The organism is Blastococcus sp. SYSU DS0533 (assembly GCF_054050775.1).
Genome location: NZ_JBJGZZ010000012.1, coordinates 1 through 54,676, shown reverse-complemented (window position 1 = coordinate 54,676; position 54,676 = coordinate 1). Strand labels below are relative to the sequence as shown.

At 74.4% G+C, this 54,676-nt stretch carries 59 protein-coding genes, 1 tRNA gene and 2 pseudogenes (1 of these 62 cut by a window edge); 34 read left to right on the top strand and 28 right to left on the bottom strand.

Annotated features, from left to right (window positions below; translation table 11 throughout):
• The 3 genes in view from ACI79W_RS14755 to ACI79W_RS14745 are tightly spaced (at most 44 nt apart) and all read right to left on the bottom strand, a layout consistent with a single transcriptional unit that may run on beyond the window.
• On the bottom strand, positions 1 to 628 hold the 5' portion of the coding sequence (locus ACI79W_RS14755) for a CDP-glycerol glycerophosphotransferase family protein (RefSeq protein WP_456562837.1). The gene continues 506 nt to the left of window position 1, outside the view; only the first 628 of its 1,134 coding nucleotides appear in the window; it begins with the start codon at positions 626 to 628; its stop codon lies beyond the left edge, outside the window.
• A complete protein-coding gene (locus ACI79W_RS14750; protein ID WP_456562836.1) occupies positions 625 to 1,404 on the bottom strand; it encodes an HAD family hydrolase in 780 nt (259 codons plus the stop codon). Before ACI79W_RS14750 ends, ACI79W_RS14755 begins: the two co-directional genes overlap by 4 nt.
• A gap of 44 nt (positions 1,405 to 1,448) precedes the next feature.
• Positions 1,449 to 3,023, bottom strand: a complete 1,575-nt coding sequence (locus tag ACI79W_RS14745) for a mannitol dehydrogenase family protein (RefSeq protein WP_456562835.1) — start codon at positions 3,021 to 3,023, stop codon at positions 1,449 to 1,451.
• Between the two features lie 425 nt (positions 3,024 to 3,448).
• Here ACI79W_RS14745 and ACI79W_RS14740 point away from each other — a divergent pair, with 425 nt between their 5' ends.
• The 4 genes from ACI79W_RS14740 (at position 3,449) to ACI79W_RS14725 (ending at position 5,297) form a co-directional block, all read left to right on the top strand.
• Positions 3,449 to 4,231: a M23 family metallopeptidase gene (locus ACI79W_RS14740; RefSeq protein ID WP_456562834.1), complete on the top strand. Its 783-nt coding sequence runs from the start codon at positions 3,449 to 3,451 to the stop codon at positions 4,229 to 4,231.
• Between the two features lie 29 nt (positions 4,232 to 4,260).
• Positions 4,261 to 4,695, top strand: coding sequence for a helix-turn-helix domain-containing protein (locus ACI79W_RS14735; protein WP_456562833.1), 435 nt, complete (start codon positions 4,261 to 4,263; stop codon positions 4,693 to 4,695).
• A 10-nt stretch (positions 4,696 to 4,705) separates the two neighbouring features.
• Positions 4,706 to 5,119 carry a VOC family protein gene (locus tag ACI79W_RS14730; RefSeq protein ID WP_456562832.1) on the top strand — a complete coding sequence of 138 codons (414 nt, stop codon included), beginning with the start codon at positions 4,706 to 4,708 and terminating at the stop codon, positions 5,117 to 5,119.
• A 105-nt stretch (positions 5,120 to 5,224) separates the two neighbouring features.
• A tRNA-Ala gene (locus tag ACI79W_RS14725) sits at positions 5,225 to 5,297 on the top strand.
• A 258-nt stretch (positions 5,298 to 5,555) separates the two neighbouring features.
• On the opposite strand, the gene ACI79W_RS14720 is transcribed toward ACI79W_RS14725, so the two are convergent.
• A complete protein-coding gene (locus ACI79W_RS14720; protein WP_456562831.1) occupies positions 5,556 to 6,245 on the bottom strand; it encodes an SGNH/GDSL hydrolase family protein in 690 nt (229 codons plus the stop codon).
• A gap of 124 nt (positions 6,246 to 6,369) precedes the next feature.
• Here ACI79W_RS14720 and ACI79W_RS14715 point away from each other — a divergent pair, with 124 nt between their 5' ends.
• Positions 6,370 to 7,233: an SGNH/GDSL hydrolase family protein gene (locus tag ACI79W_RS14715; RefSeq protein WP_456562830.1), complete on the top strand. Its 864-nt coding sequence runs from the start codon at positions 6,370 to 6,372 to the stop codon at positions 7,231 to 7,233.
• A gap of 146 nt (positions 7,234 to 7,379) precedes the next feature.
• Here the strand turns inward: ACI79W_RS14715 and ACI79W_RS14710 are convergent.
• The 4 genes and pseudogenes from ACI79W_RS14710 to ACI79W_RS14695 form a co-directional block, all read right to left on the bottom strand.
• Positions 7,380 to 7,616 (bottom strand): annotated as a pseudogene (locus ACI79W_RS14710) (flagellar FlbD family protein); the annotation flags it as partial.
• Positions 7,617 to 7,675: 59 nt separating this feature from the next.
• Complete coding sequence (locus tag ACI79W_RS14705) at positions 7,676 to 8,980, bottom strand: hypothetical protein (protein ID WP_456562829.1); 1,305 nt, start codon at positions 8,978 to 8,980, stop codon at positions 7,676 to 7,678.
• The gene (locus ACI79W_RS14700; protein ID WP_456562828.1) at positions 8,977 to 9,402 is read right to left on the bottom strand and encodes a hypothetical protein; all 426 of its coding nucleotides are present in this window, start codon (positions 9,400 to 9,402) and stop codon (positions 8,977 to 8,979) included. The genes ACI79W_RS14705 and ACI79W_RS14700 overlap by 4 nt, the downstream gene beginning before the upstream one ends.
• Positions 9,399 to 11,246, bottom strand: coding sequence for a hypothetical protein (locus tag ACI79W_RS14695; protein WP_456562827.1), 1,848 nt, complete (start codon positions 11,244 to 11,246; stop codon positions 9,399 to 9,401). Before ACI79W_RS14695 ends, ACI79W_RS14700 begins: the two co-directional genes overlap by 4 nt.
• An 88-nt stretch (positions 11,247 to 11,334) precedes the next feature.
• Between ACI79W_RS14695 and ACI79W_RS14690 the strand changes: the two genes are divergently transcribed.
• Complete coding sequence (locus ACI79W_RS14690; protein WP_456562826.1) at positions 11,335 to 12,099, top strand: MerR family transcriptional regulator; 765 nt, start codon at positions 11,335 to 11,337, stop codon at positions 12,097 to 12,099.
• Here the strand turns inward: ACI79W_RS14690 and ACI79W_RS14685 are convergent.
• Both ACI79W_RS14685 and ACI79W_RS14680 read right to left on the bottom strand, forming a co-directional pair.
• Positions 12,096 to 12,302: a hypothetical protein gene (locus ACI79W_RS14685; RefSeq protein WP_456562825.1), complete on the bottom strand. Its 207-nt coding sequence runs from the start codon at positions 12,300 to 12,302 to the stop codon at positions 12,096 to 12,098. The two genes, ACI79W_RS14690 and ACI79W_RS14685, sit on opposite strands and share 4 nt — an antisense overlap.
• A 44-nt stretch (positions 12,303 to 12,346) precedes the next feature.
• A complete protein-coding gene (locus ACI79W_RS14680) occupies positions 12,347 to 13,285 on the bottom strand; it encodes a siderophore-interacting protein (RefSeq protein ID WP_456562824.1) in 939 nt (312 codons plus the stop codon).
• Between the two features lie 140 nt (positions 13,286 to 13,425).
• Between ACI79W_RS14680 and ACI79W_RS14675 the strand changes: the two genes are divergently transcribed.
• Complete coding sequence (locus tag ACI79W_RS14675; protein ID WP_456562823.1) at positions 13,426 to 14,379, top strand: ABC transporter substrate-binding protein; 954 nt, start codon at positions 13,426 to 13,428, stop codon at positions 14,377 to 14,379.
• 95 nt (positions 14,380 to 14,474) lie between these two features.
• Here ACI79W_RS14675 and bfr read toward each other — a convergent pair whose 3' ends face one another.
• Both bfr and ACI79W_RS14665 read right to left on the bottom strand, forming a co-directional pair.
• Positions 14,475 to 14,936, bottom strand: a complete 462-nt coding sequence (bfr, locus tag ACI79W_RS14670; RefSeq protein WP_456562822.1) for a bacterioferritin — start codon at positions 14,934 to 14,936, stop codon at positions 14,475 to 14,477.
• Between the two features lie 7 nt (positions 14,937 to 14,943).
• Positions 14,944 to 15,174, bottom strand: coding sequence for a (2Fe-2S)-binding protein (locus ACI79W_RS14665; RefSeq protein WP_456562821.1), 231 nt, complete (start codon positions 15,172 to 15,174; stop codon positions 14,944 to 14,946).
• 136 nt (positions 15,175 to 15,310) lie between these two features.
• On the opposite strand from ACI79W_RS14665, the gene ACI79W_RS14660 reads away from it, so the two are divergent.
• From ACI79W_RS14660 to ACI79W_RS14650, 3 genes are read left to right on the top strand one after another with little or no spacing between them, the layout of a single operon-like run.
• Complete coding sequence (locus ACI79W_RS14660; protein ID WP_456562820.1) at positions 15,311 to 16,093, top strand: isocitrate lyase/PEP mutase family protein; 783 nt, start codon at positions 15,311 to 15,313, stop codon at positions 16,091 to 16,093.
• Positions 16,094 to 16,103: 10 nt separating this feature from the next.
• Positions 16,104 to 16,628, top strand: a complete 525-nt coding sequence (locus tag ACI79W_RS14655; RefSeq protein ID WP_456562819.1) for a class I SAM-dependent methyltransferase — start codon at positions 16,104 to 16,106, stop codon at positions 16,626 to 16,628.
• Between the two features lie 32 nt (positions 16,629 to 16,660).
• Positions 16,661 to 17,839 carry an acyl-CoA dehydrogenase family protein gene (locus tag ACI79W_RS14650; RefSeq protein ID WP_456562818.1) on the top strand — a complete coding sequence of 393 codons (1,179 nt, stop codon included), beginning with the start codon at positions 16,661 to 16,663 and terminating at the stop codon, positions 17,837 to 17,839.
• A gap of 214 nt (positions 17,840 to 18,053) precedes the next feature.
• On the opposite strand, the gene ACI79W_RS14645 is transcribed toward ACI79W_RS14650, so the two are convergent.
• The 5 genes from ACI79W_RS14645 to ypfJ all read right to left on the bottom strand — a co-directional run bounded on the left by ACI79W_RS14645 (position 18,054) and on the right by ypfJ (position 22,141).
• Positions 18,054 to 18,755: a DUF3618 domain-containing protein gene (locus ACI79W_RS14645; RefSeq protein ID WP_456562817.1), complete on the bottom strand. Its 702-nt coding sequence runs from the start codon at positions 18,753 to 18,755 to the stop codon at positions 18,054 to 18,056.
• A 37-nt stretch (positions 18,756 to 18,792) separates the two neighbouring features.
• Positions 18,793 to 19,311, bottom strand: coding sequence for a phage holin family protein (locus ACI79W_RS14640; protein WP_456562816.1), 519 nt, complete (start codon positions 19,309 to 19,311; stop codon positions 18,793 to 18,795).
• 1 nt (position 19,312) lies between these two features.
• Positions 19,313 to 20,146: a hypothetical protein gene (locus ACI79W_RS14635; RefSeq protein ID WP_456562815.1), complete on the bottom strand. Its 834-nt coding sequence runs from the start codon at positions 20,144 to 20,146 to the stop codon at positions 19,313 to 19,315.
• Positions 20,147 to 20,440: 294 nt separating this feature from the next.
• Positions 20,441 to 21,220 (bottom strand): enoyl-CoA hydratase/isomerase family protein, encoded by a 780-nt coding sequence (locus ACI79W_RS14630; protein WP_456562814.1) that lies wholly within the window; start codon positions 21,218 to 21,220, stop codon positions 20,441 to 20,443.
• A gap of 3 nt (positions 21,221 to 21,223) precedes the next feature.
• On the bottom strand, positions 21,224 to 22,141 hold the full coding sequence (gene ypfJ, locus ACI79W_RS14625) for a KPN_02809 family neutral zinc metallopeptidase (protein ID WP_456562813.1): 918 nt from the start codon (positions 22,139 to 22,141) through the stop codon (positions 21,224 to 21,226).
• 150 nt (positions 22,142 to 22,291) lie between these two features.
• Between ypfJ and ACI79W_RS14620 the strand changes: the two are divergent.
• Positions 22,292 to 22,378, top strand: a pseudogene (locus ACI79W_RS14620) (nitroreductase family deazaflavin-dependent oxidoreductase); the annotation flags it as partial.
• 146 nt (positions 22,379 to 22,524) lie between these two features.
• Here ACI79W_RS14620 and ACI79W_RS14615 read toward each other — a convergent pair.
• Both ACI79W_RS14615 and ACI79W_RS14610 read right to left on the bottom strand, forming a co-directional pair.
• The gene (locus tag ACI79W_RS14615) at positions 22,525 to 23,586 is read right to left on the bottom strand and encodes a winged helix DNA-binding domain-containing protein (RefSeq protein WP_456562812.1); all 1,062 of its coding nucleotides are present in this window, start codon (positions 23,584 to 23,586) and stop codon (positions 22,525 to 22,527) included.
• Between the two features lie 37 nt (positions 23,587 to 23,623).
• Positions 23,624 to 24,388 carry a TrkA C-terminal domain-containing protein gene (locus ACI79W_RS14610; RefSeq protein WP_456562811.1) on the bottom strand — a complete coding sequence of 255 codons (765 nt, stop codon included), beginning with the start codon at positions 24,386 to 24,388 and terminating at the stop codon, positions 23,624 to 23,626.
• A 56-nt stretch (positions 24,389 to 24,444) separates the two neighbouring features.
• On the opposite strand from ACI79W_RS14610, the gene ACI79W_RS14605 reads away from it, so the two are divergent.
• The 5 genes from ACI79W_RS14605 to ACI79W_RS14585 all read left to right on the top strand — a co-directional run bounded on the left by ACI79W_RS14605 (position 24,445) and on the right by ACI79W_RS14585 (position 27,683).
• The gene (locus ACI79W_RS14605) at positions 24,445 to 25,023 is read left to right on the top strand and encodes a class I SAM-dependent methyltransferase (protein WP_456562810.1); all 579 of its coding nucleotides are present in this window, start codon (positions 24,445 to 24,447) and stop codon (positions 25,021 to 25,023) included.
• Between the two features lie 40 nt (positions 25,024 to 25,063).
• On the top strand, positions 25,064 to 25,498 hold the full coding sequence (locus ACI79W_RS14600; protein ID WP_456562809.1) for a DUF1801 domain-containing protein: 435 nt from the start codon (positions 25,064 to 25,066) through the stop codon (positions 25,496 to 25,498).
• 34 nt (positions 25,499 to 25,532) lie between these two features.
• The gene (locus tag ACI79W_RS14595) at positions 25,533 to 25,658 is read left to right on the top strand and encodes a hypothetical protein (protein ID WP_456562808.1); all 126 of its coding nucleotides are present in this window, start codon (positions 25,533 to 25,535) and stop codon (positions 25,656 to 25,658) included.
• A gap of 105 nt (positions 25,659 to 25,763) precedes the next feature.
• Entirely contained in the window at positions 25,764 to 26,021 is a 258-nt protein-coding gene (locus tag ACI79W_RS14590) for a three-helix bundle dimerization domain-containing protein (protein ID WP_456562807.1), read from the top strand.
• A 42-nt stretch (positions 26,022 to 26,063) separates the two neighbouring features.
• The gene (locus ACI79W_RS14585; RefSeq protein ID WP_456562806.1) at positions 26,064 to 27,683 is read left to right on the top strand and encodes an ABC-F family ATP-binding cassette domain-containing protein; all 1,620 of its coding nucleotides are present in this window, start codon (positions 26,064 to 26,066) and stop codon (positions 27,681 to 27,683) included.
• On the opposite strand, the gene ACI79W_RS14580 is transcribed toward ACI79W_RS14585, so the two are convergent.
• On the bottom strand, positions 27,684 to 28,901 hold the full coding sequence (locus tag ACI79W_RS14580) for an amino acid deaminase/aldolase (protein WP_456562805.1): 1,218 nt from the start codon (positions 28,899 to 28,901) through the stop codon (positions 27,684 to 27,686).
• Positions 28,902 to 29,006: 105 nt separating this feature from the next.
• Here ACI79W_RS14580 and ACI79W_RS14575 point away from each other — a divergent pair, with 105 nt between their 5' ends.
• Positions 29,007 to 30,344 (top strand): D-arabinono-1,4-lactone oxidase, encoded by a 1,338-nt coding sequence (locus ACI79W_RS14575; protein WP_456562804.1) that lies wholly within the window; start codon positions 29,007 to 29,009, stop codon positions 30,342 to 30,344.
• Between the two features lie 18 nt (positions 30,345 to 30,362).
• Here the strand turns inward: ACI79W_RS14575 and ACI79W_RS14570 are convergent, their stop codons facing one another.
• From ACI79W_RS14570 to ACI79W_RS14560, 3 genes are all read right to left on the bottom strand, one after another.
• Positions 30,363 to 31,256 (bottom strand): aldo/keto reductase family oxidoreductase, encoded by an 894-nt coding sequence (locus ACI79W_RS14570; RefSeq protein ID WP_456562803.1) that lies wholly within the window; start codon positions 31,254 to 31,256, stop codon positions 30,363 to 30,365.
• 40 nt (positions 31,257 to 31,296) lie between these two features.
• Positions 31,297 to 32,502: an MFS transporter gene (locus ACI79W_RS14565; protein ID WP_456562802.1), complete on the bottom strand. Its 1,206-nt coding sequence runs from the start codon at positions 32,500 to 32,502 to the stop codon at positions 31,297 to 31,299.
• Positions 32,503 to 32,672: 170 nt separating this feature from the next.
• Entirely contained in the window at positions 32,673 to 33,854 is a 1,182-nt protein-coding gene (locus tag ACI79W_RS14560) for a zinc-dependent alcohol dehydrogenase (protein ID WP_456562801.1), read from the bottom strand.
• Between the two features lie 277 nt (positions 33,855 to 34,131).
• On the opposite strand from ACI79W_RS14560, the gene ACI79W_RS14555 reads away from it, so the two are divergent.
• Both ACI79W_RS14555 and ACI79W_RS14550 read left to right on the top strand, forming a co-directional pair.
• Complete coding sequence (locus ACI79W_RS14555) at positions 34,132 to 35,577, top strand: M23 family metallopeptidase (RefSeq protein ID WP_456562800.1); 1,446 nt, start codon at positions 34,132 to 34,134, stop codon at positions 35,575 to 35,577.
• 147 nt (positions 35,578 to 35,724) lie between these two features.
• On the top strand, positions 35,725 to 36,693 hold the full coding sequence (locus ACI79W_RS14550; protein ID WP_456562799.1) for a cytochrome c oxidase assembly protein: 969 nt from the start codon (positions 35,725 to 35,727) through the stop codon (positions 36,691 to 36,693).
• 67 nt (positions 36,694 to 36,760) lie between these two features.
• Here the strand turns inward: ACI79W_RS14550 and ACI79W_RS14545 are convergent, their stop codons facing one another.
• The gene (locus ACI79W_RS14545; RefSeq protein WP_456562798.1) at positions 36,761 to 38,359 is read right to left on the bottom strand and encodes an MFS transporter; all 1,599 of its coding nucleotides are present in this window, start codon (positions 38,357 to 38,359) and stop codon (positions 36,761 to 36,763) included.
• Positions 38,360 to 38,435: 76 nt separating this feature from the next.
• Here ACI79W_RS14545 and ACI79W_RS14540 point away from each other — a divergent pair, with 76 nt between their 5' ends.
• The 4 genes from ACI79W_RS14540 (at position 38,436) to serB (ending at position 43,006) form a co-directional block, all read left to right on the top strand.
• Positions 38,436 to 38,945, top strand: a complete 510-nt coding sequence (locus ACI79W_RS14540) for a metallophosphoesterase family protein (RefSeq protein ID WP_456562797.1) — start codon at positions 38,436 to 38,438, stop codon at positions 38,943 to 38,945.
• Positions 38,946 to 38,956: 11 nt separating this feature from the next.
• A complete protein-coding gene (locus ACI79W_RS14535) occupies positions 38,957 to 39,796 on the top strand; it encodes a putative RNA methyltransferase (RefSeq protein WP_456562889.1) in 840 nt (279 codons plus the stop codon).
• Between the two features lie 64 nt (positions 39,797 to 39,860).
• Positions 39,861 to 41,618 (top strand): aa3-type cytochrome oxidase subunit I, encoded by a 1,758-nt coding sequence (gene ctaD / locus ACI79W_RS14530; RefSeq protein ID WP_456562796.1) that lies wholly within the window; start codon positions 39,861 to 39,863, stop codon positions 41,616 to 41,618.
• Between the two features lie 125 nt (positions 41,619 to 41,743).
• Entirely contained in the window at positions 41,744 to 43,006 is a 1,263-nt protein-coding gene (gene serB / locus ACI79W_RS14525; RefSeq protein WP_456562795.1) for a phosphoserine phosphatase SerB, read from the top strand.
• Positions 43,007 to 43,123: 117 nt separating this feature from the next.
• Here serB and ACI79W_RS14520 read toward each other — a convergent pair whose 3' ends face one another.
• Both ACI79W_RS14520 and ACI79W_RS14515 read right to left on the bottom strand, forming a co-directional pair.
• Complete coding sequence (locus ACI79W_RS14520) at positions 43,124 to 43,690, bottom strand: isochorismatase family protein (RefSeq protein ID WP_456562794.1); 567 nt, start codon at positions 43,688 to 43,690, stop codon at positions 43,124 to 43,126.
• A 19-nt stretch (positions 43,691 to 43,709) separates the two neighbouring features.
• Entirely contained in the window at positions 43,710 to 44,993 is a 1,284-nt protein-coding gene (locus tag ACI79W_RS14515) for a nicotinate phosphoribosyltransferase (RefSeq protein WP_456562793.1), read from the bottom strand.
• A 60-nt stretch (positions 44,994 to 45,053) separates the two neighbouring features.
• Between ACI79W_RS14515 and clpS the strand changes: the two genes are divergently transcribed.
• Both clpS and ACI79W_RS14505 read left to right on the top strand, forming a co-directional pair.
• Entirely contained in the window at positions 45,054 to 45,350 is a 297-nt protein-coding gene (clpS, locus tag ACI79W_RS14510; RefSeq protein ID WP_236829085.1) for an ATP-dependent Clp protease adapter ClpS, read from the top strand.
• Complete coding sequence (locus ACI79W_RS14505; RefSeq protein WP_456562792.1) at positions 45,347 to 45,847, top strand: DUF2017 family protein; 501 nt, start codon at positions 45,347 to 45,349, stop codon at positions 45,845 to 45,847. Before clpS ends, ACI79W_RS14505 begins: the two co-directional genes overlap by 4 nt.
• On the opposite strand, the gene ACI79W_RS14500 is transcribed toward ACI79W_RS14505, so the two are convergent.
• Positions 45,786 to 46,139 (bottom strand): hypothetical protein, encoded by a 354-nt coding sequence (locus ACI79W_RS14500; RefSeq protein WP_456562791.1) that lies wholly within the window; start codon positions 46,137 to 46,139, stop codon positions 45,786 to 45,788. The genes ACI79W_RS14505 and ACI79W_RS14500 overlap by 62 nt on opposite strands.
• Positions 46,140 to 46,266: 127 nt before the next feature.
• Here ACI79W_RS14500 and ACI79W_RS14495 point away from each other — a divergent pair, with 127 nt between their 5' ends.
• The 8 genes from ACI79W_RS14495 to ACI79W_RS14460 all read left to right on the top strand — a co-directional run bounded on the left by ACI79W_RS14495 (position 46,267) and on the right by ACI79W_RS14460 (position 53,280).
• Positions 46,267 to 46,752, top strand: a complete 486-nt coding sequence (locus ACI79W_RS14495) for a Mov34/MPN/PAD-1 family protein (protein WP_236825608.1) — start codon at positions 46,267 to 46,269, stop codon at positions 46,750 to 46,752.
• A gap of 160 nt (positions 46,753 to 46,912) precedes the next feature.
• Positions 46,913 to 47,191 carry a MoaD/ThiS family protein gene (locus tag ACI79W_RS14490; protein ID WP_456562790.1) on the top strand — a complete coding sequence of 93 codons (279 nt, stop codon included), beginning with the start codon at positions 46,913 to 46,915 and terminating at the stop codon, positions 47,189 to 47,191.
• A gap of 49 nt (positions 47,192 to 47,240) precedes the next feature.
• Positions 47,241 to 48,191, top strand: coding sequence for a PLP-dependent cysteine synthase family protein (locus ACI79W_RS14485; protein ID WP_456562789.1), 951 nt, complete (start codon positions 47,241 to 47,243; stop codon positions 48,189 to 48,191).
• A gap of 99 nt (positions 48,192 to 48,290) precedes the next feature.
• A complete protein-coding gene (gene murI / locus ACI79W_RS14480; RefSeq protein WP_456562788.1) occupies positions 48,291 to 49,115 on the top strand; it encodes a glutamate racemase in 825 nt (274 codons plus the stop codon).
• Positions 49,112 to 49,855, top strand: coding sequence for an MBL fold metallo-hydrolase (locus ACI79W_RS14475; RefSeq protein ID WP_456562787.1), 744 nt, complete (start codon positions 49,112 to 49,114; stop codon positions 49,853 to 49,855). Before murI ends, ACI79W_RS14475 begins: the two co-directional genes overlap by 4 nt.
• Before the next feature lie 96 nt (positions 49,856 to 49,951).
• On the top strand, positions 49,952 to 50,887 hold the full coding sequence (locus tag ACI79W_RS14470; protein ID WP_456562786.1) for a DNA polymerase domain-containing protein: 936 nt from the start codon (positions 49,952 to 49,954) through the stop codon (positions 50,885 to 50,887).
• Between the two features lie 190 nt (positions 50,888 to 51,077).
• A complete protein-coding gene (locus ACI79W_RS14465) occupies positions 51,078 to 52,514 on the top strand; it encodes an alpha/beta hydrolase domain-containing protein (RefSeq protein WP_456562785.1) in 1,437 nt (478 codons plus the stop codon).
• A gap of 175 nt (positions 52,515 to 52,689) precedes the next feature.
• A complete protein-coding gene (locus tag ACI79W_RS14460) occupies positions 52,690 to 53,280 on the top strand; it encodes a QsdR family transcriptional regulator (RefSeq protein ID WP_456562784.1) in 591 nt (196 codons plus the stop codon).
• 21 nt (positions 53,281 to 53,301) lie between these two features.
• Here ACI79W_RS14460 and ACI79W_RS14455 read toward each other — a convergent pair whose 3' ends face one another.
• Positions 53,302 to 53,946, bottom strand: coding sequence for a dihydrofolate reductase family protein (locus ACI79W_RS14455; protein ID WP_456562783.1), 645 nt, complete (start codon positions 53,944 to 53,946; stop codon positions 53,302 to 53,304).
• Between the two features lie 126 nt (positions 53,947 to 54,072).
• Between ACI79W_RS14455 and ACI79W_RS14450 the strand changes: the two genes are divergently transcribed.
• Positions 54,073 to 54,555: a DUF4262 domain-containing protein gene (locus ACI79W_RS14450; protein WP_456562782.1), complete on the top strand. Its 483-nt coding sequence runs from the start codon at positions 54,073 to 54,075 to the stop codon at positions 54,553 to 54,555.
• Positions 54,556 to 54,676 lie beyond the last annotated feature (121 nt).

Genomic DNA, 54,676 nt, shown 5'->3' with positions numbered 1-54,676 from the left:
AGAAGTCGTCGAGGTCGATCGGGAACTCGAAGTCCCGCTCGCCCGTGCCCTCGAAGACGAGGTCGTCGCGCCAGGTGGGCGTGTACAGGACCACCGTCTGCTCCTCGCCGACTCCCAGGTCGGCGCGGACCTGCGCGCGGACCTCGTCCCGCCGCGGGTCGGAGAGCAGGTCGTTGCGGGGCAGGCCGGTCTCGTGGACGGAGCCGGTGTAGCCGAACGCCTTCCGCAGCCGGTCGGTGGTCACCGCGTTCGGCGACAGCAGCAGGTCCCAGCGGGCGATGTCCTGGTCGAGGTAGGCCAGCCGGCCCTCGGGCGCCCACAGCACGTCGTAGTGGATGCGCTTGAGCATCGTGCCGTGCCAGGTCTGCAGGTAGGTGGTTCCCGGCCGCTTCTCCCAGTCCAGCGGGATGTGGTCGTTGGAGATGACCAGGTCGGCCGCCTCCAGCGCGGCGATCGACTCCGGGCTGCCGAAGGTCAGCGTCCGGACGTCGGCCGGGAAGCCGGCCTGGGTGTGCGGGGCGGACAGCCAGGTGTGGGTGGCGTCCGGCTCATGCTCGCGCAGCGCCTCGTAGAGCGCCCGGGGGCTGTCGGAGAAGTGCCCGCGGAAGGCCACGTAGACGATGTTCACCGGGCGGCTCCCGTCAGGGCGCCGGCGTCCGGCCGGCCGGCGAGCACCGGCAGCACCAGGCCGGCCAGCTCCTGCCAGGACCCGACGACCGCCACGGCACCGGCGGCCAGCAGCGCCTCGGCGCGCGCCGCTCGCTCCTCGGGGAGCACGAACAGCAGGTTGCCGATGGTGGGGCAGCCGGCGCCGACGGCCGAGCGCACGCCGGCGACGGCGTCCTCGACCGCGAGCCCCTCCTCGGGCGCGATGCCCAGCGCGGCGCAGGCGTGCCGGTAGACGGCGGGGTCGGGCTTGCTCGTCGGCACCGGCAACGAGTCCTCCGCGCTGTAGCGGCGTGCGGGCGGGATCAGCTCGTCCAGGCCGGTGGCGGTGAAGCAGGCGGCCAGCCGGGACAGCGCGCTGGAGCTGACCGCGGCGAGCTCCAGGCGGCCGGCCAGGGCACCGAGCGCGTCCAGCGTGGGCCCGTGCGGTCGCAGGGTGCGGCCGAGGTGCTCGGTGACGGCCCGGCGCTCCTCGGCGACCCACGGCTCCACGTCGACGTCGTGGACGCCGGCCGCGGCGGCCAGCGCGAGGGCCGTGGACCGGAAGTTCATGCCGGTGGCGGCGTGGCGCAGCTCCTCCGCGGTGTACCGGCGGTCGATGCCGACGGAGGCGAGGAACGCGTTCGTGACCTCGGCGGAGGCGTCGAACGCCGGTTCCTCGGAGGGGAAGAGGTTGCCGTCGGCGTCGCAGAGCAGGTACTGCACCCGCTCGATGAGCGTCGGCGGAACGGTCGGCACCAGGTGTGCTCCCTTCGGGGGCGGGGTGGTGGGGTCAGGGGTGCTCACCGCGGCAGCGCCGCGGGGGTGAGCGTGCGGGCGGCGACGGTCGCCCGGACACCGTCGCGGTCGAAGGCGGTCAGGACCTCCTCCAGGGCGGCCACGAACGAGGGGTGCGACCCGAGGTCCCCGAAGACCGAGGTCTCGCCGAGCAGGGGCCGCGGGTCGCTCCCGCCGGCGCGGGCGAGCGCCTGGAGCCGCTCGGCGAGGGCGTCCTCGACGAGGAGCGGCCGGCCGCTCTCGTCGATGCCCCTCAGGTACCGGAACCACCCGGCGACGGCGAGGGTGAGCAGGCCGTGCGGCCGGCCCTCCTCGATCGCCTGGCGCAGCGACGGCAGCAGGTGGTGGGGCATCTTCGTCGAGCCCCGGCGGCACAGCCGGGGTAGCCCGTCGGCGATCGCCGGGTTGGCGAACCGCTGCAGCAGGGTGCGCTTGTACTCGGCGAGGTCGATGCCGTCGGGCGGCGGCAGCAGCGGTGTCACCTCGACGTCCATGAGCCGGGCCACGTAGCCGGCGAGCACCGGATCGGCCATCACCCGGTCCAGGCTGGCGTACCCGGTCAGGGAGCCCAGGTAGCCGAGGGCGCAGTGGCTGGCGTTGAGCAGCCGGGTCTTCATCAGCTCGTAGCTGCCGACGTCCGGTACGAACCGCACGCCGACGGCGTCCAGCGGGGGGCGGCCGGCGGAGAAGGTGTCCTCGATGACCCACTGGGAGAACGGCTCGGTGATGACCGGCCACCGGTCGTCGACGCCGTACCGCTGGGCCACCGCGGTCCGTTCCTCGGGGCTGGTGTGCGGCGTGATGCGGTCGACCATGCTGCTGGGGAAGGCGACGCGGTCGGCGATCCAGCGGGCGAGGACCTCGTCGCGCAGCCGGGCGAACCCGACGACGGCGGCGCGGGCGGCGTCCCCGTTGCGGTGCATGTTGTCGCAGGAGACGACCGAGAACGGGTCGAGGCCGGCGCGGCGGCGGCGGTCGAGCGCCTCCACGAGGTAGCCGAACACCGTGCGCGGGGAAGCCGGCTCCGCCACGTCCCGGCGGATGTCCTCGTCGTCGTGGTCGAAGAGCCCGGTTCGCGGGTCGACCCGGTAACCGCTGTCGGTGATCGTCAGCGACACCATGCGCGTCCGCTCGTCGGTGAGCAGGTCGAGCACGGCGGCCGGGTCGTCGGGCGCGAAGTGGTAGCCGATCATGACGCCGACGACGCGGGCCCGCTCACCGTCGGGGCTTCGTTCGACGACGGTGTAGAGGTGGTCCTGGGGGGCGAGCGCGTCCTTCATCGTCCGGCTGTGCAGCCCCACGCCGACGACGCCCCAGCCGTCGCTGATCCGGCGTTCGGCCAGCTCGTCGAAGTAGAGGAGCTGGTGGGCTCGGTGGAACCCGCCGACGCTGAAGTGCACGACGGCGGGGGTGAGCGCCGACCGGTCGTAGGTCGGCACGCTGAGCTGCGCCTCGTGCAGCGGCAGGGTCGCGTCGGTCAGCGGGTGGACCTGGGCGCTCGGGACGGCCGGAGGCGCAGGATGCCCGACCGGAGCCGTTCCGGCAGCTGCCTGGAGCGGCAGGAGCTCGGCCTGTGACATCGCGTCCCTCCTTCTCTGTCCTGGGTACGGCGCACCGGGCTGACCGGTTCCGGTTCCCGATGGTCAGCAGTACACGGGTGGTGCCGGGTGCGCGCAACCAGGTCCGGCGCCGCTTCGCGGACGCGGAGGCGCCGGGCCGGCGCGGATGTTTCACGCCGGGGGAAGGGAAGTGCCCGTTGCGGGGGTCTCGAAACGCTCTCACCTCCATCCGGCGCGTGACCATGATCTCCGATGGCTGCCGGGCGCCCTGCACCGGGTGAACCACACCGATGTCGGTAACGCCTGTGACTCGTGGGTCGGGCGGTGCCGGCCGCTCGGCGTGTCGCGCACGACGCGCCGCACGGCGGGTCACGAGTCGGTCACGCGATGTTTCGATGGGTGGGCCTCACTGGCGCACGTCGGGGAACGCGAGACGGACAGGGTGCATGGACGCTGGTATCGGCCCGGAGGCCCGCACGGAGCTGCTGGTGGCGGTGCAGCCCCGGACCGGTCGGGCGGTCGGGCGCCGCGCGTACCGGCGCCCTGCCCGGTCGCAGACCCGGCGCAGCCCGGCGCTGCTCCTGTGCTCGCTCCTCCTCGGTGGCGTCCTCGCCGCCGGGGCAAGCCTGCAGGGCGCTCCTGCCGCCGAGGCCACCTCCGTGCTCGCCGCCCAGGACTCCCTGCTGACGGCCGAGGAGGGCGTCGAGCTGCTGCCGCAGGCCTCGATCACCGTCGCCGAGGCGCAGGCGCGCCTCCAGGAGGTCGCCGCCTCGCGTGCCGAGCGGCAGGCCGCTGCTGAGGCCGCCGCTGCCGCCGCCGCCGAGGCCGCGCGCCCCAAGGCCGTGCTGCCGGTCGCCGGCGCCCGGCTGACCAGCGGCTACGGCGGCCGGTGGGGCACGTTCCACTACGGCATCGACCTGGCCGCGCCTATGCGTACGCCCGAGTACGCCGCCGTCGACGGCGTGGTCCTCCGCGCCGGCTCGGCGAGCGGGTTCGGCCTGGCGGTCTACATCCTCCACGACAGCGGCGACGTCACCGTCTACGGCCACATGGACAAGATCCTGGTCTCGCCGGGGCAGTACGTGGAGGCCGGGGAGACCATCGCGCTGCTGGGCAACCGCGGCCAGTCCACCGGTCCGCACCTGCACTTCGAGGTGCACAAGGGCGGACTGGACGGCAAGCGGGTCGACCCGATCCCGTGGCTGGCGGCGCGCGGCGTCCACGTCTGAGGCGGGGGCGGGCGTGGTCTGATCGCCCCGTGACCGGCGCCGTCGAGGAGAGCAACCGGCGGCTGCTGCGCGCGCGGGACACCATCGACGCGCACTACGCCGAGCCGCTCGACGTCGCGACGCTTGCCCGCATCGCCCTGGTCTCGCCGGCCCACTTCATCCGCTCGTTCCGTGCGGCGTTCGGCGAGACCCCGCACCGCTACCTGCAGCGCCGCCGGGTGGAGCGCGCGATGTTCCTGCTGCGCACCGGCGACCGCAGCGTCACCGACGTCTGCATGGAGGTCGGCTTCTCCAGCCTCGGGACGTTCAGCCGGGTCTTTCGCGGCGTCGTCGGGGAGCCCCCGAGCGCCTACCGGCGACGGGGTCCGCTGCCGCCGGTGCCCACCTGCTTCGCCATGGCCTGGGCCCGGCCGGCGACCGATCGAGCAGTTTCGGAGAAGCAACCAGCGGTGCAGGCTCCCTAGCGTCCTCCCCATGCTGAAGACCATCTCCATCACCCAGATCTACGTCCCCGACCAGGACGCGGCCCTCGACTTCTACGTCGGCAAGCTCGGCTTCGAGGTGCAGGCCGACATGAACTTCGGGCCCATGCGCTGGCTCACGGTCAATCTCCCCGGCCAGCCCGACCGCGCCGTGCTCCTGGAGAAGCCCGGCGCCCCGGCGATGAGCGAGGAGACCGCCGCCCAGGTGCGCGACCTGGTGAGCAAGGGGGCGGCCGGCGGCCACCTCTTCTTCACCTGCGACGACGCCTGGAAGACCCACGCCGAGCTCAAGGAGCGGGGTGTGGAGATCACCGAGGAGCCGGTCGACCAGCCCTACGGCATCGACTTCGGCCTCCGCGACCCGTTCGGCAACCACCTGCGCATCGCGCAGATGAAGGAGGCGTGACGGCGGGCCGCCACGCGGTGGCCCGCTCCCCACCCCTCCGTCGGTCCCCGCAACCAGCCCTGTACAGTTGCTCCCGGCTCGGAGGAACCACGCCGGGCCAGGTTCGGGGCTGTGGCGCAGCTGGTAGCGCACCACACTGGCAGTGTGGGGGTCAGGGGTTCGAGTCCCCTCAGCTCCACCCGATCGACCAGGGCGTCCTCCCACCGGGAGGGCGCCCTGGTCGTCGTCGGGCAGTCACGGTGGCATCCCCGGGCTCCTGCCGACGGGGGTGCCAGCTTCCAGCCCTTCGGGGTGAGGGCGGGCCCCGAGGTGGGTCCGCTCCGGGCCGACCCGGTCCACCCTGGACGGCATGACCTGCGACGACTGCCTCGAGCTGGCCGACTTCTGCCGCTGCCACTCACGGCCGTGGTGGCGCCGGCGCATCTAACGCGCCTGTTCAGCCCAGGGCGTCGGCGACGACGTCCGCCAGCACCTCGGTGCCCTCGGCCGAGGGGTGGGTGCCGTCGTCGCTCATCCCGTCGGCGAAGGTGCCGTCCGCGTGGGCCAGCGGCGTCCAGAAGTCCAGCAGTTCCACGCCCTGCTCGTCCGCCCACGCGCGCAGCCGGTCGTTGAGGGCCACCGTCTCCTCGGGGAACTCGTCGCTCGGGGGCAGGGTCGCGAAGACGGGGGTCGCACCGCGGGCCTCGATCTCCTCGGCCATCTGCGCCAGGTTCTCGATCGTCCCCTCGGTGCGCCCCTGGCGGACGTCGTTGGTGCCGGCGAGCACGAGCACCGTGGCCGGGCGCGGGTCGAGCGCGTCGGGCACCCGGGCGAGGATCTCATCGCTCCGCTCCCCGCCGACCCCGAAGTTGCCGCTGTAAGTCACGGGGGAGTCCTCGCGGCAGCCGAGCACGTCGATGTACGAGTCGTCGACCCCGATGGGGAGCACCCCCACGTGGCTGCCGGCGGTGATCGAGTCGCCGAGGGCCGCGGTGCCGCCCGGCTCGTCGGACGCGGACAGGAAGCACCCGAAGTGCAGGACGGCGTGCGCCACCCGGTTGCCGGGGCTGTTGTGCACGAGCACCGAGCCCGCGAGGGCGACGACCACGACGGCGACGAGCGCCTGGACCACGCGCCCCGGAGCCATGGCTCGACGGTAGCCCGCGACCGCCGGGTGGCACGCCGTCGCGGACAGCTGTGTGACCTGCGTAACCGCCGGGCGGGTCGCGCGTTGATCCGCGCACACCGCCCCCACCCGATCTGGAGGAGACGTGCGCCGTCTCGCTACCTGCATCCTGGCCGCCGCCGCGGTCCTCAGCGGCGTCGTGGTCGCGCCGACGGCCCAGGCTGCCGCGGCCCCGCTGCGCTACGTCGCCCTGGGTGACTCCTACAGCGCGGCGTCGGGCGTGCTGCCGCCGGACCTGACCGCGCCGCCGCAGTGCCTGCGCTCGACCCGCAACTACCCGCACGTCATCGCCCGGGCGATCGGCGCCCAGCTCACCGACGTGACGTGCGGGGGCGCCGACACCGGCGACTTCTTCACCGGGCAGCACCCGGGGGTGGCCCCGCAGCTCGAGGCGCTGGGCCGGGACACCCAGCTGGTCACGATGACCATCGGCGGCAACGACAGCGGCGTCTTCATCAACTCGGTGATCGCCTGCAGCACCGCCGGCCTCGCCACGCTCGGTCAGGGCAGCCCGTGCAAGGACCGGTACGGCAGCACGTTCACGGACACGGTGCGCAGCACGACGTTCCCCGCCCTGGTGGAGGCGCTCCGGGCCGTGCGGGCGGCGGCGCCGGACGCGCGGATCGCCATCCTCGGCTACCCCTGGATCGTGCCGGCCAGCGGCGGCTGCTTCGACCGCATGACGATCGCCGAGGGCGACATCCCCTACCTGCGCGAGCTCCAGGCGACCCTCAACGACGTGGTGCGGCGGGCGGCGTCCCTGTCCGGGGTCACGTTCGTCGACCTGAGCCGCGTCTCGGACGGCCACGACGCCTGCCAGCCGATCGGTGTCCGCTGGATCGAGCCGGTGCTGCAGGGGCTCAACCCGGTGATCGTGCACCCCAACGCGCTGGGCGAGGCGGAGATGGCCGCACGCACCATGGCGGTGCTGCGGCTCGACCGCCGCTGAGCGGCGTCAGTTCGGGACGGCGCCCAGCTCCGGCTCGGGCGCGCCCCGGCCGCTGCCGTGCCGCCTGGCGAGGCGAGCGGCGGGCGGCATGGCGGCGTACCCGCCGGTGAGCGCGCCCGGGCGACGAGCGCACCCGCGCGGTGGGCGGCGATCGAGTGCCGGACCTCCTCGCACGCCGCCTCGACGACGTAGCGGGTGCCGTCGACGAGGTGGACGACCGTGTCGGCGTGGCACTCGACGCGCTCGATGTGGTCGGGGTCGACGGCGAAGTGCTCACCGTGGCGGCAGGTCACAGCGATCACGAGGCGGGTCCTTGCGCACTCGTCGGCCCGGGGACCGGTGGACCGGCTCGGACGGTGGTCCGGCACCGGGGCCGTCGGCATCCCGCGGCGCGTGCTGGTGGCCGCCGTGCCGGATGCGCCCGTCCGGGTGACCGCCGCGCTCAGAAGCCGAACAGCAGGCCGAGGCCGCCCAGGGTGAACAGCACCATCACGACCACCAGCGGCAGCTGGTCGGAGGCCCGCGCGTGCCGGGCGGAAAGCAGGGCCCGCTCGTGCGCCAGCGTGACCCCGACGACGTGGCCGGCGATGATCGCCCCCACCTGGACGAGGGCGATCGCGTCGGAGCCGACCGCGGTCAGGTCGACCCGGTTGCCGTACGTGCCGAACAGGTCCACGCCGGCGACGCCGAACGGGTTGCTCACCAGGATCCAGGTGTTCTGCCCGTCGAGCAGCAGCAGGCTGAAGTAGTGCGCCACGGTGTAGCCCAGCGCGATGGGGATGACCGTGGCCGCGTACCGGCCCGGCTGCACGCCCGGGGGCTGGTCCGCCAGCCGCCCGGACAACCGCGTGCCCAGCGCGTACAGGGCCGCGACGACGCCGATCGACGCCAGCAGGCCCACCGTGCCGGAGAGGGTGTCGTCCGCCGCGCCCGGGCCGGTCTGCCACCACACCGTGCGCGAGAGCCCGTCGAAGGCGGTCGAGCCCAGCAGCACCACCACCAGCGCGGCCAGGCCGGGTTCGGCCGGGGTGGCGAGCGCGCCGGCCAGCGGGTTGCGCAGCACCAGGCGGCCGTCGTCCCGCCGGCCCCACGGGGAGAGCCGGGCCATCAGCGCGGAGTAGGCCTCGAAGCCGTCCCCGCGGGCGAACCAGCCCTCGCCGAACCACAGCGACAGCGCCACGTGCACCACCGCGTGCAGCAGCAGGAAGACCGCAACGGTGACCGGCTCCGCGCGGCCGGGGAAGACCAGCTCCAGCCAGACGAAGGCCAGCAGCGAGCCCGCGGCCGGCCAGAGCCCGAGGGCGGGCAGGTGCGCCGCGCCGGGTGCGGCCGGCGCCACCGGGCGCAGCAGCCGGTGCAGCAGCCGCAGGGGGTTCGCCACCCGCCAGACCGGGCCGAGCAGCAGGCTCGCCGGTACGAGCCCCACCCAGAACGTCACGTAGAGCACCCACGGGGCGAGGTTGCGCGAGGTCTCGCCGGGCCCGAGGAGTGCCACGGCGACGACGAAGGCCGCCACGACCAGCGCGAGCGCCTGGAGCCCCCGCCGCAGCGGCGCGCCGTCGAGCACCCGCTGCACGCCGGCGGGCAGCGGACGCCCCGGCCCGGCGCCGCCCAGCCGCGGGGTGCGCCAGAACAGCAGCAGGACGGTGAAGCTGACCAGGATCGCCGCCCCGGCGCCGTAGAGCGCGAAGCCGATCGGGATCGGCAGGTCCGTGCGCGAGCCGACCCCGTGCGCGAGGACGCTCACCCGACCTGCAGCGTCAGCAGCACCGTCCCGGCGTCGTGCAGCTCGAGCTCGAAGACCCCGGGGATGGTGGCGTCGAACGAGAGCTCCGCCGGCTGCCCCGGTACCAGGTCGGCCAGCCGGTCGTACCCGTGCAGGTGCGCCTCGTCGGCGACGTCGGAGGTGACGACGACGGTCACCGGCTCACCCAGCGGCACCGGGACCCGGCCCGTGTCGCCGGTGACCCGGCCGTCCGCGTACGCCACCTCGATGCGCTGACCGGTGGCCTCCGGCGGCGCGGGGTCGGTCGGTGTGGTGCTGCCGGCGAGGGGGGACTGGGCTGCCGGGGGAGCGGCAACCTCCTCGGCGGGGGCAGCCGTGCCGGCGCAGCCGGTCAGCGGCAGCGCCACGAGCAGCAGGGCGGTGGTCGTGCGGTGCGGGCTCACCGGTGCACCGCCGCGGGTGTCGTCGCGCTCTCCACGGGGCGGCCCGCCGGGGCATCGACGAACGGCCGGGCGACGCCGGCGCGGCGGGCGTAGCGGCCCACACCCCAGGCCATGGCGGCGACGAGCGCCAGCGTGCAGGCGAGCACCACGAGGTTGGACACCAGCCACAGGCCGCCGCCGCTGTCCTCCAGCTCGCGCTGGAGGATGTCGATCTCGGGGATCGCGCTGCGGGTCATGCCGTCCTCGGCCGGGATCTCGTCGGCGGGGATCGCCTCGTCCTGCGGCAGGTAGATGGGGAAGGCGGTGAGCACCCGTCCGTCGTGCACGCGCAGCAGCGTCTTCCACGTCCCGTGCAGCGGCACGGGCTCGGTGGTGCGGTACTCGCCCTCGCCGACCTCCTCCAGCGGGGTCACGACCAGCCCCTGGCCCTGCCAGGCGGTGATCTGCACCCACGCGGGGTCGTCGGGGAAGTCGGCCGGGTCCAGCCGCACGCCGATCTGCGCCGTGCGGGGCTCGGTGGTGACGTCGTCGATCGTGAAGGTCGCCTGGACGTCGTCGGGCACGGTGGCGACCAGGCCGTTGGCGACGGCGCCCACGAGCACCGCGAGGCAGGCCAGGAGCGTGCCGCGGGCGACGGCGGGGCGCGGCAGCCGGCGGCGCAGGCCGGTGGCCAGGAGGGCCCCCAGCAGCGCCCCGGCGACACCGCCGGCGAGCGCCATGAGCGTGCCCTCCACCAGGACGTCGCTGCCCCAGGTCAGCTCCTGGACGACGTGGGTCCAGGCCGCCTCGGTCCCGTGGCCGACGGTGCCGATCGCGACGCCGGCCACGGCGCCGAACAGCAGCGGCCGGCGGGCCGGGGGCAGCGCGAGCGCCAGGAGCTCGACCACGATCGCCGAACCCAGGTAGAGCGGGAACGTGGGGACGATCTCGCCCAGGCCGGGCCCCACGACCAGCGCGATGGAGCCGCGCACGGCCAGGAAGAACGCCGTCGCGGCGAGCGCCCCGCCGCGGCCGATGAACATGCGGGCCGCGACCAGCGCGATGCCGGCGGCCCCGGCGATCATGAACGGCTCCAGCACCAGCCGGAACTGCGGCACGTCGAAGTCGTACTCGCCCTGGAAGACCGACATGCCGAGCAGCAGCCCGCCCATGGCCGAGGTCCGCCGGAGGAACCGCGCGGTGCCCCCCTGGTCGCCGTCGGTGGAGCGCCGGCCGTGCCCCTCCTGCTCGAGGACGAGCAGCCCGATGATCGACAGGCCCGCGCCGCCGATCAGCATCAGGTGCGTGGGGCCCCAGAGGGTCACGTCCTGGCCGAACATCCGGTGCCACACGTCGTCGAGGGGGAACCCGAGCAGGGCGTAGAAGCCCGCGGCCGTGAGCAGGATGCCGCCGACCGGGACGTCCCAGCCGCGGACGAACCGCACGGCAGCCGGGCCGGGCCGCTCGTCCAGCGGCATGGCGCAGGCGAGCACGCCGCCGGCGAAGACGCCGAAGAGGCCGAAGAGGATGAGGTAGTGCGCCGGGTTGGCCAGCGGCCCCTCGTCGCGGCCGACGCCGATGTGCAAGGCGATGTCCCAGAGCATGCCGAGCAGGGCGGTCAGCAGCGAGGCGGTGGTCAGGACCGTCGGCAGGGCTACCCAGCCCGGCACCCCGGCGGCGGCGCCGAGCCGGTCGCCGACCCGGGTGAGCACGGACGACCGCCGGGCGCGGTGCGCGATGACCAGGGTCAGCAGCACCACCGTCAGGAGGGCGCCGATCCCCGTGGCGAGGAGCACCTCGCCCAGCGCGGCACCTCCGGCAGGTCGTGTCTCGGCGGCGAGCAGCACGGCTTCCCTCCCAGGCATGTAGCTATGGAACACCAGTAACGGTTACATCGGCAACTGTCACATGGAACGAGCGACATAGGCTGGGGTGACGAGGAGAGGGGGACGGGTGAGCGCAGCACTGCCCGAGCCGGCCGGTGAGGACCCCGAGCGCGAGCTGACGGTCGACGAGCTGGCCGCCCGCGTAGGGCTCACGGTGCGGAACGTGCGGGCGTACTCGGCGCGCGGGCTCCTGCCGCCGCCGCGGATGGTCGGCCGCACGGGCTACTACGGCCGCGAGCACGTCGCCCGGCTGCTGCTCGTGCGGGAGATGCTCGCCGAGGGCTACTCGCTGGCGATGATCGAGCGCACCCTCGCCAGCGCGCCGCCCACCGCGAGCTCTGCCACCCTCGCGCTGCACCGGGCGCTGCTGGCGCCCTGGCTCCCGCCGGAGCCGGAGGAGACCACCGGTGCGGAGCTCGCCGCCCGGGCGGGCGTCCCGGCCGACGGGGAGCTGATCGACCCGCTGGTCGAGCTCGGCATCGTGGAGCGGCTCGACGGGGATCGGCTCCGCGTCCTCGACCCCGCCCTGCTCGTGGCGGGGCTGCAGGTCATGGGCCTCGGCGTCCCGTCGACGGCGCTCATCGCGGCCCAGGCGCAGGTGAACGAGCACGTGCGGGCGATCAGCCGCACCTACGTCGAGATGTTCGTCGACACCGTCTGGCGCGGGTTCGTGGAGGCGGGCGCACCGTCCGAGCAGCTGGACGCGATCCTGGCCACGGTCACCCGGCTCCAGCCGGTGGCGGCGCAGGCGGTGCTTGCCGCGTTCCGCACCGAGATGGCCGCGGAGGTGGCGACCGCTGTGGAGGCGGCGCTGGGGGAGCTCGGGGGCTAGCGTTCCGCGGCGTCGCCGTCGGCGACCTCCTCCCGCACCGTGCCCTCGTGATCGGCCCCGGCCGCCGCCTCCCGCGCGCTGATCCGGCGGTCGCGGACCACCGCCCCCGCGACCAGCGCCACGAGGACGGCCGCGGGCACGAAGAAGCCGACGGTTCCTATGACGCTCAGGCCGTCGGTGGCGACGACGTCGTAACCAGGCACGACCTCATGTGACACCGGCTGATGTCACGGTGTCAAACGGAGGGTCAGTCGGAGTCGCGGCCCTCGCGCCAGTACCCCATGAAGGCCACCGACCGGCGGTCGACCCCGACCTCTTGCACCAGGTGCCGGCGCAGGCCCTTGACGACACCGGCCTCACCGGCGAGCCAGGCGTAGACGCCGGAGGTGCCCGGGGTGGCGGCCGCCTCCACGGGGACCTCCCACAGGATGCCCGCGTCGACGTCCACGTCGGCGAGGTCGGGCGCGGGGGAGGGAGCGATCAGGTCACCCAGCTCGCGGACGGCGGCCAGGACGGCCTCGGTGAGCAGCCGACCGCGCGGCGAGGCGGCGGAGCCGTCGACGGGCCAGCGGGGCAGCCAGGTGATCTCCACGCCGGGCGGGGCGGCGACGGCGAGCGCGTCGCCGGCGGTCGGCACCTCGAGCAGGACCTTGGCGCGCCGGCCCGCGGGCAGGCCCTCCACGATCGCGCAGATCGCCGGCACCGCCGTCTCGTCGCCCGCGACCAGCAGGCAGGAGGCGTCGGCCGGCGGGTGCCACTCGAAACCGCCGGTCTCACCGGGGAAGCGGGCGTTCGGCGCGACCAGGACCACCTCGTCGCCGGGGCCGGCCTGCTCGGCCCAGGCCGAGGCGGGGCCGGTCGCGCCGTGCAGGACGAAGTCGACGTCGACCTCGCGGTGCTGGGGGCGCAGCGCCCGGACGGTGTAGGTGCGGAGCGGCATCCGGCGCTCCTCGGGCAGCGCCCGCCACGCGCCGTACCAGTCGTCACCGGCCGGGCAGTCGAGGATGCCGCGCCCCGGCAGCGGCAGCATGACCTTGATCCGCTGGTCCCGGCCGTTCGACGTCAGCTCGTCCATCTCCGGGCCGGTGAAGGTGACCCGCAGAAAGCTCGGGCTCAGCCGCTGCACCCGCGCGACGCGCACCGGGAAGGTGCGGTAGGCGGGGATCTGCGCGGTCTGGACGGTCACGGCGTCTCCCGGGCTCGGTGCGTGCGGGGCGGCGGCCTACTTAGGCTAGCCTTCCCTGGCTTCCGGCAGTCTTGCACACCGGTGCCGGCCGATCCAGACGCACGTCCGCCCCGGAGGTGCGCTCAGCACGGAGGAGGACGATGACGAAGCACCTCTCGCGCGCGACCGCCCTCGCGGTGGCGGCCGCCCTGGTCCTGGCCGCCTGCGGCGGCGGGGACACCGAGCCCGGCGACGGGGCGGCGGGCGTGGCGGCGGCCGAGGGCACCGCCTTCCCGCGCACGGTCCAGCACGACATGGGGGCGACCGAGATCCCGGCCGAGCCCGAGCGGGTCGTCGTCCTGGACACCGGGGAGCTGGACTCGGCGCTCTCGCTCGGCGTCACCCCCGTGGGCGCGGTGACCACCGACGTCTCGGGGACCTTCCTCAGCTACCTCGCCGAGGACGCCGAGCGCATCGAGGTCGTCGGCACGATCGCCGAGCCGAACCTGGAGGAGATCGCCGCGCTGGAGCCGGACCTCATCCTGTCCAACTCGGTGCGCCACGAGGACATCTACGACCAGCTGTCGCGGATCGCCCCCACCGTCTTCGCGGCCGACGTCGGCGACACGTGGAAGGAGAACCTCCTCCTCGCCGCCGAGGCGCTGGGCAGGGAGGAGGAGGCGGCGGAGCTCATCGCGGACTACGAGGAGCAGGCCGCCCGGCTCGGCGAGGAGATCGGGACCGGCACGACGATCAGCCCGATCCGGTTCGTCGGCGGCACCATCCGGGCCTACCAGCCCGACTCGTTCATCGGCACGGTCCTCGCCGACGTCGGCCTGGACCAGGTGGAGCTGCCCGCGGGGCGCCCGACCTTCGCCGAGCTGAGCCCCGAGGAGATCACCCAGGCCGACGCGGACGTGATCCTGTACTCGTCGTACGGGCCGGTCGCCGATTCCGGGGAGGCTGCCGTCGTGGCCGGGCCGCTGTGGCCGATGCTCACCGCGGTGCAGGACCAGCGGGCCTTCCAGGTGGAGGACGACGTCTTCTACACGGGCATCGGGCTGCGCGCCGCCACCCTGCAGCTCGAACGGCTGCAGGAGCTGCTGGCCGGCTGAGAGGACCCCACTGCCCCCCACGCGTCGGCGCGGGACCCGGCAGAGGGGCCACGGGCACGAGGGCCCCTCCCGCGCCGGGAGGGGCCCTCGTCGCATCAGGGCGTCTCGGTGGAGATCTGCGCGGCCAGGTACTGCGGGGAGCCGACGCGCTCGATCGCGGCCAGCTGCGCCTCGAACCAGTCGGCGTGCTTCTCCTCGTCCAGGACCATCTCCTCGAACACCGACGCCGTGCCGTGGTCGCCGAGGTCGTGGCACTCCTTCGCCGAGGCGTTGAACTGGGCGACGGCCGCCTTCTCGCTGTCCAGGGCGAGCACGAGCATCTCCTCGGCCGTCTCGCCGACCCGGATCGCCCCGAGCCGCTGGAGGTTGGGGTGGCCGTCGAAGAGCAGCACGCGCTGGATGAGGGCGTCGGCGTCGCGCATCTCGTCGATGGAGAGGTCGTAGAAGACCTTGCCGAGCTTCGGCAAGCCCCATGCGTCGAGCATGCGGGCGTTGAGGAAGTAGGTGTTGGTGACCGTCAGTTCGAAGGTTAGCGCGTCGTTCAGCAGTTCGACCACGCGTGGGCTAACGGGCTGCACCGGCCACTCCCAGCTCTCGCTCGGCCGGGTGCTCGGTGGTGCCCCCGGCTCGTACCGGGCAATGCTGGCACACCAACTCGTGCAGCGATGCGACGCAGTTGCCGCAGGTGCGGCCGGCGCCGGTGGCCCGGGCCACGTCGGCGACGCAGCGCGCCCCGTTGGCGATCGCCTCGAGGACGTCGCGGTCGGTCACCACGGTGCAGTGGCACACGTACATGGAGCGGTCGCCTAACACGAGACGGCGGGGGCTGCCCCGGTGTGGCACCTGGGCGACCCACGCAGGTTAGCCTGGCCTAACCGGTTTCCGCCAGAGTGGCTGGTCAACGGTCCCCGCGGCCGCCTAGGTTGCCCGCATGCCCGACCTGGCCTCCCGTGCCCGCACCCTGCTGCGGTTGCAGACCGATCCCCGCATCCTCGTCCTGGCCAACGTCTGGGACGTGACCTCGGCCAGGGTCGTCGCCGGGACGGCGGGCACCGGCGCCCTGGCCACCGCGAGCCACGCCATCGCGGCGTCCCTGGGGTACGAGGACGGCGAGCGCATCCCGCTGGACCTGCACCTGGAGGTGGTGCGGCGGATCGCCGCCGCGGTGGAGCTGCCGGTCTCCGTGGACATGGAGGCCGGGTACGGCGATCCGGGCGGGACGGCGGCGCGGGTCGTCGCGGCGGGCGCCGCCGGCGGCAACCTGGAGGACGCGCTCCGCCCCCTGGACGACGCGGTGGCCGCGGTGGGGGAGGTGCTCGCCGCCGGTCGCGCCGCCGGCGTCGAGTTCGTGCTCAACGCGCGCACCGACGTCGTCCTGCTCGCACCCGGGGACGCCGACCGCGCGGCGCTGCTGGAGGAGGCGGCCCACCGTGGGCGGGCCTTCCTCGCCGCCGGCGCGACCGCGGTCTTCGTCCCCGGGGTGGTCGCCGCCGACGAGATCGCCGCGCTCGTCGGGGCGCTGGGGCGGGGGCGGCTGAGCCTCCTCGCCGTCCCCGGCGCCACGCCACCGGTCGCGGAGCTGGAACGGCTGGGCGTCGCCCGCGTCTCCACCGGCCCCTTCGCGCAGCGCGCCGCGCTCACCGCGCTGCAGGACGTGACGGCGGAGCTGCTCGCGGGCGGTGTCCTGCCCCCCGGCACCCGGATGCTGAGCTGAGCCGGCCGGCGTGCGGGCGTCGGAGCGGCTGACCTGGGCGGCGGGCCTGGCCGACCCGGCCCCGGGGGAGCGGGTGCTCGAGGTCGGCTGCGGCCACGGCGTGCTGGTCGCCCTCCTCGCCGCGCGGGTGCCGGAGGGGCACGTCGTGGCGCTGGACCGCTCCCCGGCGATGGTCGCGGCCGCGACCGCCCGCAACCGGGCGGCGATCGACGCCGGCCGGGTCACCGTCCTCGGCGGGCCGCTGGTCGACGCCGAGCTGCCGGAGTGCGGGTTCGACCTCGTCGTCTCCTTCGACGTCCGGGCCTTCTGGACGCCGCCGGGCACCGAGTGGGACGTCGTCGACCGGGTGCTCGCCCCCGGCGGGCGGGTGCTCGTCGGCTCCTCCGAGATGGGTCCGGGCGCCGTCGAGCGGGTGCGGACGGGCGTGCGCCGCGCGGCGGGGCCGCGGGGCTTCGCCGAGCACGCCGTGCACCGGGCGGCGACCGCCCCGCTGCCCGCGGCGGCGGTCGAGTTGCGGCGCGGACCCGGCGGGTAGGAGCCCGGCGCCACCGACGAGAGGACACCCGCATGACCGACGACCTCATCCCAGGCGACCTGTACGCCTACGAGTCGCTGCTGGCGGAGGACGAGCGCGAGGAGCTCGCCGGCATCCGCGCCTTCCTGCGCGAGGAGGTCCGGCCGCGGGTCAACGAGCACTGGGAGGCGGCGACCTTCCCGATGGAGCTGATCCCGCGTTTCGCCGAGGCCGGGCTGGTCGGCCGCAGCTACGACACCGAGGGGTCGCCGAGGGCCTCGCGGCTGTTCACCGGGTTCATCGCGCTGGAGACCGCCCGCGTCGACCCGTCGATGGCCACGTTCCTGGGCGTGCACAACGGCCTGGCGATGGGGTCGATCGTCACCCTCGGGTCCGAGGAGCAGAAGGAGCGCTGGCTGCCCGGGATGCTGGCGCTGGAGAAGATCGGCTGCTTCGCGCTGACCGAGCCGCACGGTGGCTCCGACGTCGCGCTCGGCCTGGAGACCACGGCCCGGCGGGACGGCGAGGAGTGGGTGCTCGACGGGGCCAAGCGGTGGATCGGCAACGGCACCTTCGCCGACCTCGTCGTCGTCTTCGCCCGCGACGTCGCCGACGACTCGGTGAAGACCTTCGTCGTGGAGAAGGGCACGCCCGGGTTCAGCGCCACCAAGATGGAGGGCAAGTACGCCCTGCGCACCGTGCAGAACGCCGACCTGGTGTTCGAGGGGTGCCGGATCCCGGCGGGGAACAAGCTCGAGGGCGGCAACACCTTCAAGGACGTCAACCGGGTGCTGAAGCTGACCCGCGGCGGCGTCGCCTGGAGCGCGGTCGGCTGCCAGATGGGCGCCTTCGAGGCGGCGCTGGCCTACGCCAAGGAGCGGGAGCAGTTCGGCCGGCCGATTGCCGGGTTCCAGCTGGTCCAGGACCTGCTGGCGCGCATGGCCGGGAACGTCACCGCGAGCCTCGGGATGGCGGTGCGCGTCGCCCAGCTCCAGGAAGAGGGCGTCTTCCGCGACGACCACGCCGCGCTGGCGAAGAGCTACGTCACCAGCCAGGCGCGGCAGACGGTGGCGTGGGCACGCGAGCTGCTCGGGGGCAACGGCATCCTGCTCGAGCGCGACGTCGTCCGGTTCTTCAACGACGCGGAGGCCCTCTACTCCTACGAGGGGACGCGTGAGATCAACCAGCTGATCGTCGGGCGGGCGCTCACCGGGGTGAGCGCGTTCGTCTGAGCCGTCGAGTGCGGCCCGCCCCGCCCCGGGTCAGGGGGGGGGGGCGGGCCGGGCCGCGGCCTCAGGCGCCCAGGACGGCGGTGCGCACCAGGGCCCCTGCAGCAGGGGGCGCGCCGGCTCACCCGTCGGGGTGGTCCGGGCGCGGACAGCACTGCGCCCCGCCGGGAGGCCCGGCGGGGCGCAGAGGTGCGGGCGGGTCGGTCGACCCGCGGTGTCAGGAGCCGGAGGACTGGCTCTGCACCGTCTCCTTCGAGTGCTGGGCCTGGCCCTGCACCGACTCCTTGGACTGCTGGGCCTGGCCCTGCACGTCCTGGGCGGCCGACTGGCCCTCCTGCTTGACGGTCTCGGTCGCGTCCTGCGCGGTGGCCTTGACCTCCTCCACCGCGTGCTGGGCGGCCGGCTTGAGCTGCTCGCCCATCTCCTGGGCCGCCTGCTTCGCGGGCTGGAGCAGCGTGTCCTTGTTCTCGCGGAGCGCGGTCTCGGCCTGGTGGGCGAGCTCCTGCTCCTTCTGGGAGGCCGGGAGCAGGCTGGACACGAGCCAGCCGGCACCGAAGGCGATCAGCCCGGCGGCGAGCGGGTTGCCCTGCGCCTGGCGCACGATCGTGTCCGGTGCCTGCTGGACGGCGCCGACCGCGGACGAGGCCGCGTCCTGCACGCTGCCGGCCGCGCTGGAGGCCGCGCCCTGCACCGAGCCGGCCGCGTCGGAAGCGCGGTGCTGGGCCGCGGAGGTGGTGTCGTGAGCGGAACCCATCACCTTCTCCTTGAGGGAGGTCATGCGGCCCTTGGCCGCGGTCACCCGCCGGTCCATGACGCGGGACGGGTTGACCTTCTCGTTGAGGGCGTCGACGTCGTAGCTGAGCTCGCGCCGGGTGTCCTCGATCTGCCGCCGGATGACGTCCGGGTCACTGCTGGTCATGTCTTCGGCTCCTGCCGTGTCGAGAGGGGTCAGCGGGTCAGTGGGGCTTGAGGGCGCCGGGCACCTGCTGGAGGGTGTCCACGGTGCGCTCGGGCTTGGGGTTCACCTGCTGGAACTTCTTGCGTCCCATCACGAAGGCGACGGCCCCGATCACGCCCCACAGAACGGCGACGATCAGCCCGGCCCAGCCGGTGGGGATGGCGCTGGCCAGCGCCCACATGAGCGCGAGGGAGAGGAACAGCGCGACCATGTAGCCGGCGAACCCGGCGGCGCCGAACATCCCGGCGCCCTGGCCGGCCTTCTTGGCCTCGACCTTCAGCTCGGCCTTGGCCAGCTCGAGCTCCTGGCGCATCAGCGTCGACAGGTCCTTGGTGACCTCGCCGATGAGCGCGCCGACCGAGACGCCTTCGACATCGGGCTGGCCGGACGGGGTGGTGGGCGTGCCCATGTTCCCGCTGTGCTGGCCCTGGGAGTAATCCGCCGCGTAGTTCTGCGACGTCGGCTCCGCGTAGCCCTGCGAACCTGCGGGGGTGGCCCCGGAGTAGGGGGAGCTCATCTCAGCGCACCTCACCGGGCCGGCCGGCCGGGTCGTCCCAGCCGGCGGCGGTGGCCGGCGGCACCATGCTGCCGGCCGGGGGCACCGTGCCGTACGGCGGCGGGGGCAGCGGTGCCCCGGTGCCCGTGCCCGTCCCCGCACCCGTGGTGGCGGTGGAGTACCCGGAGTACGTCGGCGCGGGGTCGACGTAGTTGGTCGGCGTGCTGCGGTGGGCCTGAGCCTGGCCGGAGCCCGATCCGGAGTCGCTGTGCGCGGCCCGGGCGCCGCTGGTCAGCCGGCCGGCGACGATGCCCGCGGCGGCGGCACCGAGCAGGAACAGGCCGGGCTTGCGACGGGCGAAGGTGCGGACCTCGTCGAGCAGCTGGGCCGGCTCGCGGTTCTGCAGCTTGTCGGCGAAGCCCTCGACCAGGCCGGAGGCCTGGTGGAGCAGGTCGCGGGCGGGGCCAGGGGCGCCGTCGCTGGTGCCGTCGGCCAGGCCGCGCAGCTCCTGGGCGAGGGAGGAGAGGCCCGTCGCGGCCTTCTGCTGCTGGGCGACCGTCTGCTCCTTGAGCTGGCTGCGACCCTGCTCGAGGAGGTCCCTGGCCTGCCGCTGGGTCTCCCCGGCGACGTGCTTGGCCTGGTCGGCCGCGGTCGAGGCGACCTGGCCGCCGGCCTGGACGGCGGTCTGCCCGACGTTGCGGGCCTCGTCCTTCGCGACGTCCTTCGTCTGCTGGGCCTCGCCCTTGGCGACGTCCTTGGTGGAGGAGCCGTCGGTGGTGGAGGTGGAGGTGGTCGTGGTGGCGCCCGTCGTGGCCGGAACCGGCGGCGGGAACGGGGCGTCGATGGAGTGAGTCATCGGTCCTCCTCGGCATGCTTCGTGGTCGGTGGGAGCGCTACCCCGGCGCCGTTCCGGCACACATCCAGGCGGTGGAGCACCGCGGCCGGACGGCCGTGACGTCGATGGGGCGGCGCCGAGTGGGTCGGCGCGAGAGCTGAACGTGTGCCCCGGCGCATCCGTGCGTCCCGGGGCGCGGTCGGGGACGGTGGGACAGGCCGGCGCAGCGCTGCACCGGCTCTCCGCCGCTCGCGAGACCCCGTTCCGCGCAGCGGGTCGGGTACCCGCGGTCGGGCGTGGCTGAAACGCCGGATGTCAGCCGGACCAGGGGAAGTGCGGCGCGCGGCGCCCGGCGAAGGCGGCGACGCCCTCGGCCAGCTCGCCGGCGGCGATCGTCTCGCGGTACCGGGCGGCGACCACCTCCTCGCCGTCCCCCCCGTCCGCGATCGCGGCGACGACCTCCTTGGTCGCGCGCTGGGTGAGCCCGGAGCGGGAGGCCAGCACCCCGGCGAACCGGTGCGCCTCGGCATCGAGGTCATCGGCGTCGACGAGCCGGTCGACCAGGCCGGTGCGCAGGGCGGTCTCCGCGTCGATCAGCTCCCCGCTGTAGAGCAGGTACTTCGTCGTCGCCGGTCCCACCAGGTCGACCAGCGCCTTGGTGGAGGCGGGGGTGTAGACGATCCCGACCTTGGCCGGGGTGACGCCGAAGACCGCGGTCGGGTCGGCGAAGCGCAGGTCGCAGCAGGTGGCGAGCTCCACCCCGCCCCCGATGCAGTGGCCGCGGACGACGGCGACCGTCGGCTTGGGGAAACCGCGCAGCGCCGCCTGGGCGGCGAGGTTGTGCCGCCGCACGTCGGCCATCGGGTCGACGGGGTCCGCCCCGCCGAGGAGGTCGGAGATGTCGGCGCCGGCGCAGAAGCTCGGGCCGGCCCCGGTGACCAGCAGGACCCGCACGCCGGGGTCGGCGGCGAGGGGGGCCAGGAGGGTCGGCAGGGCCGCCCACATGCCCACGGTCATGGCGTTGCGCTTCCTCGGCCGGTCGATGGTGAGGACGGCGACGTGCCCGTCCCGCGTCACGCGGAGGTTGTCGGTCATGCCCTAGCCCAGGTCGTCGGTGGCGAAGGTGTCGCAGCGGCCCGGGTCGCCCGTCTCGTACCCGGTGAGGAACCAGCGCTGGCGCTGCTCGGACGAGCCGTGGGTGAACGCGTCCTGGTCCACCGTGCCGCTCCCGAGGTTCTCCTGGATGAAGTCGTCGCCGATGCGCCCGGCGGCGTCCAGCGCACGGGCGATGTCGTCGTCGGTGATCTCGGCGATCAGCGGCTGACCCGACTCGTCGGGCACCGTCTCGGCGTGGTTCGCCCAGGCGCCGGCGAAGCAGTCGGCCTGCAGCTCCAGGCGCACCGTGCCGCTGGTGGGCCCTGACTCGCCCGGGGACACCTGGCGGTTGATCCCCAGCAGGTTCTGCACGTGGTGGGCGTACTCGTGGGCGATCACGTAGGCGTTGACGAAGAGGCCGCCCTGCGCGCCGAACTGCTGCCGGAGCTGGTCGAAGAAGCTGAGGTCGATGTACACCAGCTCGTCGGCCGGGCAGTAGAACGGCCCCGATCCGCTGGTCGCCCCGCCGCAGCCGGTCTGCACCGAGCCGGAGAAGAAGACGGTCTGGGTGGGCCGGTAGTCGGCGCCGAGCACCCCGGACCAGTAGTCCTGGACGGATTCGATGTCGGCGACGACGGCGCACTCCACGGAGGCGTTCGCGTCGGCCCCGGTGCGGCACCGCTGCTCCAGCTGGCCGTTGTCGGCGGTCTGGCCCTCCCCCAGCCCGGAGAGGCCGCCGACGCCCGCGCCGGTGCCGTCGCCGCCGCCGCCCAGCAGCTGGAAGAGGACCAGCACGACGATGCCGACCACGCCCAGCCCTCCGCCGCCCACGGCGATCCCGCGGCCACCGCCGAACCCGCCACCGCCCCGGAGGTCCCGGACACCCGACGTGTCGAGGTCGCCGCCTTCGCTGTACCGCATCCCGTGCTGCTCCTCCCGCCGTCCGGCCGAGTGCACGGTGCCACCGGGCCCCGGCCGCCGCGACTCGGGTCGGCACGCAGCACCGCTGTGCCGGCCCTGGATTCGGGTCATGCCGCTGGAGGGTGAGTACGAGCCGAGCACGCAGCAGGCGTGCGCGACGAGGTGGAGCGCTACGAGGCGACCGGTGGCCGGGGGGCCGGCACGCTCCGGGACACCGGGCTCCCCGTGGTCATCTTCAGCACGCGCGGCGCGAAGACGGGCAAGGTGCGCAAGCAGCCGCTGATGCGGGGTCGAGCACGACGGCGCCGAGTACCAGCAGAAGACCGACCGGCGCATCCCCGTCTTCCTGGTCGAGCGCCGCTGAGCCGCGGCGGCCCGGTGCCTCACGGGAGTGCGGCCGCCAACCGCGGGACGGCCTCGGCGACGGTGGCGTCCCAGCGGGTGAACGGTTCGGCCTCGACGGTGCGCGCGGCGCCGCGTCCGGCCGGCCGCCACGTGCCGGTGATCCGGCCGTCGGCGACCACGGTCGGGCGGAAGACGCCGTTGCGCCCCGGCACGATGCGCTCCGCGTAGGCCGGGTCCAGGACGGCGCCGCGATCGGCGTAGCCCAGGACGAACTCGTCGAACCCCGGGAGCAGCAGCGGCGCCCGGGCGGCCTCCCGGTGCGCCGCGCAGCGGTCGGGGGTCTCGGGGTCCAGCCAGTGCTCGGCGCCCTCCACCTCGATGCGCGCCAACCGGTCCCGGACCGCGTCGAGCCCGGCGCGGACGTCGCGCACCGTCGACCCCGCCCAGCGCACGAGGTCCTGCACCGTGGCCGGCCCGTGGCCGAGGAAGTACCGCAGCACGAGCTCGGCGAGCCCCTCCTCGCGGGTGAGCCGGCGGCGCTCGCGGACCCACTCGTCGAGCAGCACGAAGGCCTGCTCGCCCTCCTCCGTCGGCCCCAGGCAGAGCGTGCCGGTCTGGGCGAGGAACCAGAGCAGGTGGTAGCCGCGCTGACCGGTGGTCGCCACCCCGCCCCCGTCGATCGCTGCGAGGAGCGCGCGGCGGGAGAGGCGGCGGCCACCCGAGAGGGCGGCCACGGCGAGGTCGCGGGCCCGCTCTACGTCGGCGTCGGTCAGCCCCAGGGCGGCGCGCCGGCCGGCCAGCCCGGCCAGCGCGCGCGGCCCGAGCAGCTCGAGCATCCAGGGCAGGTCCCCCGCGGGCACCAGGTGCAGCGTCCCGCGCATCGGCCAGGAGCGGACCACCGCGCCTGTGTCGAAGGCGTGCAGCACGGCGGCGCGGTCCCTCGCCCGGGTGCGCAGGGCCACCGAGGTCACCGCGCCCGGGAAGTCCTGGCCCTGCAGCGCGAGGAGCCGGTGCACCGCTGCGGTGGCGTCGGCGGCCGGCGGCCCGGCCAGCCGCTGGGCGACCAGTCGCATGAGGGCCACGTCGTGCAACGTCGTCACGGACCCAGGCTCGCAGCCGGGTACGACACCGCCGCCCTCACCGCCGGCGTTCGACGACCTCCACCGGCGGCGTCGCGGCGTGCCAGGCGCGGGACCGCTCGCTGGCCCGTTCCCCTTCCTCGCCGTGCAGCCGCTCGGTGATGTCGTCGAGGATCGCCTGCCGCCCGTAGAGGACCACGACGTCCCCGGTGCGCACCTGGAGGTCCCCGCTCGGCGCGCCCAGCCACGTGCCGTCGTCCCGTTCGACGCCCAGCACGGTCACGCCCTCCTCGGGCAGGCGGAGCTCGCCCAGCGGCCGGGAGGAGATCCAGTCGTCGTCCCTGACGGGCACCTGCACGACCTGCCACCGGCCGCGGAGGTGCAGCAGCGCGGCGTAGTCGCGCACGTCGAGGTCGGCCACCCGGCTCAGGGCGCGCTCGATGACCCTCCGCAGCACCCGGTCGACCCGGTCGTTGCGCGAGAGCCAGAGCAGCCCGGCCATCGACGCGACGATGACGGCCGTCCGGCGCACCCCGCCGCCGGTGGAGTCCACGCCCGCGTAGCTGAGGATCAGCGTGCCCAGCACGGAGACCGCCCCCGCCCCGCTGACCAGCATGAGCACCATCACGATCCGCCGCCGCACCGGGTGGGAGACCACGGCCTCGGCCTCGGACGTCGTGAAGCCGGTGCCGGTGAAGGCCGAGCGGGCCTGGAACCGGGCGTGCGCCAGGGACATGCCGGTCATGGTCAGCGCCACCGTGGCGATGCGGGTGACGAGCAGACCCAGCGTGACGATGACGACGAGGGAGACGACGGCGGCCACGCACCACCCTTACCGCGCCCGGGCGCCGGGGGCGACCCGGCTGCCACACTGCCGGCGTGCGGGCGGAGGACTGGGACCGGCGGTACGCGGAGCAGGCGCAGTGGTCGCCGGGGCCGAACGAGCTGGTGGCGGAGCTCCTCGCCGACGTCCCGCCGGGGACCGCCGTCGACCTCGCCGCGGGGGAGGGCAGGCACGCGCTCTGGCTGGCCGCCCGCGGGTGGGCGGTGACCGCGGTCGACTTCTCCGCCGTGGGGCTCGACCGCGGCCGTGCCCGCCCCGGGGCCGGGCAGGTCGGCTGGGTGACCGCCGACGTGCTCACCTGGTCGGCCGCGGAGGGGTCGCTCGACCTGGTGCTGGTCGCCTACCTCCACCTGCCCGGGGAGGAGATGACGCCCCTGCTCACCCGGGCGGTCGGGTGGCTCCGCCCCGGCGGCCGGCTGCTGCTGCTCGGGCACGACGTGGACAACCTGACGGCCGGCGTCGGCGGGCCGCAGGAACCGGCGATCCTGCACAGCGTCGACCGGCTGGTCCCGGTCGCGCGGCTGCTGGACGTGGACCGGTTGGAGCAGGTCCGCCGGACCACCCCGCAGGGCACCGCGCTGGACACGCTGCTCTGGGGACGGCGCGCGAGCTGACCGCTGCTCGCGGCGCGCGGGCCGGCGTAGCGTCCCGGCCGTGACCGGGACGCCCGAGGAGATCGAGCAGTGGTTCGCCGCCGCCGGCCCGCGGGCGGCCGAGCTGCGCCGGGTGGACGAGCTGGTGCGCACGGCCGCCCCCGGCATCGACCGGCAGCTGGTACCGGCGGGCAGCGGGCGGATGCTGGGCTACGGGCTCATGCCGTACCGGCCGCGCTCGGCCCGGGAGACCACGACGACCCCGCTGATCTCGCTGGCGGCGCAGAAGCGGCACCTGTCGCTGTACGTCTTCGCCGTCGTCGACGGTGCCTACCTGGCCGAGGCGCGGGCCGGTCGGCTGGGCCGGGTTTCCTGCGGCAAGAGCTGCATCCGCTTCCCGAGCCTGGACCGGGTGGACACCGACGCGCTGACCGCCCTCGTCCGCGACGCGGTGGCCGCGACCGCCGAGGGTCGCAACGCCGCCACGCAGGGCTGAGCGGAGCAGGTCCGGGGCGGTAGCGTCGCCCGGCATGATGGGCATGGGTGGTGCCGGCGGGCGGGACTCCGAACGCCGGCGGCGGCTGGTCGCCGCGGTCGTGGTCCTCGCGATGCTGCTGGCGGCGGGCGCGACGGTGCTCTCCATCGCGCTGGGCTGAACCCGGTCAGGTCTTTGGGCCCTGGTGGCCCCGGCGGCGGAACGGCACCGTGTGGAACGCCGAGGCCCGCTCCGGCCCGGCTCCCCCCGGAACGAAGGACCGCCGATGACCCTGGTCGTCCCGCCGAGCCCGTCCGGCCCAGCCGGCGACCCCACCGCACCCGCGGAGCCGGCTGTCGCCGACGACGCCGTGAGCGCGGCCGTCGTCCGGCTGAGCGGCGAGTACTCCGGCCGGATCGGGCACCCGGTGGTCGTCCGGGTGGTCCGGGACTGCCGGCGCGACCTCGGCGGGTCACCGGTCGGGGCCCTGCCGGAGCTGGTCGAGCGGTTGGCGCGCTACCGCCTGGACCGGTGCATCGGCTGAGCGCCGTCGGAAAGCGGTTGCCCCGCCGGGCAGGATGGGCCCGTGGGCTACGTCGACGTGACCGGGCTCCGGCACACCCTCTCCGACGGGCGGGTGCTGCTGGACGACGTCTCCTTCCGGATCGGCGAGGGGGCGCGCGCGGCGCTGGTGGGTGAGAACGGCGCGGGGAAGACGACCCTGCTGCGGATCATCGCCGGCGACCTGCTGCCGGAGGCGGGTTCCGTGGCCCGCACCGGGGGCCTGGGGGTGATGCGCCAGTTCATCGGGTCGGTGCGGGACGACACCACCGTCCAGCGGTTCCTCGTGGACCTCTCGCCGCCCGCCGTGCGCGCGGCCTGGGATGCGGTGGAGGCCGCGGAGCTGGCTCTCATGGAGACCGATGACGAGCGCGCCCAGATGGCCTACGCCGATGCGCTGGCCGAGTGGGGGGACGTAGGCGGTTACGACGCCGAGGTCACCTGGGACACGGTCACCGTCGCGGCGCTGGGCGTGCCCTACGAGCGCTGCAAGTACCGCGAGCTGTCCACACTCTCCGGCGGCGAGCAGAAGCGGTTGGCCCTGGAGGCGCTGCTGCGCGGCCCGGACCAGGTCCTCCTGCTGGACGAGCCGGACAACTACCTCGACGTGCCCGGCAAGCGCTGGCTGGAGGAGCGGCTGCGGGAGACGCGGAAGACGGTGCTGTTCGTCAGCCACGACCGCGAGCTGCTGGCCCGGGTGGCCGACCGCGTGGTCACCGTTGAGGGCGGGACGGCGTGGGTGCACGGCGGCGGGTTCGCCTCCTACCCGGAGGCGCGAACCGCCCGGCACGAGCGGCTGGCCGAGCTGCGCCGGCGCTGGGACGAGGAGCACGAGCGGCTGGTGGAGCTGGTCCGCACCCTGCAGCAGCAGGCGGCCAACTCGCCGGACATGGCATCGCGCTACCGGGCGATGCAGACCCGGCTGGCCAAGTTCGAGGCAGCCGGCCCGCCGCCGGACCGGCCGCCGGAGCAGAAGGTGGCCATGCGGCTGCGCGGCGGTCGCACGGGTGTCCGTGCCGTCATGGCCGAGCAGCTGGAGCTGACCGGGCTGATGCAGCCGTTCGACCTCGAGGTCTGGTACGGCGACCGCGTGGGGGTGCTGGGCGCCAACGGGGCGGGGAAGTCGCACTTCCTGCGGCTGCTCGGCGGTCAGGAGGTGGCGCACACCGGGACGTGGCGACTCGGGGCCCGCGTCGTCCCCGGCCTCTTCGCCCAGACCCACGCCCACCCGGAGTGGCAGGACCGGACACCCGTCGACCTGCTCTGGCACGGCGAGCCCGGCCGGCCGGGCGTCGACCGCGGGCGGGCGATGGCCGTGCTGCGCCGGTACGGGCTGACCGAGGCCGCCGACCGGCCGTTCCGCACCATGTCCGGTGGCCAGCAGGCCCGGTTCCAGATCCTCGCGCTGGAGCTCTCCGGTGCCACGCTGCTGCTGCTCGACGAGCCGACCGACAACCTGGACGTGCTCTCCGCGGAGGCGCTTGAGGAGGCGCTCGCGGCGTTCGAGGGGACGGTGCTCGCGGTCACGCACGACCGGTGGTTCGCCCGCTCCTTCGACCGCTTCCTGGTGTTCGGCTCCGACGGGCGGGTGTACGAGTCCGGGGAGCCGGTGTTCGACGAGGCGCGGGTGGCCCGCGCCCGCTGATCACCCGGAGGAACGGCCCTCGCCGCGGTAGGTGGGCAGCGCGTCGACGACGGTGCCGCCCTCCACCGCGTGCAGCACGTCGACGTGCTCGCACAGCTCGCCCGCCTTGGCGTGGCGGAACCACACCCGGTCGCCGATCCGCAGGCCTGCGGTGCCGGGTCCGCGCAGCGGCGTCTGCACCTCGCCGACGCCCTCGGCGGGGAGCGGCCGCAGCCCCGGCGGGTAGGTGGGCGCGGGCAGCCGGTCGGCGCCGGGCGGGCCGGAGGCGATCCACCCGCCACCGGCCACGGTGACGACGCCGGGTGCCGGCAGGCGGGTCACGGGGACGGCGAAGAAGGTGGCGGGGCGGCTGGTGAACGCCCGGTACCCCTCGAAGAGGGTGGGGCAGTAGAGGCCCGAGCCCGCAGCCACCTCGGTGACCGCCGGCTCGGCCGCGGTCCGCTCCAGGCTCCCGGTGCCCCCGCCGTTGACGAACCGCAGCGGCGCGACCGCGGAGACGGCGGCCACCACCTCGGCGCGCCGGTGCGCGAGCTCCCGGGCGGAGAGCGCCTGCAGCCGGCGCACCGCCAGCCCCCGGAGCGGGCGGTGGGCGGGCGCGTCCTGCAGTCCGGCGATCTGCGCCTCGTAGGCCATCAGACCCACCAGTTCGACGCCGGCACGGGCCACCACCGCGCGGGCCAGGGCGGCGGCCTCGCCGGGGGAGTGCACCGGTGACCGCCGGACACCGACGTGCACGCGCCCGCCGGCGGCGCGCAGGGAGGCGTCGACGTCGAGGCACACCCGGAGCGCCGGCCGTGTGGCGGGCGGGACCACGGCGTCGATCAGGTCGAGGTGCTCGACCGAGTCGACCATGAGCGTCACCCGGTCGACCGCCTGCTCGTCGGCGGCGAGCGCCCGGAGCGCGGCGGCGTCGACCGAGGGGTACCCGACGACGACGTCGGTGCTGACGGCGTCGTCCCCGCCGGCCAGCCAGAGCGCCTCGCGCAGGCTGTAGGCCAGCACCCCCGAGAAGCCCGGCCGGGCGAGCACCCGGCGCAGCACTCCGCGGCAGCGCACCGACTTGCTGGCCACCCGGACGGGCCGGCCGGCGGCGCGGGTGACCAGGTCGGCCGCGTTCGTGTCGAGCGCGGCGAGGTCCAGGACGGCGAACGGGGCGTCGAGCGCCGCGGTGGCGCTCTCGAGGGCCGCGTGCCGGGAGGCGGCTGGATCCGGGCTCATCACGGCGCAGCGTGCCCGCTGCCGAGCCGGGCGGGCAAGAGCCCGCGAGCGGTTGACCTCGCGGGACGCAGCCGCCAGAGTCCCGCCTCGACGGAGGGGGAGCGGGTGACCGAGCTGCTGGGCCGGACCGCCGGCCGCACGCGCTGGCGCAACTGGGCGGGCAACCAGCGTGCCGAGGCGACGGCGGTGCACCCGGGATCGGCGGACGAGGTCGCCCACCTGCTCACCGCCGCGGCCGCGGCCGGGCGCCGGGTGCGGCCGATCGGCAGCGGGCACTCCTTCTCGGGCATCGGGCTGCCCGACGACGTCCAGCTGGTGTGCGACCGGCTGGCCGGCATCCGGGCGCTGACCGACGACGGGCTGGTGACGGTGGGCGCGGGCACGACGCTGCACCGGCTGGGTGCCCAGCTGCTGCGCCGGGGTTGGGCGCTGACCAACCTCGGCGACATCGACCGGCAGACGGTCGCCGGGGCACTGGCGACCGGTACGCACGGCACCGGGGCACGGTTCGGCGGGCTGGCCACGCAGGTCCGCGGGGTCGAGCTCGTGCTGCCCTCCGGGGAGGTGCTGGTCTGCGACGCCGGGCGGCATGCGGAGGTGTTCGCGGCCGCGCGGGTGGGCCTGGGCGCGCTGGGGGTGGTGACGGCGGTGACGCTGCAGGCCGAGCCCGCCTTCGCGCTCCGCGCCGAGGAGGGGCCGGGCACCCTCGCCGCGGCGCTGGAGGGGTTCGAGGAGCTGATGACCTCCACCGACCACGTCGAGTTCTACTGGTTCCCGCACACGGACGCGACGCTGGTCAAGCGGAACACGCGCGTCCCGCTGGCCGAGGGCCTGGCCCCGCTCCCGCGCTGGCGGGCGGTGTGGGACGACGAGGTGCTGGCCAACGCCGCCTTCGCCGGGGTGGTGGCCGCCGGTCGCCGGGTGCCGGCGCTGGTGCCCGGCCTGGCGCGGGTCTCGGCGAGAGCGCTCGGTCCGCGCTCGTTCACCGACCACTCCCACCGCGTCTTCGTCAGCCGGCGGCGGGTGCGCTTCCTGGAGATGGAGTACGCCGTCCCCCGCGCCGCGGCCCCGGCGGTCCTGGCGGAGCTGCGCCGGGTGCACGAGGCCGGCGACTGGCGTGCGGCCTTCCCCGTGGAGGTCCGGGTGGCCGCGGCCGACGACGTCCCGCTGTCGACGGCGTCGGGCCGGGACACCGCCTACGTCGCCGCGCACGTCCCCGCCGGCACCGAGCCGGGGTGCTGGTTCGCCGCGCTGGAGCGGATCGCGGGGGAGGTCGGCGGGCGGCCGCACTGGGGCAAGCTGCACGGCCTGGACGCCCCGGCGCTCCGCGGGCGCTACCCCCGCTTCGACGAGTTCGTCGCGCTGCGGGACCGGCTGGACCCCGGAGGGGTGCTCGCCAACGGGCACCTCGACCGGGTGCTGGGGCCGGCCCCGCAGGCCTGAGCGGCGGGCCGGTCGCGGTCAGCCGGCGGGGTCGGGCTCGCCGGTGCCGCCGATGCGGTCGAGCTCCGCCAGCTCCTCCGGGCCGAGGACCCGCGCGGCGGCCTCCAGGTTCTCCTCGAGGTGCGCGACCGAGGAGGTGCCCGGGATGAGCAGCAGGTTGGGGGAACGGGCCAGCAGCCAGGCGAGGGCGACCTGCATAGGCGTCGTCTCCAGCCGCCGGGCCACCGTCTCCAGCGCGGCGGACTGCAGCGGCGTGAAGCCGCCCAGCGGGAAGAACGGCGTGTACGCGATGCCCTCGCGGGCCAGGGCGTCGATCATCGGGTCGTCGTGCCGGTGGACCAGGTTGTAGTGGTTCTGCACGCAGACCACCGGGGCGATGGACTGGGCCTCGGCGAACATCTGCGGCGTCACGTTGCTGACGCCCAGGTGACGCACCAGCCCCTCCTGCTGCATGGCCGCGAGCGCCTCGAAGGGCTCGGCGAGCGAGCGCTCCACGGGTTCCGCGAAGCCGGGCATGCGCAGGTTGACCACGTCCAACGCCTCCACGCCGAGGTGGTCGATGTTCTCCTGCACGGCCCGGCGCAGGTCGTCGGGGGCCAGGGCCTCGGGCCAGCCGCCGTCGGCGTCGCGGCGGGCGCCGACCTTCGTCACGATGACCAGGTCGTCGGGGTAGGGGTGCAGGGCCTCGCGGATCAGCTCGTTGACGACGGTCGGGCCGTAGTAGTCGCTGGTGTCGATGTGGTCGACGCCGAGCTCGACGGCGCGGCGCAGCACGGCGATCGCGGCGTCGCGATCGGCCGGCGGCCCCATGACGTGGGGGCCGGCGAGCTGCATGGCGCCGTAGCCGATGCGGTGCACCTCCCGATCGCCGAGGCGGTAGGTGCCGGACTGCGCAGCGGTGCCGATGGTCATGCGGCCTCCCTACCCGGCGCGGTGGCAGTATGCGCGCCGGTCACCTCGTAGCGGCCGGTTCGGCGGCCTCCGTGCCCAGGGCTACCGGCACCGCTGCCGCCGGGCGGCGCCGGGAGTCGGCACGGATGGCCAGCGCGATCCCCGCGCCGACCAGGGCCAGCCCCGTGCCTACCCACATCGGCGCGGTGAGCCCCAGTCCTCGCGAGATGACCAGTGCGCCGAGCGCGGCGCCCAGCGCGTTGGCGACGTTGAACGCGCCCTGGTTCGCCGCCGACACCAGGCTGCCGCCGGGCACCCTGGCGGCCTCGATGACGGCGTTCTGGACGACCGGGCCCAGGGCGAAGGACAGGCACCCGAACAGCACCAGGAGCGCGACCGCGGCCGTGGTCGACCGGGCGAGGAAGGAGAACGCGACCAGGATGCCGGCCATCGCGACCAGCCCGGCCGCGACGAAGGAGAAGCCGTAGCGGTCGCCCAGCCGTCCGCCGGCGAGCGTGCCGATCGTCGTGCCGATGCCGAAGAGCGCGAGGACGGGGGTGACCCACTCCGCCGGGATGCCGCCGAGCTCGGTGAGGATCGGGCTGACATAGCTGTAGACGGCGAAGAGCGCCGAGAAGCCGACCATGGTGAGCGCGAGGACGAGCCAGACCTGCCGGCGTCGGAAGGCGTGCAGCTCCGCGCGCAGATCGGTGGGCTCCCCGGCGTCGGCGGGCATCCACGCCAGCAGGCAGGCGATCGTCGCGACGCCGATCAGCGCGATCGCCGCCAGGACGACCCGCCAGCCGGCGTGCTGGGCGACGAAGGTGCCCAGGGGGACGCCGACGACGTTGGCCAGTGTGAGCCCGGTGATCATCAGGGAGATGGCCCGGGTGGCGCGGTCGGGCGGGACCAGTCGGCGGGCGGCGACCGCGCCGACGCCGAAGAAGGAGCCGTGCGCCAGCGCGGTGAACACCCGGGCGGCGACGAGCAGCCCGTAGCTCGGTGCCACGGCGGACAGGGCGTTGCCGACGACGAAGACGACCATCAGCGCGACGAGCGTCTGCCGCGGGGTGAACCGCAGCCCGAGGGCGGTGAGGGTCGGGGCGCCGACGACCACACCGATCGCGTAGGCGGAGATGAGCAGGCCGACGGCGGACACCGACACGTCGAGGCCGGCGGCGATCTCGGGCAGCATGCCCATGACGACGAACTCGGTGGTGCCGATGCCGAAGGCGCCGATGGCGAGGGCGAGCAGTCCACGAGGCACGTGAGGAACTCCAGGGACGCGGGGAAGAGTGCCGGCGGCTGGGTCGCCTCGGTGTGCCGGACCGACGGGGTGCTTGCGGGGTGCAGCGCCGGACTCCGACGGTCCATGCCGTCCGGGCCCGTGGGACTGCTCACAGCGGGCGGGCGCCGGGTGCGCCCGCCCGACTGCGGTCAGGGCTGGAGCAGCACCTTGACGGCGCCGTCCTTCTTCTCGCGGAACTTGGCGTAGGCCTCGGGAGCCTGCTCCAGCGGCACCCGGTGGGTGGCGAACTCGTCCACGCCGAGCGGGTCGCCGTCGACCAGGAGGGGGAGGATGTCGGGCACCCAGCGCCACACGTTGGCCTGGCCCATGCGCAGCTGGATCTGCTTGTCGAACATGCGCATGAGGGGCAGCGGGTCGGTCGCGCCGCCGTAGACGCCGGACAGCGAGATGGTGCCGCCGCGCCGGACGGCCTCGATGGCGGTGTTGAGCGCTGCGAGCCGGTCGATGCCGGCCACCGTCATGACCTTCTCCATGATCGCGTCGGGCACCACGGCGCTCGCCTTCTGCGCGAGCGTGGCCAGCGGCGAGCCGTGCGCCTCCATGCCGACGGCGTCGATCACCGCGTCCGGGCCACGGCCGTCGGTGAGGTCGCGCACCCGGGCGACGACCTCGGCCTGGTCGGTCGAGTCGATCACGGTGATGCCGTTCCGCCGGGCCCGCGCCAGGCGTTCGGGGACGACGTCGGAGGCGATGACCTGACCGGCGCCCAGGTGCTTGGCGATGCGGGTGGACATGTCACCGATCGGGCCCAGGCCCAGGACCAGGACGCTGCCCCCCTGCGGGATGCCGGCGTACTGCACGGCCTGCCACGCGGTGGGGAGGACGTCGGAGAGGTAGACGAAGCGGTCGTCCGACGGGGCGTCGGGCACCTTGATCGGCAGCGTGTTGCCGAAGGGCACCCGCAGGTACTCGGCCTGCCCGCCGGGCACCTGCCCGTAGAGCTTGGTGTAGCCGAACAGCGAGGCGCCGAAGCCCTGTTCCCGGTTCTGCGTCGTCTCGCACTGGGACTGCAGACCCTCGGCGCACATCCAGCAGGTGCCGCAGGAGATGTTGAACGGCACGACGACGCGGTCGCCCGGCTGCACCGCGGTCACGTCCCGCCCGACCTCGCGGACGATCCCCATGGGTTCGTGGCCCATCACGTCACCGACGGACATGAAGGGGGCCATGACCTCGATCAGGTGGAGATCCGACCCGCAGACGCCGCTGGAGGTGATCTCCACGATGACGTCGGTCTGCTCCTGGATCGTGGGGTCCGGGACGGTCTCCACCCGGACGTCTCCTCGGCCGTGCCAGGTCACTGCGCGCATACGACTTCTCCCTCGATCAGGGGCCGGAAAAGGGTCTTCTGCCCTTACGTGAGCCGGATCGCGCAACTCTCAACCATCGACGGCGCGTTCCTCACCCTGTGCTGATCGCCGATCACGGTCTGGTGTCCAAAAGCCGCGCACGGCGGTGAGCCAGCTCACATGACTGACGGTTCGTACCCCGTCCGGGAGATCACGAATCCATCACGGCGTGTTTACATGGGCCCCGCTCCTCTCCCCGGGAGCCGCTGTGCAATGTTCGCCGACGGAAGCCAGGTGCATGAGCTCGCTCCACCACGACCGCCTCCCCGAGGGCGGTGCGGCACCGACCGGGATGGTCGACGCCACGCCCGCTCCGGCCCGCACCACCCGCGGGACGAACGAGGAGAAGGCCGGGTCCACGGTCCCGCCGCGGCGCCAGGGGAAGGCGCCCGAGGCGGGGACCCGTCGGACGACCGATCACACCACCCGCACGCCCAGCCGCGCCGCCACCGTGAAGGCCGCCGGTGCCAAGGTCGCCGGCGCTACGGCGGCCGGTGCCACCGCGGCGACCCGCAAGGCGGCCACGGCGGCACGCACCGCGGCCACCCGGCGGGCCGTGAAGGGATCCCCGCCGGCCGCGGCGGCGTCCCCGCGGCGCGACCGGACCGCTGGTGGGCGCCGGGCGACGCCCGCCCCCCTCACCACGGCCCGGGCCGCGGTCGTGCAGGTGATCGCGGCGAAGGTCGCAGCCGCGGCAGCCGCGGAGGCGCCCGTGCGGCGCCGGCCCACGCCCTACAAGCGGTCCGCCGTCGACCTGGCGGCGCTGGCGCCGGTGACCGACGTCGCCGCTCTGGCCGAGGCCCCGGCGCCGGAGGCGGTCGTCGTCGTCAAGGACGTCGCGGAGCTGCCGGCGCCCGTCGAGCCGGTCGTCGTCGTCCTCGATGTCCCGGCCGAGCACGAGGCCGAGCCGGCCGAGGTGGTGGCCGCCGTCGCGGCGGGCCGTCGTGGCTGGCTGGACCGCCGCCCCTCCGCCGGACGCCGCCGGTCCGCGCTCTACCTGGCCGCGGCGCTGGTCGGCGCGCTGAGCATCAGCGGCGCGTCGGTCAGCGGTGCGACGGAGGTGGCGACCGAGACGGCCGGCCACTCGATCAGCGTCGCCGAGGAGCTCGGCATCGACGCCTCGGCCGCGCCGCCGCAGGTGGACGCGGTCGACACCGAGCGGCTGCGCGAGGTGGTCGCCAGCCGCAACGCCCGCGACGCCGACCGCACCGCCGCCGCGGACGTCCAGGCGGAGGCCGACCGGATCGCCCAGGAGGAGGCCGACCGGGCCGCCGCCGAGGCGGCGCGCCCCAAGGCGGTGCTCCCGGTCCAGGGCGGGCGGCTCACGAGCGGCTTCGGCGCCCGCTGGGGCACCCTCCACGCGGGCATCGACCTGGCCGCGCCCATGCGCACGCCCGAGTACGCCGTGATGGACGGCGTCGTCCTCGAGGCCGGCCCCGCCAGCGGCTACGGGCTGGCGGTGTACATCCAGCACGACAACGGGGACGTCACCGTCTACGGCCACATGGACGAGATCCTGGTGACCCCCGGCCAGGTGGTACGCGCCGGCGACACCATCGCCCTGCTCGGCAACCGCGGCCAGTCCACCGGCCCGCACCTGCACCTCGAGGTGCACGTCGGCGGCATCGACGGGGAGCGGATCGACCCCCTCCCGTGGCTCCGGGAGCGCGGCGTCCAGATCTGACCCGCGCGGCCCCCGACGACGCCCCCGCCGCAACCCTTCCGGCGGGGGCGTCGTCGCACGTGGCGCAGATCGCGGCGCCCCGGGCCGGAGCCACCCCGGGCAGTGGGACAGTGGGGTCGCACGACCGGCCGGCAGGAGGAGATCGCGGTGGAGCACGGGCACCACTCGGGGATGTGGGTCCCGGACGAGCCGCCCACCTGGGGGCGGATGCTCATCCCGCACCTGGACCCCTGGTCGGTCCTCGCCGTCCTGAGCATCGTCGGGCTGGTCGTCTACCTGGCCGCCGTCGCGCGCCTGCGGCGCACCGGCGTTCCCTGGCCGTGGTGGCGCACCCTGGCCTGGGTCGGTGGCACCGGGTCGCTGTTCGCCGCGACCGGTACCTGGTTCAACGGCTACAGCATGGTGCTGTTCAGCATCCACATGACGCAGCACATGGTGCTCTCGCTGATCACGCCTCTGCTCCTGCTGCTCGCCGCACCCGTGACGCTGGCGCTGCGCACCCTGCCGCGCGGCCGCGGCCGCGGCCCGGCGGGTGCCCCGCGCGCGCTGCTGCTGGAGGCGCTGCACAGCCGGTTCGCGCACGCCGTGGCCCACCCGCTGTTCACGGTCCCGCTGTTCCTCGCGAGCCTCTACGGCGTGTACTTCACGCCGCTGTTCGACGCGCTCATGTCGAACCCGGCCGGGCACCAGTTCATGCTGGCCCACTTCGTCGTCACCGGGCTGCTGTTCTTCGGCCCGATCGTCGCGCAGGACCCGTGGCCCCGGACGCTCAGCCACCCCGGGCGGATGCTCGAGCTGTTCCTCCCCGTCCCGTTCCACGCCTTCTTCGGCGTCGCGATCATGATGGCCGGGTCCCTGGTGGTCGCCACGTTCGCCGAGCCGCCGGCCGGGTGGGGCGTCGACCCCCTCGCGGACCAGGCCGTGGCCGGGGGCATCGTGTGGGCGTTCGGCGAGCTGCCCACCGTGCTGGTGCTGTCGGTCGTCTTCTTCTCCTGGGCCCGCTCCGACGAGCGGCGGGCCCGGACCCTCGACCGGGTGGCCGACCGCGACGGCGACACGGAGCTCGCGGCGTACAACGCCCGGCTGCGCACGATGGCCTCGCGGCAGGAGGCCTGAGCCCCGCGAGACGCAGCAGGCGCCCCTTCCGTCGCGGGAAGGGCGCCTGCAGCGATGAGGTCCTGCGTCAGCCGACGTGGACGACGGCGTCACCCTCGGCCGGCAGGTCGTCCTTCGTCGCCTTGATGAGCACCGCGGCGACGAGCGCGCCCAGCACCAGCAGGGCGGCAGCCCAGGTGAACGCCGTGGTGTAGCCCTCGACCTGCGCGGCCAGGCCGACGGCCGGGTCCTGCGGGTCCGCCCCGGACGTGAGCGCGTCGGCCGTGTAGGCGCTGATCGCCGCCACCGACAGCGAGGCCAGGACGGCGGTGCCGATCGAGGCGCCCACCTGCTGCGTGGCGTTCAGCATGGCGCTGGCCGCGCCGGCGTCGTGCTGCCCGGCGCCGACGAGCGCGAGGTTCGACAGCGGCACGAAGGTGAACCCGAGGCCGAGGCCCAGCAGCAGCTGACCCGGGAAGGGCAGCGCCCAGAAGCCGGTGTCCAGGCCGACGAACGACAGCGTGAAGAGCCCCGCGGCGGCCAGGAACCCACCCATCACCATGAGCGGCTTCGGTCCCACCCGCGGCAGCAGCGCGCTGGAGGCACCGGCCGAGATGAAGACGCCGAGGGTGGTCGGGAGGGAGGCCAGCCCGGCGACGACCGGCTCGTAGCCGAGCACCTGCTGGAAGTACAGGCTCAGGAAGAAGAACGCCCCGATGAGCCCGGCCCCCACCAGGGTGGAGGTGAGGTAGGCGCCGCCGCGGTTGCGGTCCAGCACGATGCGCATCGGCAGCAGGGGGTTGCGGGTGCGCAGCTCCAGGAGCACGAACAGCGCCACGAGCACCAGCCCGCCGACGATGAACACCCAGGCGAGGCCGTCGGTCCAGCCGCTGTCGGGCGTCAGCAGCGCCGGTGCCCCCTGCGCCGCGGCCTCGGCGTTCGCCGCGGCGACCTCGGCCGCGTTGGTCTGGGAGGCCTCGGCGACACGGGTGAACCCGTAGACGATCGCGCCCAGGCCGAGGGTGACCAGCACCGCGCCGGGGATGTCGTAGCTCGTGTCACCGGGGGCCTTGCTCTCCGGCACGATCGGGATGGCCAGGACGATCGCGAGCAGGGCCACCGGCAGGTTGACCCAGAAGCACCAGCGCCAGTCGGCGTACTCGGTCAGCACGCCGCCCAGCAGCAGCCCGACGGCGGAGCCGCCGCCGGCGATCGCGCCGTAGACGCCGAAGGCCTTGGCCCGCTCCTTCGGGTCGGTGAAGAGCACGGTCAGCAGGGCCAGCGACGCCGGGGCGAGCAGCGCGCCGAAGACGCCCTGGAGCGCGCGGGCGCCGAACAGCATCGCCTCGTTCTGGGCGACGCCGCCGAGCGCGGAGGCGACGGCGAAACCGGCCGCGCCCACCAGGTAGGTGCGCTTGCGGCCCCAGAAGTCGGCGATGCGGCCGCCCAGCAGGAGGAAGCCGCCGAAGGTGAGCGTGTAGGCGGTGACGATCCACTGCTGCGAGGCCGCGCTGATGCCCAGGTCCGCGGTGACGGCGGGCAGCGCGATGTTGACGATCGTGGCGTCGAGGATGACCAGCAGGACGGTCATGGCGATGACGCCCAGGGCCAGCCAGCGCTTCTCGTAGGGCTCGTCGGCGCCGGCCGTCGCGCCGGTCGCGGCAGGGGAGGGGAGTGGTTCGGTCACGGGAGGTCCTCGGGTCGTGCGGAACGGGCCGGATCGCCGGCCGGGAGAGAACGTAGCGGCCTGCAACCATGTCGTCGTGCCTGTTTCGCTGGTGTTCACCGCAGATACGCACGTCCCCAAGCGTGCGCGTGAGCTACCTCATGCGCTGTGGGCGGCGATCGACGCGGCCGACGTGGTGGTGCACGCCGGCGACTGGGTCGATGTCGCGCTGCTCGACGCGATCGAGCAGCGGGCGCGCCGACTCGTCGCGGTGCACGGCAACAACGACCACGGGCCGCTGCGCGAGCGGCTCCCCGAGGTCGCCCGCACCGAGATCGAGGGCGTCCGGTTCGCCGTCGTCCACGAGACGGGGCAGGCGGCCGGGCGGGAGGTGCGGTGCGCGGCCCGGTTCCCCGACGCCGACGTCCTGGTGTTCGGGCACAGCCACATCCCGTGGGACACCACGGCACCCTCGGGCCTGCGGCTGGTCAACCCCGGGTCGCCGACGGACCGCCGCCGGCAGCCGCACGGGACGTTCGTCACCGCGGTCGCCGACGCCGGCCGGCTGCGCGACGTGACGTTCCACCCGGTGCCCCCGCGCCGGTGAGCGCCGCACCGCTGGACCCCCGCGCGGTCGCGCTGCTCGCCTGCCCGGTGTGCGCGGCGCCGTTCACCACCGAGCGGGAGGACGCGGGGCTGCGCTGCGCCGCGGGGCACGCCGTCGACCGGGCGCGGCAGGGGCACCTGACCCTGCTGCCCCCGGGGCGCCGCCCGCCGACCGGCGACTCGGCCGAGATGGTCGCCGACCGGGTGGCCTTCCTCTCCGCCGGTCACTACGACGGCGTGACGGCGGCCCTGGCATCCGCGGTGCTGCCGGGGGAGCCCACCACGCTGCTGGACCTCGGCGGCGGGACCGGGCACCACCTGGCCCGCCTGCTCGACGAGCTGCCGCAGGCGACCGGCGTGGTGCTCGACGCCTCGCGCTACGCGGCCCGCCGGGCGGCGAAGGCCCACCCGCGGGCGGTGGCCGTGGTCGCCGACACCTGGGCCCGCCTGCCGGTGCGGGACGCCGTCGTGGACCGGGTGCTGGTCGTCTTCGCGCCGCGCAACGGGCCCGAGATCGCCCGTGTGCTGCACCCGCAGGGCCGGCTCGTCGTGGTGACGCCCGGCCGGGACCACCTCGCCGAGCTCGTCGAGCCGCTGGGCCTGCTGCGCGTCGACCCCGGCAAGGCGGAACGGCTCAGCGCGGCGCTGGAGCCGCACCTGGCACGCGACGGCGCGCAGCGGCACCGCGGGACCCTCCTGCTCGACCACGCGGCGGTGACCACGCTGGTGGGCATGGGGCCGCACGCGCGGCACCTGACGCCGGCCGCGCTGGCGGCCTCGGTGGCCCGTCTGCCGGCCACCGTGCCGGTCACGATCTCGGTCGAGGTCGCCACCTACCTGCGGCGACGGTGATCCTCTCGGCGCGCCCGGCCTGCCGGACCTGAGGCGCCGCACCGCACGGTCTAAGCTGCGAGCCGTGACGATTGCACCGGCGCCCATCGTGAGCCGGCCCAGCCCGGCTCACGTGGTCGAGAAGGGCTCGCGGCTCTCCAACCTGCTGCGGACCACCGACCACAAGACCATCGGTCTGATGTACCTGACCACGTCGTTCGCGTTCTTCATCGGCGGTGGCCTCATGGCGCTGCTGATGCGTGGCGAGCTGGCGCGGCCGGGGCTCCAGTTCCTGTCGCCGGAGCAGTACAACCAGCTCGTCACCATGCACGGCACGGTCATGCTGCTCATGTTCGCGACGCCGCTGTTCTTCGCGTTCTCGAACCTGATCATGCCGCTGCAGATCGGTGCGCCGGACGTCGCCTTCCCGCGCCTGAACGCCTTCTCCTACTGGCTGTTCCTGTTCGGCAGCCTGATCGCGGTGGGTGGCTTCCTGACGCCGGGCGGTGCGGCGGACTTCGGCTGGTACGCCTACGCCCCGCTGTCCAACGTGGTGCACTCCCCGGGCGCCGGCGCGAACATGTGGTTCGCCGGCCTCGCGGTCAGCGGCCTGGGCACGATCCTCGGCGCGGTCAACTTCATCACCACGATCGTCTGCCTGCGGGCGCCCGGCATGACGCTGTTCCGGATGCCGATCTTCACCTGGAACACGCTGGTCACCAGCGTGCTGGTGCTCTTCGCCTTCCCGATCCTGACCGCCGCGATCATGGGCATGCTGGCCGACCGCAACCTCGGTGCCCTCATCTACTCGGACGACAACGGCGGTCCGATGCTGTGGCAGCACCTGTTCTGGTTCTTCGGGCACCCCGAGGTCTACATCATCGCGCTGCCGTTCTTCGGCATCGTGACCGAGGTGATCCCGGTCTTCGCGCGCAAGCCGCTCTTCGGCTACAAGGGCATGGTCTTCGCGACCATCGCGATCGGTGCCCTCTCCCTCGCCGTCTGGGCGCACCACATGTACGCCACGGGCGCGGTGCTCCTGCCGTTCTTCGCCTTCCTGACCTACCTCATCGCGGTGCCCACCGGGATCAAGTTCTTCAACTGGATCGGCACCATGTGGCGGGGCCAGATGACGTTCGAGACGCCGATGCTGTTCTCGATCGGCTTCATCATCACGTTCCTCCTCGGTGGCCTCACCGGTGTGCTGCTGGCCAGCCCGCCGCTGGACTGGCACGTGAACGACAGCTACTTCGTCGTCGCCCACTTCCACTACGTCGTCTTCGGCACCGTGGTGTTCGCCGCCTACGCCGGCATCTACTTCTGGTTCCCCAAGATGTGCGGCCGGATGATGGACGAGCGCCTCGGCAAGCTGCAGTTCTGGCTCACCTTCATCGGCTTCCACGCCACGTTCCTGGTGCAGCACTGGCTGGGCAACGAGGGCATGCCGCGCCGGTACGTGGACTACCTGCCGACCGACGCCTTCACCGTGCTCAACACGGTCTCGACGATCGGGTCGTTCATCCTCGGCGCCTCGGTGATCCCGTTCATCTACAACGTGGTCAAGTCGTGGAAGTACGGCGAGCTCGCGCTGCGGGACGACCCGTGGGGCCACGGCAACAGCCTGGAGTGGGCGACCTCCTCCCCGCCGCCGCGGCACAACTTCGTCGAGATTCCCCGGATCCGGTCGGAGCGCCCGGCGTTCGAGGCCCACTACCCGCACCTCATCGAGCGGCTGCACGCCGAGGCGCACGTCGGCAAGCGGCACGAGCCCTACGGCGGCGTCAGCGAACTCGGCGCCACCTCGGGTCACCGGGCCGGCCCCAACGACCCCGACCCCACCTGAGGCAGGACCCCGTCCGGGGTCCCGCAGCCACCGACGCCCCGTCGGCCTCCGGGCCGGCGGGGCGTCCGTCGTCCGGGGTCGGGGGCCCGGCGGGGCCCACGACGGCCGTGCGGCACGATGTCCGCGTGCCGCACGAGCCGACGCCCGACCTGCTGCCGGCCCCCGACGTCGCCGCGCCGCGGGCCCTGCTCACCGTCACCGGGGCGGACCGGCCGGGTCTGACCGCCCACCTCTTCGCCGCCCTGGCCTCGCGTGGGGACGGGCACCCGGCGGTCGAGGTCGTCGACGTCGAGCAGGTCGTGGTGCACGGGCACCTGGTTCTGGGCGTGGTGGTCGGCGCGCTCCGGTCCGGCGACCGGCCGGCGGTGGGGGAAGGGGAGCTGCTGCAGCACTTGCGCTCCGTGGCCGTCGAGGTCGAGAGCACGGTCGGCGTCCGGGTGGCGGTCGAGTCGGCCAGCGGCCCGGACGCACCGGTCACCGGCGGGCGGCCGCACCACGTCATCGTGCTGGGTCGGCCGGTGCCCCCCGAGGCGGTGGCCGGCGCCGCCCGGGCCGTCGCGGGGGTCGGGGGCAACATCGACGCCATCCGGAGGCTCTCCGACGTCCCGGTCACCAGTTTCGAGCTCACCGTCTCCGGTGCGGAGGCCACGGCGCTGCGCACGGCGCTCGCCTCGGTGGCGGCCACGACGGGTGCTGACATCGCCGTCGAGCAGGTGGGGATCGCCCGGCGCAGCAAGCGGCTGATCGTCCTGGACGTCGATTCGACCCTCGTGCGCGGAGAGGTCATCGACGAGCTGGCCGCGCGGGCCGGGCGGGCGGCGGAGGTCGCCCGCATCACCGCGGCGGCGATGAACGGCGAGCTCGATTTCGCCGAGTCGCTGCGTGCGCGGGTCGCCGTGCTGGCCGGGTTGCCCGAGACGGTGCTCGACGAGGTCCGCGAGCACCTGGTGCTGACGCCCGGGGCGCGCACGCTCATCCGCACCCTGCAGCGCCTCGGCTTCCGGTGCGGCATCGTCAGCGGCGGCTTCACCCAGATCACCGGCCCGCTCGCCGAGAGCCTGGGGCTGGACTTCTCCGCGGCCAACACCCTCGAGGTGCGTGACGGCCGCCTCACCGGCGGGCTGGTCGGGGAGATCGTCGACCGGCCCGGCAAGGCGCGCGCGCTCATCCGGTTCGCCGAGCAGTACGGCATCCCGCTGGACCAGACGGTGGCCGTCGGCGACGGCGCCAACGACCTCGACATGCTCAGCACCGCGGGGCTGGGCATCGCGTTCAACGCCAAGCCGTTCGTGCGGGAGCAGGCGCACACGGCGCTGAACCAGCCCTACCTCGACGCCGTGCTGCAGGTGCTCGGCTTCACCCGCGACGAGGTCCTCGACGCCGTCTGACCCCGGCCACGCCCACCTTCGCGGCGACCATCAGGGAACCTGATCATGGTGCGTCCCCCTCGGCGTCTGCGGTGGGGGGACGCCGTGCGGTGCGGAGGACGCCGCCGCGCCCGCCGCTCAAGCCTGGTGGACGGTGCCCTCGAGCTGCACGCCCGCCGTGCGCAGCTGGTCCAGGGCGGCGGCCACCGTGCCCTCGGAGACACCCGCGGTGAGGGGCAGCAGCACGCGGGTGGTGAACCCCGCCGCCACAGCATCCAGGGCGGTGGCCCGCACGCAGTGGTCGGTCGCGATGCCGACGACGTCGACCACGTCCACCCCGCGCCCCCGCAGCCAGTCGGCCAGCCCGACGCCCTCGGCCGCCCCCTCGAACCCGGAGTAGGCGGCGGCGCGCTCCCCCTTGTCGAACACCGCCTCCAGCGGACCGCGGTCCAGCGCCGGGTGCAGCTCCACCCCGCCGGTGCCGACGACGCAGTGCGGCGGCCAGGTCTCGACGAAGTCCGGTGCCTCGGCGAAGTGCGACCCGGGGTCGACGTGGTGGTCCCGGGTCGCGACGACGTGGTCGTACCCCGCCGTCCGGACGTGCTCGGTGATCGCGGCCGCCACCGCGGCACCACCGGGGACGGCGAGGCTGCCGCCCTCGCAGAAGTCGTTCTGCACATCGACGACGATCAACGCGCGGGTCATGGGACGGATCCTCCCCGGTTCAGGCGGTCAGGGTCTCCAGGACGGGTTCCCCGCGGGACAGCGCCCACGCCTCCGCGGGCAGTGCCTCCCGCACCCGCGCGTGGTGCTCGCGGGCGCGCCGCAGGGTCCCGGGTGGGGTGCTCTCCTCGCACAGCACCCCGCGCCGGACCAGCGGGACCACCAGGTCGCGGTCGCCCGCGCGCGGCTCGATCGGCGCGCTGCTCACCACCTCGGCGGTGGCCGTGCCGTCGTCCCCGTGCCGGCGGACGGCGTGCTTGCGCCCGCCCACCGAGTTCTTGCCCTCCGAGCGCTTGGCCACGGGGACGCCGTCGCGCTCGACCAGCTTGTAGACCATCCCCGCCGTCGGCGCCCCCGAGCCGGTGACCAGCGAGGTCCCCACCCCGTAGCCGTCGACGGGGGCGGCCATGAGGCCTGCGATGGCGTACTCGTCCAGGTCGCTGGTGACGATGACGCGGGTACCGGTGGCGCCCAGCTCGTCGAGCAGCTGCCGGGCGCGGGTGGCCAGGGTCGGCAAGTCGCCGGAGTCCAGCCGGATGGCGCCCAGCCCCGTCCCGGCGACCTCGATCGCCGTCCGGATGCCCTCCTCGACGTCGTAGGTGTCGACGAGCAGCGTGGTGCCCGTCCCGAGGGTCTCGACCTGCGCGCGGAAGGCCGCGCGCTCGTCGTCGTGCAGCAGCGTGAACGCGTGCGCGCTCGTGCCGGTGGTGGGGACGCCGTAGCGCCGGCCGGCCTCCAGGTTGGAGCTCGCCGCGAACCCGACGAGGTGCGCGGCGCGGGCGGCGGCCACCGCGGCCAGCTCGTGGGTGCGCCGTGACCCCATCTCGATGCACGGGCGCTCGCAGGCGGCGGCCACCATGCGCGCCGCCGCCGAGGCGATCGCCGAGTCGTGGTTGAGGACGGAGAGGGCGAGCGTCTCCAGCAGCACCCCCTCGGCGAAGGGCGCGCGCACCGTGAGCACCGGCGAGCCGGGGAAGAACAGTTCGCCCTCGGCGTAGCCGTCGACGTCGCCGCTGAAGCGGAAGGCGGCCAGCCAGTCCAGCAGCCGCCGGTCGGTGAGGCCCTGGTCCCGCAGGGTCGCGAGCTCCTCGTCGCCGAAGCGGAAGTGCGGCAGCGCCTCGAGCAGCCGGCCCGTACCGGCCAGCACCCCGTAGCGGCGGCCGTGGGGCAGGCGGCGGGCGAACACCTCGAACACGCAGTCCCGCTCGGCCGTGCCGTCGGCGAGGGCGGCGGCGAGCATCGTGAGCTCGTAGCGGTCGGTGAGCAGCGCGGGAGCCGTCGGCATGGCTCCGGAGCGTAGGCCGACGCCGATCACCGGGCCGGACGACGTCCTAAGCTGGGGACCGTGGCCGGACCGCTCGCCCCGACCCGGGCCCCCGAGACGACCGTCGAGGAGCACGGTGACCTCGACCGGCCGTGGGTGACCATCGTCTGGAACGACCCGGTCAACCTGATGACGTACGTGACCTTCGTGCTGCAGGAGCTCTTCGGCTACGACGAGCCGACGGCGACCACGCTGATGCTGCAGGTCCACCACGAGGGGAAGGCGATCGTCAGCTCCGGCCCGCGCGAGCGGATGGAGCACGACACCAGCCGGCTGCACGCCTACGGGTTGTGGGCCAGCTACCAGAGGGACTCGTGAAGCCGTTCCGCGCCGCCCGCGGCGGGCAGCTGGTCGCGCGGCTGGACCGGGCGGAGGCCGGCATCGTCGGGCTGCTGCTCGACCAGCTGGAGCAGCTGCTGGCCGCCGACCGCGCCGACAGCAGCGGGGACCCGGTGATCGAGCGGCTGTTCCCCGCCGGGCACCGCAGCGACCCGGCGCTGGCCGAGGACTACCGCGGGCTCACAGAGCAGGCGCTGCGGGGCGGCAAGGCCGACGACCTGGCCACCGTGCGCGCCACGCTGCCGGCCGACGGGGGAGAGGTGCGGCTGGACGAGGACCAGGCCGGCGCCTGGCTGCGCACGAGCAACGACCTCCGGCTGGCGCTCGGCACGCGCCTGGACATCGGCGAGGACACCGAGCCGCCGGAGGAGGTCGTGGACGAGGGCGACCACCAGCTCGCGGTCTACTACTGGCTCACCGCGCTGCAGGGGTCGCTCGTGGACGCGCTCGTCGCGGGTCGCGCCGGCCGAAGGTGAGCAGCACCAGGGCGGCGAGCAGCAGGTCCAGGACGAACAGCACGTAGACCATGCCGTGCAGGGCGACCTCGGCCAGCATCGCGCCGACGGTGGAGACCAGCACCAGGGCCGAGGTGGCCAGCAGCAGCAGCAGGAGCACCGCGCGCACGACCACGATGACCACCACGGGGCCGCGGTCGCCGGGGTGCAGCGAGCTGTAGCCGCGGTGCCGGAACAGCCCCCGTGCCCCCATGACGAGCGCCGGCAGGGCCAGCAGCACGACGCCGGCGGTCAGGAGCAGCGGGACCCACACGACGCCGACCGTATCGGTCCCGGCGCGTCTCCCGGCGGCCACCCGCCGGCCACCCGCCGGCCACCGGGCGGTGCCGTTCCGGGGGCGACCGGGGAGCGGCCGGGCGGGCACGCCTAGACTGGTCCACGTGCTGCGCATCGACCGCGCGACCTACGACGCCATCGTGGCCCACGCCCGGAAGGACCACCCGGACGAGGCCTGCGGCGTCGTCGCCGGACCGGAGGGGACCGAGCGCCCCGAGCGCTTCGTGCCCATGCTCAACGCGGCGCGGTCGCCGACGTTCTACGAGTTCGACAGCGCCGACCTGCTCGCGCTGTACCGCGAGATGGACGACCGCGACGAGTGGCCGGTCGTCGTCTACCACTCGCACACCGCCACCGAGGCCTACCCCTCGCGCACCGACATCGGCTACGCGTCGGGTCCGGCCGCCGACCCCCGCACGCACTACGTGCTGGTGTCCACCCGGCACCACGGTCCGGAGACGGGCCTGGCCGGCGACGACGTCGAGTTCCGCAGCTACCGCATCGTCGACGGGGAGGTGTCGGAGGAGGAGGTCGAGATCGTCGAGTCCTACCTGTTCGGGCACTCGCCGACGACCGTCGTCTACGACTGAAGAAGTAGAAGGACCCCGTTCCCCCACACCTCGCAGGCTCGGCGCGGCCCCTGAACGGGGCCGGAATGCCCGGCAGGGAGCGGCTGTTCCCGCAATCAGACGCACCACCGCTGCCCTCCGCAGCGCCCCCGACATCCCACGTCCCGAGGAGAACCACGTCATGGCCATCGAGGTCCGGATCCCGACCATCCTGCGCACCCACACCGGCGGCAGCAAGACCGTCGAGGGCAGCGGGAACACCCTGGCCGCGCTCATCGACGACCTCGACAGCAAGCACTCGGGCCTGAAGGACCGCCTGGTCACCGACGAGGGCAAGCTGCACCGCTTCGTCAACGTCTACGTCAACGACGAGGACGTGCGCTTCACCGGTGCCCTGGACACCGAGGTCAAGGACGGCGACTCGGTCACCATCCTCCCGGCGGTCGCGGGCGGCTGCTGAGCGGCACGCCGCTCCCACCCCTCGCCCCCGTCCCGGAAGAGCTCACCCGATGGCCCGTTTCGCCTCCCTCGTCGACTCCCTCGGCGGCACCCCGCTCGTGGGGCTGCCGAACCTCTCGCCGACCCCCGACGTGCGGCTGTGGGCCAAGCTCGAGGACCACAACCCCACGGGCTCCATCAAGGACCGCGCCGCGATCAAGATGATCGAGGCGGCCGAGAAGGAGGGGCTGCTGCGGCCGGGCTCGACCATCCTCGAGCCGACCAGCGGCAACACCGGCATCTCGCTGGCCATGGTGGCCCGGCAGCGCGGGTACAAGCTGGTCTGCGTCATGCCGGAGAACACCTCGGTGGAGCGCCGGCAGCTGCTGGAGATGTACGGGGCGCGGATCATCTCCTCGCCGGCCGCCGGTGGTTCCAACCAGGCCGTCGCCGTGGCCAAGGAGCTGGCCGGGCAGCACGACGACTGGGTGATGCTCTACCAGTACGGCAACCCGGCCAACGCGCTGGCGCACTACGAGGGCACGGCTCCGGAGATCCTCGCCGACCTGCCGTCGATCACCCACTTCGTCGCCGGGCTAGGGACGACGGGCACGCTCATGGGTTGCTCCCGGTACTTCCGCGAGCACAAGCCGGGTGTGCAGGTGATCGCCGCGGAGCCCCGCTACGGCGAGCTGGTCTACGGCCTGCGCAACATCGACGAGGGGTTCATCCCCGAGCTCTACGACGCCGAACTGCTCGACTCCCGTTTCTCCGTGGGCCCCGATGACGCCGTCCACCGCACCCGCCAGCTGGTGGAGCGGGAGGGCATCTTCGCCGGCATCTCCACCGGCGCCATCCTGCACGCGGCCCTGGGCATCGCCGACAAGGAGGTCGCGGCCGGGCGCCGGGCCGACATCGTCTTCGTCGTCTGCGACGGCGGCTGGAAATACCTCTCCACCGGGGCGTACGCGGGCACCCTCGAGGAGGCGACCGCCGCGCTGGAGGGCCAGCTCTGGGCCTAGAAGGACCACCCTTCCCCCCGCGGCTCGCACGCTCGCCGTAGGCCCCTGGAGGGCGGCCGTCCCAGCACGTCACCGGCGCGGGCTAGCCTGACCGGCGACATGGGGACGCAGCCAGGAGCCGACGCACCGATCGGCATCTTCGACTCGGGCGTCGGTGGGCTCACCGTCGCCCGCGCCGTGCTGGACCAGCTGCCGGGCGAGGCCGTCCGCTACATCGGTGACACCGCGAACGGCCCCTACGGTCCGCTGCCGATCGCCGAGGTGCGCCGGCACTCCCTGGCGGTCATGGACGAGCTGGTCGCCAGTGGCGTCAAGATGCTCGTCGTCGCGTGCAACTCCGCGAGCGCCGCCTCGCTGCGCGACGCGCGGGAACGCTACGACGTCCCGGTGGTCGAGGTGGTCCTGCCCGCGGTCCGCCGGGCGATCGCCGCCACCCGCAACGGCCGGATCGGCGTCATCGGCACCCAGGCCACCATCACCAGCGGCGCCTACGACGACGCGTTCGCCGCGGCCCCGCAGGTGTCGGTGACCTCCGCCGCCTGCCCCAGCTTCGTCGACTTCGTCGAGCGCGGGATCACCAGCGGCCGGCAGCTGCTGGGCCTGGCGCAGTCCTACCTCGACCCGCTCATGGTCGCCGGCGTCGACACCGTCGTCCTGGGCTGCACGCACTACCCGCTGCTGACCGGGGTGCTGTCGGTGGTGCTCGGTGACGGCGTCACGCTCGTCTCCAGCGCCGAGGAGACCGCCAAGGACGTCTACCGGGTGCTCACCCGCACCGACCTCCTGCGCGACCCCGACGCGTCGCCGCCGGAGCACGCCTTCCTCGCCACCGGCGACCCCGAGCCGTTCGCCCGGCTGGGCCGCCGCTTTCTCGGGCCTGAGGTCGGGGCGGTGCTCGCCGCGGGACGGGCGGGAGCCGCGTGAAGCTGACCGTCGTGGGGTGCTGCGGCAGCGGTCCCGGCCCCGACTCGCCCGCGTCGTGCTACCTCGTGGAGCACGACGGTTTCCGGCTCGTCCTCGACCTGGGCAACGGGTCCTTCGGCGCGCTGCAGCGGGTCGTCGACCCCGGCTCCGTCGACGCGGTGTTCCTCTCGCACCTGCACGCCGACCACTGCCTCGACGTCGCTCCGTTCGTCGTCTGGCACCGCTACTCCGGTCGCGCCCGCGGGCCGCTCGTGCCGCTGTACGCGCCCGTCGGGGCGGAGCGGCGGCTGGCGCTGGCCTACGACGTGGACGGCGACGGCCTGACCGATGTCTTCGACTTCGTCCCCGTGGGCCCCGGCGGCTTCCGGCTCGGCCCCTTCGACGTCGAGCTCGCCCGCACGGCGCACCCGGTCGAGACCTACGCCGTCCGGCTCACGGCGGGCGGCCGGTCGCTGGTCTACACCGGCGACACCGGCCCGTGCGACCGGGTGGTCGAACTCGCCCGCGGCGCCGACGTGCTGCTCGCCGAGGCCGCGCACCCGGACAACGCCCCCCAGCAGCCGCGAGGTCTGCACCTCACCGGGCGGCAGGCCGCGCAGCACGCCGTGGAAGCGGGTGTCGGGCGGCTGCTGCTGACCCACATCCCCGCCTGGGTCGACCACATCGGCCAGCTGTTCGCCGCCAGCTCGGTGTTCAGCGAGACAGAGCTCGTCAGCCCCGGGGCCGTGTACGAGGTCTGAGGGAGGATCCTCCCGCCGCCACCGCTCGCAGCCCGCGGCGGGGCCCTGCAGGAGAGCCTGTTGCCGGATGGCCGTGATCGCGCAACGGTGACTCCCATGGAAGAGCGGGACGGCGTGCCGCTGAGCAGCCTCGACTCGCCGCTGGGTGACGGCCTCGGGGTGACCAAGCGGGCCCTCGTCGACCACCTCGACGCGGTCGCCGACCGGATGGTGCCGCTGCTGGCCGGGCGGCCGCTCTCGGTCGTGCGGGTGCGACCGGGGCAGGCCCCCTTCATGCAGCGCAACGTGAGCAAGGGCGCCCCCGCCTGGGTGCGCACCGTGCCCGTGTGGGCCGAGTCGGCGCACCGCGAGGTGCACCAGGTGCTCTGCGACGACCGGCGCACCCTGCTGTGGCTGGCCAACCAGCGCGCGGTCGAGTTCCACGTGCCCTTCCTCCCGGCCGGTTCGCGGCAGCCCACCGGGCTGGTGCTCGACCTCGACCCGCCCGAGGGAGCCGACTTCTCCGCCGTCGTGGCCGTCGCCCGGCTCGCCCGCCGGGCGCTGGCGGATGCCGGCCTCGCCGGTGCGGTGAAGACCAGCGGCTCCTCCGGGTTGCACGTCGTCGTCCCGGTGCACGGCTCGCCGGTCGAGGACGTCGCGGCGGCGACGCGGGCGCTCGCCCGGCGGACGGAGCAGCTGGACCCCGCCGTCGCGACGACGGCGTTCCTCAAGGAGGAGCGGGCGGGGCGGGTGTTCGTGGACTCCACCCGGTCGGGCACCGGCACGGTCGTCGCCGCCTACAGCCCGCGCGTCCGACCGGGGCTGCCGGTGTCGGCGCCCGTGGCCTGGCCCGATCTGGACGGGGTGCGGCCGGGCGACGCGACCGTCGCCACGTCGTCGTCGCTGCCCGACTGGGTGGCGCTGCTGCCGGAACCGCAGGCGCTCCCGGCCGACCTCGTCGCCGAGGGGCACACCATCCCGGTGGCCCGGGTGCAGGCCATGCACGAGGGCAAGCGGCGTGCCCGTCTGCGACGGGCGGCCGAGGGCGGCTGAGGGCGCGCAACACGCCGAAGATTTGTTGCAGCAACCGTTGTCCCGGGGTGGCCGAGCGGGCTAGCTTGCTCGTGACCCGGATGTGATCCGGGTCATGCGTTCCGGGCCTGGAACTCGTTCGCTCCCCGTCTGACAGCTGCCCCTCGGGGGTGCCCGCAGGGTGCCCTCGAGGAGTGGCAGAAGGAGTCCCATGCCCGTCACCACGCGCACGAAGGGCGGAGCCGGCGGCACCACCGTCGTCCTCGGTCTCGCCCTGGCCCTGCTGGCCCCGGCGCTCCCCGCCGCAGCCGCGGACGACGTCCGCACCCCCATCCGCGACGCCGAGGTCACCGGGCCGCTGCCCAGCGACCTGGGCGGCGACCCGCTCTCCGCCGACCTCGCCGAGACCTACCCCTTCTTCGCGACCCACCAGGACCTGGCCGGGCGAGGCTACGTCGAGGAGGAGTTCCTCGTCTCCGGCCTCGCCGATGCCTACGCCAGCCCCCGCACGCCGGACATCGCCCCCGGCACGCTGCTGGAGGAGGACGTCCCCTACACCACGCGGATCGTCGTCCGCCGGCCGGCGAACCCGCGGCACTTCAGCGGCACGGCGCTGGTCGAGTGGCAGAACGTGACGGCCGGCTACGACCTGGACGCGCTGTGGAACTTCGAGGACGTGACCCGCGGCGGTGACGCCTGGATCGGTGTGTCCGCACAGCAGGTGGGGGTCGACCAGCTCCGCGGGTGGAGCCCGACCCGATACGGCTCGCTGGACGTCACGGCGGGCGGGGAGTACGCGCTCGACCAGCTGGCGATGGACATCTACGCCCAGGCCGCCAAAACCCTGGTCGCACCCATCGGCGTGGACCCGATGGGTGGCCTGGAGATCGAGACGCTGCTGTCGATCGGCGCCTCCCAGTCGACCCGTTACCAGAGCACCTACTACGACCACGTGCTGCCGATGGTCGAGCCGGTCTTCGACGGCTACGCCATCGTCGTCGGGACGGCACCTGGCCGGGTCGGTGACGAGCCGGTCTTCCAGGTGCAGTCGGAGACCGACGTGACGGCCGCGGCGGCTGCCGCTCGTCGTCCGGACGACGAGGTCTTCCGGCGCTGGGAGGTGGCCGGAGGGGCGCACTCGGGCTGGCAGGGCCAGGAGTACCGCGCCCCGCTGTCGGAGCGCGACCTCGGGGGTGCACCGCAGTACACCTGCGACCTGCCCCCGTTCAGCCGGGTGCCCGTGCACCACGTGACGGCGGCCGCCTATGCGCACCTGGCCCGCTGGGCCGAGCGCGGCATCGCGCCGCCGTCGGCGCCGTACCTGGAGTTCGACGCCGAGGGCAACAAGGTGCGCGATGAGCTGGGGCTAGCCCAGGGTGGCATCCAGCTGTCCCAGGTGGCGGTGCCGACGGCGCTCAACTCGGGGAGCAACAGCGGGGCCAGCTTCTGCCGGCTCTTCGGCACGTACCAGCCGTTCCCGGCGGAGCAGCTGGCCGAGCTGTACCCGCGCAAGGGCGAGTACGTGAACGCGGTGCTGGAGGTCGACCACGCCAACCTGCGTGCCGGCTACATCGAGAAGGACGACGCGAAGGGCAACCTCCGCGAGGCGCTGGCCTTCGCCCGCCAGCTGGAGCGTGCCGGCCGCTGAGCGGCCGCCGAGCCGGACGGCCGGCCCCGACCAGGGGCCGGCCGTTCCGCCGACCCCGTCCCCGGCTCCGGGCCGGGCCCGGGCCACCAGCCCCGTGTGATCCGCCGACAGGCGCTGGTACGGGGCCGGTCCGGACGACGTCGGGGTCCGCCCCTCCTGGCCTACGCTGCCACCCGTGATCGGCGCCCCCGAGGAGATCGTCCGCCACGCGGCGCGGACCCTGATGAGCGGCCGCCGGCTGGACACCGGCACCCTGGCCGCGGAGCTCGGCATCTCCCGCGCGACGCTGTTCCGGCGGGCCGGCAACCGCGACGCGATCCTCGGCGACGCCCTGGCCTTCCTCGGCCGGCGCACGCTGGCCGCCATCGAGCGCGAGCACGACGCCCGGTCGGCCGGCGACGAGCCATCGACCCGGCTGCGCTCGCTGGCCGTGAGCGAGGACTTCCGGTACGCCCTCAGCACCGCCCTCCCGGTCCGCCGCCTGCTCGACGAGGAGCCGGCGACCGCCATCCGGGTGCTCACCGATCCGCAAGGCCGTGTCCAGCCCCGGGTGGTCGAGGCCTACACCGAGCTCTTCCAGCGTGACGTCGACGAGCACGGTCTCGTGCCGCAGATCCCCGTGCCGCTGCTCGCGCTGGCGGTGGTGCGGCTGGGGGAGTCCTTCCTGTACTCCGACGTCCTGGCCGCCCGGACGCCGGACCTGAAGGCGGCGACGACGATCATCGACGCCCTGATCGCGAGCGTCCTCGGCATCGACGGGACCTGACGGCTCGCCTCCGTCGTCAGGTCACCGGCGCCAGTAGAGGTGGTGGACCACCCCGCTCGGGCTGGGCACCACGTCGCGGTGGAACCGGTCGAGCAGCTCGTCGGGTGAGCTCCACAGCCGTACCCCGCGACCGAGCTCCACGGGTGCCACCGCGACGTGCAGGGTGTCCACGAGGTCGGCGTCCGAGAACTCCCGGACGGTGGTGGCGCCGCCGCCGAGCCGGACGTCCTGACCGCCGGCCGCCGCGCGGGCCTCGCCCAGCACGTCGGCCGGGTCGCCGCCGACGAAGTGGAACGTGGTGTCCGAGAGCGTGAACGACGGCCGCGGGTGGTGGGTCATGACGAACACGGGGGTGTGGAACGGCGGCTCGGTGCCCCACCAGCCCCGCCACTCGTGGTCCTGCCACGGGCCGCGCTGGGGGCCGAACTTGCCGCGGCCCATGATCTCGGCGCCGATGCCGTGCGCGAAGTCGCGGGTGAAGTAGTCGTCGAGGCCGCGGCTGCCGCCGGGGCCGGTGCGGTCGGGGAAGCTCGCCGTCGCGACGGCCCAGGCCATCAGCTCCATGGGGTCGGCGTGGCCGAACGGCCGCTCCAGGCTCTGGCCCTCGCCGGCGCCGAAGCCGTCGCGCGAGACGGTGAAGTTCTGGACTCTCAGCAGCTGCTGCACGACCCTCCGACCGCCCGGGCCGGGGGAACTCATCGGTCCCGCGGCGCCGTCCCCAGGTGACCTGCCGGTCCACAGACCGTCCCGCGGGTGCACCGGCTGTCGGTGGCGGGTCGCACGCTGTCCGGCATGACGACCGATCCGCACACGCTCGCCTGGCTCGACCAGGAGGACAGCCGGTTGACGCAGACCATCCGTGCCCACCGGGTCGCCGTGCAGTTCGTGATGCGCGGCGAGGAGGCCGACGAGCCCCCGTTCGGCTACACCGTCGGGTTGTTCGGGGTCGGGCACCCGGAACTCGTCGTGGTCGGCGTCGGGCGCGAGTCTGCGTGCGGCCTGCTCACCCACGTGGCCGGTCTGGTGCTCGCCGGCCGGGACCTCGTGCCCGGCGAGGTGATCACCCACGGCGAGGCCGAGCCGCTGGTGGTGGAGGAGCTCCCCAACCCGGGAGACGTCCTGTTCAGCGCCAACCGCTTCTACCAGCGCCCCGACGAGTACTCCGTGCCCGCCTACCAGCTCACCTGGGCGCACCGCGACGGCGGCTTCCCGTGGGACCCGGGCTACCCCTGCCCGCCGGAGTGCCAGCCGCGGCCGGGCACGTGGCGCGCCTAGGTGTACCCGGCCAGGACGTTGGTGACGGCGGCCGGACTTGAACGCAGGAGAACCTCCGAGTGGGGTGTGGCTTGTCTAAGGCCCACATCCGCCCGGAGGTTCTCGTGTCCCACGGTAATGC

Coding starts and splice junctions, on each gene's coding strand:
- ACI79W_RS14745 (WP_456562835.1), bottom strand. CDS start 3,023: ATGTCACAGGCCGAGCTCCTGCCGCTCCAGGCAGCTGCCGGAACGGCT.
- ACI79W_RS14740 (WP_456562834.1), top strand. CDS start 3,449: ATGGACGCTGGTATCGGCCCGGAGGCCCGCACGGAGCTGCTGGTGGCG.
- ACI79W_RS14730 (WP_456562832.1), top strand. CDS start 4,706: ATGCTGAAGACCATCTCCATCACCCAGATCTACGTCCCCGACCAGGAC.
- ACI79W_RS14720 (WP_456562831.1), bottom strand. CDS start 6,245: ATGGCTCCGGGGCGCGTGGTCCAGGCGCTCGTCGCCGTCGTGGTCGTC.
- ACI79W_RS14695 (WP_456562827.1), bottom strand. CDS start 11,246: ATGCCTGGGAGGGAAGCCGTGCTGCTCGCCGCCGAGACACGACCTGCC.
- ACI79W_RS14675 (WP_456562823.1), top strand. CDS start 13,426: ATGACGAAGCACCTCTCGCGCGCGACCGCCCTCGCGGTGGCGGCCGCC.
- ACI79W_RS14665 (WP_456562821.1), bottom strand. CDS start 15,174: ATGTACGTGTGCCACTGCACCGTGGTGACCGACCGCGACGTCCTCGAG.
- ACI79W_RS14660 (WP_456562820.1), top strand. CDS start 15,311: ATGCCCGACCTGGCCTCCCGTGCCCGCACCCTGCTGCGGTTGCAGACC.
- ACI79W_RS14650 (WP_456562818.1), top strand. CDS start 16,661: ATGACCGACGACCTCATCCCAGGCGACCTGTACGCCTACGAGTCGCTG.
- ACI79W_RS14645 (WP_456562817.1), bottom strand. CDS start 18,755: ATGACCAGCAGTGACCCGGACGTCATCCGGCGGCAGATCGAGGACACC.
- ACI79W_RS14640 (WP_456562816.1), bottom strand. CDS start 19,311: ATGAGCTCCCCCTACTCCGGGGCCACCCCCGCAGGTTCGCAGGGCTAC.
- ACI79W_RS14635 (WP_456562815.1), bottom strand. CDS start 20,146: ATGACTCACTCCATCGACGCCCCGTTCCCGCCGCCGGTTCCGGCCACG.
- ACI79W_RS14630 (WP_456562814.1), bottom strand. CDS start 21,220: ATGACCGACAACCTCCGCGTGACGCGGGACGGGCACGTCGCCGTCCTC.
- ypfJ (WP_456562813.1), bottom strand. CDS start 22,141: ATGCGGTACAGCGAAGGCGGCGACCTCGACACGTCGGGTGTCCGGGAC.
- ACI79W_RS14595 (WP_456562808.1), top strand. CDS start 25,533: ATGATGGGCATGGGTGGTGCCGGCGGGCGGGACTCCGAACGCCGGCGG.
- ACI79W_RS14590 (WP_456562807.1), top strand. CDS start 25,764: ATGACCCTGGTCGTCCCGCCGAGCCCGTCCGGCCCAGCCGGCGACCCC.
- ACI79W_RS14580 (WP_456562805.1), bottom strand. CDS start 28,901: ATGAGCCCGGATCCAGCCGCCTCCCGGCACGCGGCCCTCGAGAGCGCC.
- ACI79W_RS14570 (WP_456562803.1), bottom strand. CDS start 31,256: ATGACCATCGGCACCGCTGCGCAGTCCGGCACCTACCGCCTCGGCGAT.
- ACI79W_RS14560 (WP_456562801.1), bottom strand. CDS start 33,854: ATGCGCGCAGTGACCTGGCACGGCCGAGGAGACGTCCGGGTGGAGACC.
- ACI79W_RS14555 (WP_456562800.1), top strand. CDS start 34,132: ATGAGCTCGCTCCACCACGACCGCCTCCCCGAGGGCGGTGCGGCACCG.
- ACI79W_RS14520 (WP_456562794.1), bottom strand. CDS start 43,690: ATGACCCGCGCGTTGATCGTCGTCGATGTGCAGAACGACTTCTGCGAG.
- ACI79W_RS14515 (WP_456562793.1), bottom strand. CDS start 44,993: ATGCCGACGGCTCCCGCGCTGCTCACCGACCGCTACGAGCTCACGATG.
- ACI79W_RS14490 (WP_456562790.1), top strand. CDS start 46,913: ATGGCCATCGAGGTCCGGATCCCGACCATCCTGCGCACCCACACCGGC.
- ACI79W_RS14485 (WP_456562789.1), top strand. CDS start 47,241: ATGGCCCGTTTCGCCTCCCTCGTCGACTCCCTCGGCGGCACCCCGCTC.
- murI (WP_456562788.1), top strand. CDS start 48,291: ATGGGGACGCAGCCAGGAGCCGACGCACCGATCGGCATCTTCGACTCG.
- ACI79W_RS14470 (WP_456562786.1), top strand. CDS start 49,952: ATGGAAGAGCGGGACGGCGTGCCGCTGAGCAGCCTCGACTCGCCGCTG.
- ACI79W_RS14465 (WP_456562785.1), top strand. CDS start 51,078: ATGCCCGTCACCACGCGCACGAAGGGCGGAGCCGGCGGCACCACCGTC.
- ACI79W_RS14450 (WP_456562782.1), top strand. CDS start 54,073: ATGACGACCGATCCGCACACGCTCGCCTGGCTCGACCAGGAGGACAGC.